Origin of the sequence: Micromonospora sp. NBRC 101691 (assembly GCF_030269285.1) — a bacterium.
Lineage (GTDB): Bacteria > Actinomycetota > Actinomycetes > Mycobacteriales > Micromonosporaceae > Micromonospora > Micromonospora echinospora.
In genome coordinates this window covers 1-55,911 of sequence record NZ_BSTB01000026.1, presented here as the reverse complement: position 1 = coordinate 55,911, position 55,911 = coordinate 1, and the positions used below count along the sequence as shown (strand labels likewise).

Genomic DNA, 55,911 nt, shown 5'->3' with positions numbered 1-55,911 from the left:
AGTGCCGTCGATGCTGTACCGACCCGAGGACTGGGCCTCGTAGTACTGCTTGACCGACTCTTCGCCCTTACCGGTGCCGAAGTAGAGGTTACGGAAGTAGTCCGCGCTGTAGTCCTCCTGCCAGACGGTGGAGTTGTCCACCGCGCGGTTCGGCTGGGGGATCTCGTTGCGCAGCGGACCGTCGAACCGGCGCGGACCCTCGGTGTTCGGGTCGGTGTCCTGGTCCGGGTAGTTCGGGTGCCGCTCGTTGCCGAACTCGGCGAGGATCACGAAGATCCGGTCGGTCTGCTCGCGGGCCAGCTCGACGTACTGGTCCTTGGTCTGGCTGCCGCCCTTGGCGGAACGGGCGGCCGGCCCGCTCGCGGCCTGGGTCTTGCCGACCTTGACCACGGTGCTGCCGTTGATCCGCTCGGCCTTGGCGCGGCCGGACAGGACCTCGCTGAGGCCCTCCTGGCGCAGCGCGCGCCGCTTGCTCTCAAACGGGTTGGGCAGGTCGTGCTCAGCGTGGGCGGGCTCGGCAGCCGACGGGACCGATCCCGGCGCGGCGGCCGGGGGCGCGGCGCTGGCGGTCGCACCAACCGTCAGGCCGGTGGCCGTCAGCGTCAAACCGAGCAGACCCACTGCGACTTTGCGCACGTGGTACCTCCGGTGTGAAGGAAAAACCGACCCCGTTCGGGGTTGGGGGGTCGGCGGAAGAGATCCCGAACGAGGGACCTGTGGTGAACATAGACACTGCTGGGACTGGTGGGAAGACGCTGACGTCGATTTGTTGCACAACCTTGTGACGGCGATGCGACAGCGTCACAAGTCGAGACGGTGTATCCGTGTCGCCGTTCCGCGACCGTCGCGCTCGGCCCACGCCGACGCGGTGGACCGGGACGTTCCCCGGGTGGGGGAACGTCCCGGCCGGAAGTCAGCGCCGGGCCGGGGTCACGTACACCGAGGCGTACGCGTTGTCCCGTGCGGTGCGCTTGATGGTGATCGAGACGCCGTAGCTCACGCCCTGGTCACCGGGGTTCCCCGTGCCCAGGATGGTGAAGCCGAGATCCTGTCCGTACAGTCCGGTCGCCGGGGTGCCGTCCGGGTTCACCACCCGGGTCGTGTACGGCGCGCCGTCGCGCGAGGGGACGACCACCGACGCGTCGCTGTCCCGGGCGAACAGCTGCGATCCGTCCCGCACCTCGATGCCCGGGTACCAGCCCTTGGCGTCGGTGAAGGCCTTCACGGCCGGCTGCGCCGGGAAGCTGGTGCAGTACTCGCTGAACGGCTCGCCGGCCGCCTCCAGGCACTCGGTGAACGGGGACGTCGGACGCAGCCCGAACGCCGCGTTCGACGACTGCGGACGGCTCGGCAGGTTGTCCAGCGTCGACGGGTCCTTCACGGCCGCCTCGCCGGTGCGGCGCAGCGGGTCGAAGTGCGAGTCGACGATGAGCAGCCCGCCCTTGGCCCCGTAGCTGGGCAGCGCGGTCAGCTGCGCGGTCACGTGGTTGACGTCGCCGAGCATGGTGTCCCGGTACCAGACCAGCATGCCCGGCGCGTTGTACGCGATCCGGTCGACCTTCCAGGCGTCGTTGGAGTACACCGTGTCGTAGGTGTACTTCAGGCCCTTGTCGAAGCCGTCGAGGTTGCGCCACTCGGCCAGGTAGTAGTGCGCCTGCACCCGGGTACCGCCGTCGGTCCGCCAGCCCGCGCCGGTGGTGTCGGTGAACGTACCGCCGGTCTGGGTCCAGCCGTTCGTGCCGCCCTCGACGTCGTCGCTCCAGGTGGTGGCGCCGCCGCCGGTGACCGAGAAGTCGTCGGCGAACCAGCCCCGGTCCACGAACGCGGCGTCGGTGGCGTAGCGCAGCCGCACCTGCACGGTGCTGCCCGCGTACGCGGACAGGTCGACGTAGTCGTGCCGCCAACCGTGCGAGTCACCGGTCAGGCCGTACCTCTTGCCGCCGTAGTCGGCCATCCGGCCGTTCGGGTCGGCGTAGTTGTCGTTCGTGCTGACCAGGTTGCCGGCCTCGTCGTAGACCTTCAGCTCGGTCCAGGTGGACCCGCCGTTCGTGGAGACCTCGACGAAGCCGTAGTCCCAGTCCTCCTCGATGGTGTAGTTGTTCCACATCCAGAACTTCGCGTCCGCAGCGGCCGGCACGGCCACCTCGCGGCTGAGCTTGACGTCGGCCCAGTCCTGGTCGTTGCCGCTGTGCCACATGTTCGTCCCGCTGTGCGGGGTGGCCAGGTTGATCACCTTGTCCGGCAGGTTGATCTTGATGCCGTCCTTGGTTCCGCGCGGGGTGCGGGAGGTCTGCCCGAGCAGCACCGTGCGCGGGTCCGCGCCGACCGGGATCTCCAGCGGGTCGGCCCAACCCAGCACCCACTTGTCCCAGATGCCCATGTGGGTGGGCAGCGCCTGGAACACCTCACCGGCGTGCGAGCCCGAGCCCATCAGGTCCCAGAAGTCGATGTCCGAGTCGGCGTTGCCGGAGGTGTCGTAGAGGTCCGGCAGGCCCAGGTCGTGCCCGTACTCGTGGGCGAACACGCCGACTCCGGCGTCCTCCGGCTGCACGATGTAGTTCGAGACCTGGAGGTCGGTGCCGGGAATGCGGTGGCCGCCGGCCACCGCCGAGGAGTGCGCCCAGATGGCGTAGGTGCCCTCCGCGCCACCGCCCCGGGACTTGCCCTGGCCGGCGTGCACCAGCACCAGGTGGTCGATCACGCCGTCCGGCTCGTTGACGTTGCCGTCACCGTCCCGGTCGCCCTGGTCCTCGATGTCGTAGTCGGCCCAGGGGAAGTCGGGGTCCATCGCGGCCAGCGCGTTGACCGCGTCGGTGGCGAGCCGGCCCGCGCCGAGCGGGTTGTCCGGGTGCCCGTTCATCGCCTGCTCGCGGCCGGCCACCCAGTTGCCGTTCTCGTCCTGGAAGCAGCGGGACGCGGCGTACCAGCCCTCCGAGCGCGGCAGCTTGATCCACGGGCTGGCCTGCCCGTCGACCGTGTACGCCCCCTTCGACATCTCCAGGTACATGTTGCGCATGCTGCGGCCGGAGATGTCGATGCCCGGCCTGCCGTCCGGACCGGTCAGGTCGGTCCGCACCCGCTGGGTGATGCCCGTCCTGCTGTAGAGCATCTTGTTGTAGTGCTCGGGCGAGAAGTTCGGCACCCAGAACGAGTTGTTGTCCTCGTTGGCGTACGAGGCCGGATTCGGGATGTTGTTGTGCAACGGCCCGTTCTGGACAGTTCCGGGAACGCAGCTCCGGTCCCCGAAGACCGTCTTCGGCACCATGGTTCCGGTGAAGTCGTCGTTCGCCTGGTTGTTGAACTCCACCAGCAGGGTCAGCAGCTTGGCGGTCTGCGTCTGCGGAGCCTTCTTGAACTGGCGTGGGCTCTTGCCGGTACGGATCGCCCGGGCCTCGTTGCGCGCCAGCTCACGGGCGGCGATGGGATTGCCCCGGGCGTACTTGCGGTCGTACGCGCGAGCCGACTCGACCGCCGGCGCGTGGATGCCGCCGGCACCCTTGACCTCCCGGCCCCGGGTGTCCGCCTGGACGGCGGGTTCGGCATAGTTGATGTAGAACTCGTCCGCACCGATGACGGCGCGGGTCCCTTCGGCCTGTTCGGCCGAGGCGTTGCCGGGCACGATCAGTGCCGAGGCGGCGAGCGCGATCGCGGGCAGCGCGACGAACAGACGTCGCCGCGACCCACGTTGCAGACCAGTTTGGCGCATGCCACTCCATTTCTGGACAGGGGAGAAAAGGCCGGATTCGCCACCGTCCGTGCAGCGATGGACGTCAACGGCTCCGACGGCGTGAACGTAATTCAGAAATCGACCGGGGGACAGATCCCCGGTCGGTCTCCACCCGATCAGCCTCCTCCGGCTCCCCCGACCGTCCGAAGCAGACGGCCCACGTGGGTCGCGCCCGTTGCTCGGCTCTGGTTGCAGGGGTCCCCTGTTACCGCTTTTTGCCGAGGAGGGGGCCCCTGCAACCACCCGACACGCGTGCCCATCCACAGCAGAAACGACGGTGGGTGACGGTCCACGCGGACCGTCACCCACCGGAAGGGATACGCGGAGCGTCAGTCCTCGTCGGACTTTCCGCCGCTCATACCGGAGGAGATCAGCTCCATCACCGAGGAGTCCTGGAGCGTGGTGACGTCACCGAGGGAGCGGTTCTCCGCCACGTCCCGCAGCAGCCGCCGCATGATCTTGCCGGAGCGGGTCTTCGGCAGCTCCGGCACCAGCATGATCTGCCGGGGCTTGGCGATCGGGCCGAGCGTCTTCGCCACGTGGGTGCGCAGGTCCGCGATGAGCTTCTCGCCCGCGTCACCGGCGGTGTCCACGGTGCCGCGCGGGATGGCGAACGCGACGATCGCCTGCCCGGTCGTCGGGTCGGTCGCGCCGACCACCGCCGCCTCCGCCACCGACGGGTGCGACACCAGCGCCGACTCGACCTCGGTGGTGGAGATGTTGTGCCCGGAGACCAGCATGACGTCGTCCACCCGGCCGAGCAGCCAGATGTGCCCGTCGTCGTCGCGCTTCGCGCCGTCCCCGGCGAAGTACATGCCCTCGAACCGCGACCAGTACGTCTCGATGAACCGGTTGTCGTCGCCCCAGATGGTACGCAGCATCGACGGCCACGGCTCGCGCAGCACCAGGTAACCGCCACCGCCGTTCGGCACCGACTGGCCCTGGTCGTCCACCACGTCCGCGCTGATCCCCGGCAGCGGGGTCATCGCGCTGCCCGGCTTGGCCTCGGTCACCCCCGGCAGCGGGGAGATCATCATCGCCCCGGTCTCGGTCTGCCACCAGGTGTCGACGATGGGCAGCTCACCCCGGCCGACGTGCTGGCGGTACCAGATCCACGCCTCCGGGTTGATCGGCTCGCCGACGCTGCCGAGCAGCCGCAGCGACGACAGGTTGGCCTGCGCCGGGATGTCCTCGCCCCACTTCATCATCGTGCGGATGAGCGTCGGCGCGGTGTAGAGGATGGTCACCTTGTACCGGTCGACGATCTCCCAGAACCGGCCCTTGTGCGGGGTGTCCGGGGTGCCCTCGTACATCACCTGGGTCGCGCCGTTGGCCAGCGGGCCGTACACGATGTAGGAGTGCCCGGTCACCCAGCCGATGTCGGCGGTGCACCAGTAGACGTCCGTCTCCGGCTTCAGGTCGAAGACCGCGTACGTGGTGTACGCCGTCTGGGTGAGGTAGCCGCCGGTGGTGTGCAGGATGCCCTTCGGGCGGGCGGTGGTGCCCGAGGTGTAGAGGATGAACAGCGGGTGCTCCGCGTCGAACGGCTGCGCGGTGTGCTCGGCCGAGGCGGTCTCCACCGTCTCGTGCCACCAGTGGTCCTTCTCCGACCAGGCGACCTCCTCGCCGGTACGGCGGACCACCAGCACGTGCTCCACCGACGGGCAGTTCGCCAGCGCCTCGTCCACGGTCGGCTTCAGCGCCGACGGCTTGCCCCGGCGGAAACCACCGTCGGCGGTGATCACCACCTTCGCGCTGGCATCCTGGATCCGGTTGGTCAGCGCGTCGGCGGAGAAACCGCCGAAGACCACGCTGTGCGTCGCCCCGATCCGGGCACACGCCAGCATCGCCACCGCCGCCTCCGGGACCATCGGCAGGTAGATAGCCACCCGGTCACCGGCCACCACACCCAGGTCGGTCAGCGCGTTCGCCGCCTGGCAGGTCAGTCGGTGCAGCTCGGCGTAGGTGATGGTGCGGGTGTCGCCCGGCTCGCCCTCCCAGTGGATGGCGACCCGGTCACCGAGCCCGGCCTCCACGTGTCGGTCCAGGCAGTTGTACGCCACGTTCAACTGGCCGCCGACGAACCACTTCGCGAACGGCGGGTTGGACCAGTCGAGCACCTGGTCCCACTGCTTCGTCCAGGTGAGCCGCTGGGCCTGCCGCTCCCAGAAACCCAGCCGGTCGGCTTCCGCCTCGGCGTACGCGTCGGCCTTGACGTTGGCGTTCGCGGCGAGCGCGGCCGGCGGCGGGAACTGCCGCGTCTCGTTCAGCAAATTGGCCAAGGCCTCGCTCATGGGCGTGACTCCTCGTCGCTCGGATGACCTGCGTCTCGTTGCAGAGAGGTTAACTTCGTCGGCCAGCCCCCGCGACCACGATCGTCAGTCCGACGCGCCCAGCGGCCCACCCCGCGCGCTCACCGGTGCCGGCGAGAGGCTCGCGTGGTAGCAGGGGTCCCCTGCTACCGCTTTTTGCCGAGGAGGGGTCCCCTGCAACCACGTCGGCCGTCGGCCGGACCTGACCGGTCGCTAGCGTGACGGGGTGACCTCCGATCCGCTCGCCCCGCTCCTCGCGCTCGCCGACATCGCTCCCGCCGTCGACCGGGCCCGCGACCACGTCGACCAGGCGATGCGGCACCGCGCGTTGCGCCGGCACGGCGGCCAGGTGGCCGCCGAGGTGAGCCTCCGGTCCGCGGTGGCCAGCGCCGCCCTCGAGGGGTACGCCCACGAGCGTGAGGCGGTCCGGGCCGGCACGGTCACCGACCCGGTGCTCCAGGGGGCGCTGCGGGTGGCCGGCGCGCTGCCCGGGTTGACCGAGCGTTGGGCGCAGGCACCCCGGCAGGTCCTGGCGAGGTTGCACGTCCTCGCCGCCCGGGACGTCGTGGCCGAGGCGGAGCTGGGACGACCGGTGACCGATCCGGTGGTCGGCGCCCGACTGGACGGCCTGGCCGGACTGGTCGCCGGGGGCACCAAGGTCCCGCCGCTGCTGCTCGCCGCCGTGGTGCACGGGGAACTGCTGGCGCTACGGCCGTTCGCCGGCCCGTCCGGCGTGGTGGCCCGCGCCGCTGCCCGGTTGGTGCTTCTCTCCACCGGCTTCGACCCGCGCGGACTGGTCGCGATGGACGTCGGGCACCGGGAGCGGGAACCCGAGTACGTCGGCTCGGCCGGAGCCTTCGCCACCGGCACCCCGGACGGGCTGCGCTCGTGGCTGCGCCACTACATGACCGCCGCCGAATCGGCCGCCACCCAGCTCACCCTCATCGGCGACGAGATCCTCGCCGCCTCCTGAACCGCCACGTCGACACCTCCTGGTCGCCCCTCCCGACCTGCTGCGTCGACCCCCTGGTCCGCCGCCTCCCGACCGGCCGCGGCGGTGCCTCCCTGGCCCACCGGCCCACGCCCACCGCCCCCTGAGTTGACCGTCCCGATCGTCGGCCGTGTCGGTGCCCGGAACGGGGGCGGCGCGAGCCGTCACGGCCGGCGGGCAACCTTGTTGATCCGCCGTTGCAGGATCTGCCGGGTGACGGGACCGAGTTCGTCCACCACCTCGATGAGCACACCGAGCTGGTCGAGCGCGGCCATCGCCCGCTCCGCGCCGGCGCTGTCCACCCCGTCGTAGAGTTCCAGCCCGATGAACGCGGCCGACACGGCGCGGGCGAGACCGGCGACGTCGGCGACCTCGGCGAAAGGTGATCCGGCCAGGAGCCGGCGCAGGACGGCCTCGATCTCGTCCACCCAGAGCCGGAGCGCGTCGGCGGTCGATGCGGCGAGCCGCTCGTCGCTCTGCGCGCCGGCCAGCATCTGGGCCAGGAACGAAACGTTGCCCAGCGCCCGCTCCTCCTCGTGCAGAGCCCGCCCGACCTCCAACAGCTCGCGCAGGCTGCCCACCTCGGCGAGCCGGGCCGACCAGCTGGCGACCCGCTCGGCGGTGCCGGCCCGGCAGGCCGCCGACAGCAGCTCGTCCACACTGCCGAAGTGGTAGAACACCAGCGCCTGGTTCACCCCGGCCGCAGCGGCGATGGTGCGCGCGGAGACCCCGGCGATGCCGTGCTGGCGGATGGCCGTCATCGTCCCGTCGACGAGGCGGCGCTTGGTGTCGGACATCGCTCTCCTGGCGGTCGGCACGGGTGGGGTGGTGCGATCATCGCATCGGTCACGAGCTGCGCCAGCCAGGCGATCCCGGGTAGCCGCAGGACCCAGCCCAGCCAGGCCCAGCCGAGGTGCAGGTGCTCAAGTGCGCGGGCGACGGCGGCCACCCCCCGTTCCCGGTGACCGTCGCCGCCCGTGTACCCGGCCCGCCACAGCACCCCCGCCGGATGCCGCGCGGCGGGCATGATCGTCAGGTGCACCGGGCGACGGCGTTCGAGGAACCGCCGGACCCCCGCGCACGGCCCGCAGTCGTCGTCCAGCCAGAGCACCGCAGGTTCCCCACGAAGGTACGGCCGCCACCGGGGCCACCAGGGCCGGACCCGACGGCGGTGGTCCCGCCAGCGCTGCCCGTACCGGTGGTCTAGGTCGTGGTCCTCGTGCGGGCCGGCCACCGCGGCGCTGAAGGCCACCGCCGACGCCGCCCCCACCGCCAGCACGGCACTGCCCGTGGCCAGCGCGGTGAGCAGCATCAGGGCCACCGCGCCGACCTGCATCGGGTTGGCGAGATACGCGTACGGGCCGGTGGTGACGAACCGGCCCGGCGGGTCCCACGGGTACGGTGTCCCGCCGCCCCGGACCGCGAACTCGCGTACCGCCGCCAACGCCGGCGTGGCGACCAGCAGGGCCACCTGCGCGACGAGCGCCAGCCGGGACGCCGGCAGCTCGGCGAGCCGCGCCCAGGAACCGCCCCCGAGGGTGAAGGCCAGGGTGGGCAGGAGCCACAGCAGCAGGACGCCGAAGAGCCCGAGCTGGAGCAGGACCCGGGCGGACAGGTGCCGCCGGTCGGCGCTCCACCGGCCGAGCAGCTGCGCCGGCAACGCCACGCCGAGCAGCCCGACCGCCTCCCCGGCCAGCCAGTCCGGCCCGAGACGCAGCAGCGGGTCCAGGGCGGGCATGGTCACCACGTCCAGCCAGCCCAGCAGGCCGAGGGCGACCGGCAGCGGCAGCACCCGGCGCAGGAGCACCGGCAGCGGCCCCCAGAGCGCCGCCCAGCCGATCCAGAGGTCCACCGGTAGCCCCCGGTACGCCCCGTCCACCGGCGCGAAGGCGTACCAGCCGGTGGCCCGGGACAGCTCGTGCAGGGCGGCGACGCCGACGGCGGCGGCCACGAAGGCCAGCAGCGCCGCCGCGTGGGCCGTGCGGTCCCGGTCCCACCGGGCGGCGGCCAGCACCGCCAGCAGGGGCAGAGCCAGGCAGAGGTACCGGGCGGCGGTCACCGCAGCGCCAGCATGTCGAGCAGGTGCCCGCCGCCCTGGTCGAGCAGGACGTCCTGGAGCGGCCCGAAGTACCAGGACGGGTCGAGCCCCCGCCGGTAGGCGACGGTGAGCCGGACCTCGGTGTGGCCGGCGTCCACCGCCCGCCAGCGCAGGTCGGCCTGTTGCCAGGTGAACCAGCGTCCGGTGATGGAGGTGTCCTCGACGAAGCGGAAGGCCAGGTGTCCCGGTGCGGTGGTCGCGACCTCGGCGACGAGGTGGCCGCCCGGCCCGTGCGCGCTGCCGTGGTAGCCGAACGTCCACCGGTCGCCCGGGTCGAGGCCGGCCCCGGTGACGTGCCCGGGGACGGGCACTCCCAGCAGCCGTAGCGCCGGTGACCGGACCGGTGTGGGCCGGGGGCCGGCGGCCAGTCCGGCGGCCACCGCCTCGGCGGGGAGCGCCACCACCCGGACCACCTCGACCGACTGCTCCGGGGCGATCCTCGGCCCGATCCCGCTGCCCTCCAGACCGGGTACGAGCAGCAGCGGCACCAGGATCACCGAGTAGGTGCGGGACGAGCGCCGGACCAGGTTGATCAGGGCCATCGCGCCGTGTGCCACCGCGTAGACCAGGGGCGCGGCCAGCACCACGCAGATCGCGCCCTCGTGCAGGGCCACCGCCGCCAGCAGGAGGGCGATGGTGGTGGTGACGAAGACCCGGCCGTGCGAGGTGCGCCCCGGGGTCAGGGCCAGGGCTGCGGCGAGCAGGACCGGCAGCGCCACGAAGAGCAGGGCGCTGTCGGCCCGCCCGTCATGGACGGCGATCGTGAAGACCACCAACCCGAAGGCCCCGATCAGTCCGGCGAGTATCCAGTTCGCCGCAGTCCGACGCGGTGGTGGTGCCTGCTCCGTCATGCCCCGTCCTCCCGTTTGAGCGTTCGCTCAAGCGAGCTTAGGACTGTTTGAGCGTTTGCTCAAGATTGGAGGTGGCACCCGTTCCCGGCGACGCTGGCCGTGGTCACCAGGCCAATGGAGACGACGCCGAGCGCCGACGTCGACGGATCGGCCGTGCCCACTGCGCAGGCGGCTCTGCTCGGTCCGGAGACGGCGACGCCCGGTACGCGGGGCGCACCGGGCGTGAGGGTGAAGAGAGGGCGCCGGTCAGGCGACCGGGGTGACGCGGGTGCGGCGGTGTCTGCCGTACCAGGCGATGCCGATGGCGACCCCGACCCCGACGCCGAGCGCGGCGGCGGCCACCGGCACCGCCGGGCGTTCCCGCAGGCGGCGACCGAGCGGGATGGGGTGTCGGAACTCCAGCACCGGCCAGGAGTTCTCGGTGGCCAGCCTGCGCAACTGTCGGTCGGGGTTCACCACGGTGGGGTGACCGACACACTCCAGCAGCGGCCGGTCGCTGTACGAGTCGGAGTACGCGTACGACTCGGCCAGGTCGTAGCCGCGCTCGACGGCCAGTTCGCCGACCGCGTCGACCTTGCTCGGTCCGGCGGCGTAGAACTCGACCTCGCCGCTGTACCGGCCGTCCTGCACCGCCATCCGGGTGGCGATGACGTCGGTGACGCCGAGCAGCTCCCCGATCGGGCGGACCATCTCCTCGCCGGAGGCGGAGACCAGGACGACGTCCCGGCCGGCGGCCTGGTGCTCCTCGATGAGGGCGGCGGCCTCGGCGTACACGTAGGGGTTGATCAGCTCGTGGAGGGTTTCCGCGACGATCTGACGGACCTGCTCCACCTGCCAGCCCTTGCAGAGGGCGGCCAGGTAGTCGCGGGTGCGGGCCATGGTCTGCTCGTCGGTGCCGCCGAGCCGGAACATGAGCTGGGCGTAGGCGGACTTGACCACGTCCCGTCGGGTGATCAGGCCGTCGCGGTAGAACGGCCGACCGAACGCCAGCGCGCTTGACTTGGCGATGACGGTCTTGTCCAGATCGAAGAAAGCGGCACCTCGGCCCACGGCGCGAAAGTCTAGCCCGATGGTCTAGGGTCGGCGGGTGCCCGGGGGTGGCGAACCTCACTCACCTGCGCACACGCTCCCAAGGTGACGAGCGAGAGTGACCACGGTCACACCTTCTGGCCGGAATTTCGCAGGGAGTGGAGGTTACGCCACTCGACGTGAGCATGTCTGCTACGGCATGCTTGTACTTACGACGACTTTTCACATCTGTACAACACCGGCTCTCAGCGGTTGCACCCCCCGTAACCGCTGAGCGAGTTCGGCTCAATCCCCCCCGGAGCCGAACTCCCCGACGACCCCCGTCTCCCCCCGACGGGGGTCGTCCCTTTCCTCACTCCGGCTGATCGGGGGTGGGCGCGGCCCTCGTCGCCGGCCCCGGCACGTACGAATGGATGGGGCAAGGCCGACGCACAACGACCGCCGGACGACCGGAGCCCCGGTCGGAGCGAACAGGGCGACACCAGCTCGCCCGACCGGCCCGGAGAGGAGCGGACATGTCGACCGAGCCGGAGCCGGGCCTCGCGCCCGAGCACCTGCGGACCATCAGGTACCAGGGCGACCCGGTCATGTTGACGGTGGACGGACACGACTTCCGCGTTCGTGCCCGTGCCGAGAAGCCCGGCACCTACGACTTCGACTGGCTCACCGGGCCGCACGAGTACGGCTTCACGCTCTCCGGGCCCGCCGACCCGGCGATGGGCCGACCCGAGATGGAGCGGAACATCCGCGACTTCCTCGCCGAGATCGACCCCGCCACCGGGTACCTGGCGGAGTAGCTGGACCGGGCACGCAGCGGCCCGGCCTGGGCGGGACCGACGAGCTGCCGGGTCAGGGCAGGGCGGCCGGGAGGCCGAAGTGGCCGAAGACCCCCGGATCGAGGAACGAGGTGATCGCCGCGACGCGGTCGCCGCGCAGCGTCAGCACGTTGATCGACCAGGCGAGGTGCGTACCGGTGCCGTCGGCGTCGAGGTAGCTCGCCACGGCGGGCTGCCCGTTGGCGTGCGTGGGCAGGTGGCGCCACGTCCCGCACCCGGTCAGCGGCACCCGTACCGCGAAGTCGGTGACCGCCCGGATGCCCGCGTACCAGGCGGGTAGCGGCGGCATGGACCAGGTGACGTCCTCGGTCAGCAGGGCGACCAGGGCGTCCGCGTCGGCGTTCTCCAGCGCCGTGGCGTACCCGTCGACGATCTGCCGCAGCCGCGCGTCACCGATCTTCCGCAGCGTGTGCTGCTGGCTGGCCGGGCCGACCCGGTCCGCGACGAGTCGGCGGGCGCGCGCGAGCGCCGAGTTCACCGACGTGGTCGAGGTGTTCATCATGGTGGCGATCTCGGCGGCCGAGAAACCGAGCACCTCGAACAGCAGCAGCGCGGCCCGCTGGTTGCCCGGCAGGACCTGGAGGGCGGCGACGAAGGCGAGTTCGACGGACTCCCGCTGCTCGCAGCGCGCGTCCGGATGGGCCGGGCCGTCCGCCAGCTCTCGATCCGGGTACGGACCGAGCCAGGCGACCCGACCCAGCGGCGCGTCGCCGAGGACGGCGCGGTCGCTGGCCGGCCCGAGGTCCACCGGGAGAGCGCGTCGGCCCCGGGCGGCCACCGTGTCCAGGCAGACCCGGGTCACCACCGCGTACAGCCACGAGCGCAGCGAAGCGCGTCCCTCGAAACCGGCCAGCCCCCGCCAGGCGCGCAGCAGGGCGTCCTGGAGAGCGTCGTCGGCGTCGTGGGTCGAACCGAGCATCCGGTAGCAGTGGGCGTGCAGTTCCCGGCGCAGCGGCGCGACGAGGTGGTTGAACGCCTCGTCGTCACCGGCCCGCGCCCGCTCCAGGACCGGATCGGTCGGCAGGTCGTCGGACCGCTCCGGGGCCGGACGGGTCGGCACGTGCACGAGCTGGTCCGGGACGGTTCGAGAAATGTTCCCCACGAGCGACGATTCTGCCCCACGGCGGGAGTCACCCCTTCGACCGAACGATCCGCCCCGTACGACCGGAGGACCTGATGAACCGCACCGCGACCACTGCACCGACCGTCGGAACCCTGCGCGTCCCCGACGCCACCCTCTACTACGAGGTACGCGGGCGAGGGCCGCTGGTGGTGCTGGTCGGCGCGCCGATGGACGCCACGTCGTTCGCGCCGTTGGCCGATCTGCTCGCCGTCGACCACACCGTGCTCACCACCGACCCCCGGGGCATCCACCGCAGCCCGGTCGACGACCCTGACCGGGACTCGACGCCCGAGATGCGCGCCGACGACCTGTCCCGGCTGCTGGCGCACCTCGACGCCGGCCCGGCAGTGGTCCTCGGCTCCAGCGGCGGGGCGGTCACCGCGCTGGCGCTCGCGCAGGCCCACTCCGGAGCGGTGCACACCGTCGTCGCGCACGAGCCTCCCGTCGACGAGCTGCTCGACGACCGGGAGGAACTGCGGGTGCGTACCGAGGAGATGGTCGCCACGTACCTGGCCGGTGACCCGGTCGGCGCGTGGCGGCAGTTCCTGGCCGTGGCGAACATCCAGATGCCCGAGGAGGTGACCGAGGCGATGTTCGCCGGGGAGCGCGACCCGCAGGAGGTGGCGGACGAGCACTTCCAGTACGCGCACATGCTGATCCCGACCACCCGCTGGCAGCCCGACCTGGCGGCCCTGCGGGCCGGCGCGACCCGGATCGTGGTCGGCATCGGGGAGGAGTCCACCGGTCAGCTCTGCGACCGGACCTCGCGGGCGCTCGCCGCAGGGCTGGGCGTGGCGCCGACCATGTTCCCCGGCGACCACATCGGCTTCGTCGGCGATCCGGAGCGGTTCGCCGTCCGGCTGCGGGAGGTTCTGGCCGAGGGGTGAGGAACCCGTCGAGCGGGGCGGTGCACCGTGGCGGGTGTGGAGTGGTTGCAGGGGTCCCCTCCTACCGTTTTCTGCCGAGGAGGGGACCCCTGCAACCACCTGAAAACCCGGCCCGCACCGGAGAACGCCCCGATCTGCCACCCGACGGCGGCGGGGTGTTACCGGACGACGGCGCGGGCCGGTGCGGCGACCGGCTGGTAGACGGCCAACGCCCGGCCGTCGCCGTCGGTCACCACCCAGGGATGACCGACCTGGGTGTCCCGGCGCTGGGACTCGCCCGGCGACAACCGCTCGACGCGCACCCGGTACCCCCAGTGGTTCAGCCAGTAGACGGTCACCTGTCCGCTCCGCTGGTTGACGAACTCGACCGTCGTGTCCGTTCCGCCGTCGACGGAGCGGAGGCCACGCTCCTCCTCGGCGGGAAGCGGGGTCAGTTCCACGACGTCCGGCGTGGGGGAACGGGTCGGGGCGGAGGCGGGCCGGCCGCTCGCGGCGACGTGCCGGTCGCGGGACGGCGTCGGACTGCCCGGTGACGGGGAGGCGGAGGTCGGGGAGACGGTCGGGGAGGCGGTCGTGGCGGCCCGTGCGGGGGCTGCCGCCGGCCTCGGTGTCGTGCCGACGAAGGTGGGCAGCGGGAGCGCCGGCACCGACGGGTCGGCCACCGGCCGGGGTACGGGCTCGGTGGCGGTGCCGAGCGCCCAGACCACCGTGCCGATCACCACCCCCACCATCGCCGCCACCAGCGAGTACGCCAACCAGGACGAGCGGAACCGCCGTCCGCCGGTCTCCTGTGGCCCGGATGCTTCCGCACGAGTCATGGGTGGCCGATCTCCGCTCGGGTGCAGCCCCGGAAAGGCGGCACGAGTCCACGATTATCCAGACGTGATCTTTGCATGCGTCAATGGACCCCTCAGGGGCGGTCAATCGCGATCACGGCCGGGGGCTGCGGGGACAGACGATCCGACAGTCGTCCCCATAGCAGATCGACTTCCAGGACGGGCGCTGTCCACAGGCGCTCCGGTTGTCCACAGGTACGGCGGTCACACCAGCGGGAGGGGCACCTCTCGGCGCAGTCTCTCGGCAGCACCCCCGAGCCTGACTGCTGGAGGCCGCGATGCCACCCCGTACCGATGTCCGGCCGCGCCGACGACTTCCGCTGGTCGTCACCGCGGACGTCGACCTCCTCGACGACCTCCTCCGGCTCGCCGCCGCCGGCGGTACGGAGGTGGAGGTGGCCGCCGACCCGGCGGCGGCCCGGGCCCGGTGGTCGCCGGCACCGCTGGTGCTCGTCGGGGGCGACCAGGCACAACCGTGCCTGCGGGCCCGGTTGCCACGTCGGGCCCGGCTGGTGCTGGTCGGCCGCACGGGCGCGGCCGACCCCGGCTGGGAGGTCGCCGAGCTGATCGGCGCGGAACACGTCGCGACCCTGCCCACGGCGGAACCCTGGCTCGTCGACCGGTTCGCCGAGTGCGCGCCACAGCAGGACGCCGTGGCCCGGGTGGTCGCCGTGCTCGGCGGTCGGGGCGGGGCGGGCGCGAGTGTCCTTGCCGGTGGCCTGGCGGTCACCGCCGCCCGGGCCCGGCTCCGGACCCTCCTCGTCGACGCCGACCCGCTCGGCGGCGGGCTGGACCTGGTGCTCGGCTGGGAGCAACTGGAAGGGCTGCGTTGGCCCGCGCTCACCGACGCCGACGGTCGGGTCGACCCGCCCGCCCTGGTCCAGGCCCTGCCCAGCCGGGGTGACCTGGTGGTCCTCTCCGGGGACCGGGGCGACCCGCTGCCGCTACCCGCACCGGCGATGGCCGCCACGCTCGACGCCGCCCGCCGGGGCCGGGACATGGTCGTGGTCGACCTGCCCCGCCAACTCGACGACGCCGCCGTGCTCGCCCTCCAGGCCGCCGACCGGGTGTTCCTGGTGGTTCCCGCCGAACTGCGGGCCACCGCCGCCGCGGCCCAGGTGGTGACCTCGGCCGCGCCGCACTGCACCGACCTCGCGGTGATCGTACGGGGGCCCGCGCCGGGTCGGCTCAAGGCCGCCGAGGTGGCCCGGGCACTCGGCCTGCCGCTCGCCGGCACGCTGCGACCCGAGCCGGGCATACCCCGGGGCCTGGAACGGGGTGAGGCTCCGGCGGCGACCGGTCGTGGCCCGCTCGCCGTCCTCTGCCAGCGCATCGTCGCCGATCTGACCGGCCAGCAGGTGGAGGGCGCGGCATGAGGGACCATCCCCGTTCGTCGGACCGCCCGGCCACCGTCGTCGGTGAACTCTCCGCCCGGGTACGCCAGCGCTTCGCCGCCGAGGCCACCCCGGTCACCCCCGCCACGGTCGTCTCCGCGGTGCGCGCCGAGCCCGCTGCCGCCGTCCTCGGTGACACGGTGGTGCTGCGGATGGCCGACCGGGTGCACGACGACCTCGTCGGTGCCGGGCCACTCGGGCTGCTACTGGCGGATTCCCAGGTCACCGACGTTCTGGTCAACGGTACGCGGGTCTGGGTCGACCGGGGTGACGGCCTGCGGCAGGTGGCCGTCCCGGTCGGCACCGTGGACGACGTACGCCGGTTGGCGCAGCGCCTCGCGGCCGGCGCGGGCCGGCGACTCGACGACGGCTCCCCGTTCGCGGACGCCCGGCTCGCCGACGGCACCCGGTTGCACGCGGTCCTGCCTCCGGTGGCGACCAGTGGGCCCTACCTGTCGCTGCGGACGTTCCGGCAGCGTCCGTTCACCCTCGACGAGCTGGTGGACCACGGCACGGTGTCCCGGCCGGCGGCCCCGCTGCTGGCCGCCGTCGTGGCGGCCCGATTGGCGTACCTGGTCACCGGAGGCACCGGCTCCGGCAAGACCACCCTGCTCAACACGCTGCTCGGACTGGTGCCGACCACCGAACGGATCGTGCTGGTCGAGGACGCCGCCGAACTGCGTCCGGTGCATCCGCATGTCGTCGGGTTGCAGGCGCGGACCTCCAACGTGGAGGGATCGGGCGCGGTGAGCCTCGCCGACCTGGTGCGACAGGCGCTGCGGATGCGACCGGACCGGCTCGTGGTCGGGGAGTGCCGGGGCGGCGAGGTGGTCGACCTGCTCGCCGCCTTGAACACCGGCCACGACGGTGGGGCCGGGACCCTGCACGCCAACGCCCCGTCGGACGTACCGGCCCGGCTGGAGGCGCTCGGTCTGCTCGGCGGGCTGCCCCGCGCGGCCCTGCACGCCCAGGTGGCTGCCGCCCTCCAGGTGCTGCTCCAGATGCGGCGGGGGCGCAGCGGTCGCGTGCTGGAGTCGGTCTCGCTGCTCCTGCCCGACGGGCCGGACCGCCTGGTCACAGTCGTGCCCGCCTGGGTGCGCGGACGTGGTCCCGGGCCGGCGGCCCGCACTCTCGGCGTGCTGCTCCAGCAGCGCGGCGTGCCGGTGCCGCAGATCCTGTCCGAACCGTGGCCCGGCTCGTCGGGGACGTCGTCGTGAGCACTGCGGCCTGGCCGGTGGTGGTGCTGGTGCTCGTGGCCGCCGTTGTCATCGGCTGGCCGACGGGCACCGGGCGGTCCCGGTACCGTGCGCTGTTCCGGTCTCGGCGACACGTCACTCTGCCGGCCGACGGAAACACGACGGCCGACTCGGGACACGTCACCCACGTCCCAGGGTTCCGGCGGTCCGGCCCGTTGCGCGCCACCGGTCGGCGGACCCCGCCGGGGCCGCCCAACCGCCGCGATCCGTCCCGCCCGGCCGGCGTCCCCGTGGGGCGGGCCACCGATCCAGCCGCTGGGGGCGCCGGGAGCGGCCCGACCTCACCGGAGCTGGTCGTCGAAGCCGCCCGACAGGTCGACGGCGCCGGTGGCGGCTTCACCGGCCGCCGGGCGCTCTCGCGCAGGCGGAGCGTCATTCTGGCGGCCGGTGTCGGAGCGGCCGGCGGCGGGCTGCTCGCCGGGCCGGCGGCCGCCGTGGTGGCTGCCGCGTACGCCGCTCTCGGTGTGCGGGCCCTGCTCCGGCGTCGTGCGATCCGGACGGCGGAACGGCTCCGACGCCATCGGCTGGACCAGCTCGGTGCGCTCGCCGCCGACCTACGGGCCGGTCTGCCGGTCCCGACCACCCTCACCGACGAGCCCACCCTGCCGGTGCCCGGCCCGCCGGTCCCGGGCACCGTCGCCGACGGTCCCGCCGTCCCTGGCGGCACCGATCCGGCCGGCCGGCGGCAGCGCTCCGTCGCCGACACCGTCGGGCCGGTCGGCCCCGACCGGATCGACCGGCTGACCCGTGCGGCGATCCGCCTGGCAGACCGGACGGGTGCGCCGTTGGCCGAACTGGTGGAGCGGATCGAGGCCGACATGCGGGCGATGGACCGTGGCCTGGCCGCTGCGGCCGCCCAGGCCGCCGGGGCCCGGGCCACCGCCTGGCTGCTCGCCGCGTTGCCGCTCGGCGGCATCGCTCTCGGGTACGGCATCGGCGTCGACCCGGTCCGGGTGCTGCTGCACACCCCGGTCGGTGCCGGCTGCGCGGTCGCGGCCACCACCCTCCAGGTCGTTGGCCTGCTCTGGGCCGAACGGCTCGGCACCACCCCGGATGGGGCAGCCTGATGCGCGCCCTGCTCACGGTTCGGGCCGACGATCACGTCATCCTGGCTGTCGGCCTCACGGTGCCGGCCAGTGGTGCCACTGTCCCGACGGGCGGTGCCAACTCCGTCGGGGGTGCCACTGTCCCGACGGGTGGTTCCACCTCCGTCGGCGGTTCCACCGTGCTCGCTCCCGGCCCCGTGGCCGCCGCCGGTCCGGTCGGTGCCGGCAACGCGCCGCTCACCGCAGCCGGCCTCCTGCTCGTCGCGGCGCTGGTCGTCGCCGTGACACGCCCGCGTACCCACCGTCGGTCCGGCCGGGCACGCCCGTCGAATCCGGTGGTGAAGGCGACCTCCCGACGGCTGCCGGACGTCATCCGACTCAGCGCCGGCTTGGCCGGCGTCGCGGTCGTGGTGGTCGTCGGCGGGTGGGCCGGAGCGGCCGGGGGAGTGGTGGCCTCGGTGCTCCTCGACCGGTTGCTCCGGAAGATCGAGCCGCCTGCGGTCCGCAACCGGCGGCTCGTGGAGGTCGCCGACCTGCCGCTCGCCGCCGACCTCCTTTCGGCGGCGATGCGGGCCGGGGCACCCGTGGACCGGGCGGTCATCGCCGTGGCGGAAGCGCTCGGCGGGCCACTCGCCGACCGGCTCGGCCGGGTCGGCCGCACCCTCCTGCTGGGCGGAACACCGGAGGAGGCGTGGGCCCATCTCACCCCGGTGACCGGGGCGGACCGACTGATGACCGCCGCCGTCCGGTCGGCGCAGAGCGGAGCGGCGCTGTCCGGGGCCCTGAGCCGCCTCGCCGACGACCTGCGGACCGACCGGGCGGTGGCCGCCGAGGCGTCGGCCCGCCGGGCGGGTGTGTTGATCGTGCTGCCGTTGGGGCTCTGCTTCCTGCCGGCCTTCGTTCTCGCCGGCCTGGTGCCGGTGATCGTCGCCGTCCTCGGCGACGTGCTCTGACAACCATCGAGAAAGGACGCTCACCGTGCGCAAACTGAGGGCCCGCCTGCGCGGGGACGCCGGGATGAACACCGCCGAGTACGCCGTCGGAACCCTGGCCGCCGTCGCCTTCGCTGGCATCCTGCTGAAGGTCCTGACCAGCGGTAACGTGCAGTCGGCGTTGACTGCGGTGATCGACCGGGCGCTGAAGTGACCGGGCGCCGGCGGGCCGGCCGTGCCCGTGCCCCACTCGTCGCCACGTCACCGACCGGCGATGGTCGAGGAGCCGTCACCGAGGGGTCGGCCGGCGCTGACGGAGGATCTGTCGCCGGCGCTGACCGAGAGGCTCTCGTTGCGCAGGTGGCGACCGGTGGTGACCGGGGTTCGTTCACGGCTGAACTGGCGGCCGGCCTGCCGGCGCTGATGCTGCTGCTCCTGGCCGGGCTGACGGTGGTCAGCGCGGCGACCACGAAGGCCAGCTGTCTGGACGCGGCCCGGGAGGCGGCGCTCGCCGCCTCCCGGGGCGAGAGCGGGAGGGCGGCCGGCGTCCGGGTCGCCCCGGCCGGGGCCGACATCTCCGTCGAGATCGGTCAGGACCGGGTGACCGTGACGGTGCGGGCCCCGGTGCGGACGCTCGGCGCGAATCTGCCCCGGATCACGGTGGCGGCGACCGCCGTGGCCGCCGTCGAGCCCGGCGTTCCGCTCCCCGCGTCGTGACTTCCGTGTCGACGAGGGGTGGGCGGCTGATCCGCATGAGGAACGAGGTGACGGGGACGGCCGGACCAGCCGCCGGGCGGCACCCCTGCCGGGCGGACCGAGGTGGGGCGAGCGTACTGCTGCTCGCGGTGGGCCTGGTCCTTCTGCTGGTCGGGCTGTTCGGTGCGGCGGTGGGGGCGGCCCGTGCGGCTCGACAGCAGGCGCGGGTGGCGGCCGACTTCGCGGCCCTGTCCGGGGCGGGCATCAGCTTCCGGGGTGAGCGGGCCGCCTGCCGTCGGGCCGCCGAACTCGCCGCCGCCAACGGTGCCCGGTTGGCCAAGTGTCACCTGGACGGACTGGACGTCCAGGTGACGGTGGAGGTGGCGGTCGCCCCGCTCCCCGGGCTGCACCGGACGGCCGCCGTCACCTCCCGCGCCGGCCCGGTACGCGGCTGAGCCGGTACGCGGCTGAGCCGGAACGCGGCTGAGCTGGGACGCGGGCACGCCGGGAGCCGGGGCCCAGGACGACGTCAGGACACCAGGACGCCGGGACATCAGGGCACCAGACTGAAGGACATCAGGACATCAGGACATCAGGACATCAGGACAGCGGACGACCGGACCACCCAGGGGCGGGGTCAGCGGCCCTGGAGGGCGTCCAATCCGATGGCCATCGCGATGACGAGGCGACGGTCGATCTGCGGGTGGGCCACCTCGACGGTGTACCGGTCGCGCAGCCCCCACTGCTTGATCACCGAGAAGACCGGCTGGCCGCCGGCGGTGAAGTCGAAGTGGTAGGGCAACCAGGAGAGCGACTCGACGAAGCGCCGCAGCAGGGCCACCGGCATGCTGCGTTCCTGGCCTGTCGTCGGGGGCAGGCCGGGCTGCTCGACGTGCCAGGTGGAGCGCAGCAGCGACTGGGCGAAGTCCTTGCGGAACAGCCCGATCGGGTTGCCGAGGTGGTCGGTGACGTCGTACGTGGCCCCGACGTCGAGCCGCTGCCGGGCCTTGAAGCCGAGCAGGGGCTGCTGCTTGCTGTCGTCGGTGTAGATGGTCACCTGCTCCTTGAAGGCGAGTCGCTTCTGCTGCGCAAAGGCGAGCAGCCCGCCCTCCGAGCCGTCCGGCGCGACCGCGTGGACCTCGTACTGGTTGACCATGAACCGCAGACGTTGCCGAATGTGGAACCGCTGCTGGGCCTGAAGCTGGTTGAGCTGCATGAAGGTTCCTTCCGTCCGATGCGCCCGACTCTCGCACACCTCTTACCCACCGGCACAGTCGATCATCGGATCGGTGCCGCGACTGATCGGCGCCGCGACGCCGCGATGGCACGCCACGTCACGGCCGGTGCTCCGCAGCGGGAGCAGGAGTCATCGGGAGTCGGTGGTGGCGCGCAGGGCCCAGCTGTTGAGGACCTGGTGGATGGCGCGCAGTCGCTCGTTGATCTGTTCCAGCCGTTCGGCCTGGGCGAGTTGGGCCAGCGCCGCGCCGAGGGCGATCTGCTGGTCGCGGGTCAGGTTCTCCTGGTCGACCGTGTAGAGCAGGTCGACGGTCTCGGCGATGGTGTCGGCCACGACTCCTCCTCGGATGCATGGAAGCGCTCCCAGGGCAGATGCCCCGAACGGGGGTGATCTATTCCTGCGTTCCGTCGGGCAGGTTGGCCAGCACCACGTCGAGGATCCGCACCGCGTCCGCCCGGCTGAGCGGGTTGTTGCCGTTGCCGCACTTCGGGGACTGCACGCAGGACGGGCATCCGGTCTCGCAGCCGCACTCGACGATCGCGTCCCGGGTCGCCCGCAGCCACGCCGCCGCCGTTCCGTACGCCCGCTCGGCGAACCCCGCCCCGCCCGGATGGCCGTCGTACACGAAGACCGTGGGGGCCCCGGTGTCCGCGTGCAGCGCGGTGGAGAGGCCGCCGATGTCCCACCGGTCGCAGGTCGCCACCAGCGGCAGCAGGCCGATCGCGGCGTGTTCGGCGGCGTGCAGCCCGCCCGGTACGTCGGCCGGCTCCACCCCCGCCCCGGTCAGCGCCTCCGGCGTGACGGTGAACCAGACCGCGACCGTCCGCAGCTCCCGGGCCGGCAGGTCCAGCGGGCGGGTGTCGATCACCTCGCCGGAGGAGAGCCGCCGCCGCTGGTACGAGACGACCTGGCTGGTCACGTCCACCTCGCCGAGGAACAACCGGACCGGACCGGCGTCGACGGACGAGCGGACCGACACCACCGACAGCGAGGTGACGTCCCGGGCGTGGGTGGACCAGTCCGGCTCCTCGGTGTGCACCAGCGCGCAGCCGTCGGCCAGGTCCAGTTGGTCCACCACGTACGAGACGCCCTGGTGCAGGTAGACCGCGCCGGGGTGGACCAGGAAGTGCGACGATCCGCCGTCGACCGTGCCGAGCAGGCGTCCGGTCGCCGACTCCACCACGCAGACCGGGGCGCCTCCCTCGCCGCGCAGGTCGACCTCCGGCCGTTCCCGGTGCCGCCAGTACCAGCCGGTCGGCCGTTGCCGTAGCGCCTCCGCCGCGACCAGCGCGTCCACCGCCTCCTTCGCCCCGTCGCCGAAGAGTTCCAGGTCGTCGGCGGTCAGCGGGGCCTCCGCCGCCGCGCAGGCCAGTTGCGGGGCGAGTACGTACGGGTTGGCCGGATCGAGCACGGTCGCCTCGACCGGTGCCCCGAACAGCGCCTCCGGGTGGTGCACCAGGTAGGTGTCGAGCGGGTCGTCCCGGGCCACCAGCACGGCCAGCGCCTCGCCGCCGGAGCGTCCCGCCCGACCGGCCTGCTGCCAGAGCGAGGCCCGGGTGCCCGGGTAACCGCAGATCAGCACCGCGTCCAGCCCGACCAGGTCGACCCCGAGTTCCAGCGCGTTGGTCGAGGCCAGCCCGAGCAGGTCGCCGTCGAGCAGTGCCCGCTCCAACTCGCGCCGCTCCTCTCGCAGGTAGCCGGCCCGGTAGGCGGCCACCCGCGCGCCGAGCCCCGGCACCGCCTCGTCGAGGGCGCGGCGGGCGGTGCTCGCCACCACCTCGGCACCCCGCCGCGACCGGACGAACGCGAGGGTGCGTACCCCCTCGGCGACCGTGTCGGCGAGCAGGTCGGCCGTCTCGCGCAGGGCCGACCGGCGCGTCGGCGTCAGGTCCTGCGCCGCGTCGTCGGCGGTGGCGGGCAGCAGCGGCGGCTCCCAGAGGGCGAAGGTCACCCCGCCGCGCGGCGAGGTGTCCTCGGTCACCGCGGCCACCGGCAGCCCGGTGAGCCGTCCGGCCGCCGTCGCCGGGTCACCGGAGGTCGCCGAGGCCAGTACGAACGTCGGCGTGGCCCGGAACCGGGCACACTGCCGGCGCAGCCGGCGCAGCACGTGGGCGACGTGCGAACCGAAGACGCCCCGGTAGGTGTGGCACTCGTCGACGATCACGTACGTCAGCCGGCGCAGGAAGCCGGACCAGTGCGCGTGCCCGGGAAGGATCCCGTGGTGCAGCATGTCCGGGTTGGTCAGCACGAACCGGGAGTGCCGGCGAATCCACTCCCGCTCGGCGCGCGGGGTGTCCCCGTCGTAGCAGGCGGGGCGTACCCCGGCCAGCTCCAGCCCGGCGACGGCACGGAACTGGTCGGCGGCGAGCGCCTTGGTCGGCGCGAGGTAGAGCACGGTGGCCCGGGGGTCGGCCAGCAGCGTGGCCAGCGCGGGGAGCTGGTAGGCCAGGGACTTGCCGGACGCGGTGCCGGTGGCGACCACCACGTGCTGACCGTCGTACGCCAGGCTCGCCGCCTCGGCCTGGTGCCGCCACGGCGCGACCACGCCCCGACCCTCGAACGCCGCGCGCAGTTCCGGGGTGGCCCACTCCGGCCACGGCACCGGCACCCCGGGCCGGGACGGCACACGTTCGACGTGGGTGACCGGGTCGGCGACGCTCCGGGCGCGCAACCGGCGCAGCAGCTCGGCCGGGGAACGCCCGGGACCGGAGCCGGTCGACACGGTGGCGGCGGTGGTCACCATGGCACTCTCGCACCGGGGACCGGCTTTCGACCACCCGGGCCCGGGGTAAGGAGGTGCCCGCCACCGGTGACCTGCTCGGCGCGGCGGCGGAGATGGTTAGATGCCCAGGAGAGTTTGCGGCTCTTGCGAGGGAGGACCGATGGAGCTGTCGCTGGCGACCCACGGCGAGGGCGAGCACACGGTGCTCGAGGTCGGCGGTGAGGTCGACGTCTACACCGCCCCCCGCCTGCGTGAGCGGCTCATCGAGCTGATCGACGGTGGTGCCCGCAAGGTCGTGGTCGACCTGGGCCGGGTCGACTTCCTGGACTCCACCGGTCTGGGGGTGCTGGTCGGCGCGCTGAAGCGGCTCCGGTCGGTCGGTGGCACCTTCGCCCTGGTCTGCGACAAGGAGCCGCTGCTCAAGATTTTCCGGATCACCGCGCTGGACCAGGTCTTCCCGCTCCACCCGACGGTCGCCGCGGCGATCGCCGCCGACCCGTCCGCCCCGGGGGCGTGATGGCGACGGTCCGGCTCTCCTTCTCGCCCGCGCCGGTCCACGTCCGTACCGCCCGCCTGGTGGGGGTGGCGGTCGCCCGACGGGCCGGCGTACGCGAGGACCTGCTGGACGAGGTACGGCTCGCCATCGGCGAGGCGTGCACCCGGGCGGTCGCGCTGCACCGGCAGTACGACATCCCCGCCCCGGTGCTGGTGGAGATGTCGGACGGCGGGGCGTACGCGGTGCGGGTGGTCGACCGCGCCCCGATCGAGGCCGGTCTCGGGTTGGCCGCGCTGGACGCCGACCAGTTGGCGAACGAGTCGCTGACCGACGAGGCGCTGACCACCGGGGTGGGCTTCGCCCTGCTCGCCGGTTTCGTCGAGGACCTCCAGGTGCGGCCGGTCGACGAGGGGATCGGCACCGAGGTGCGGATGGTCTGGCCCGTCGGCCGCTGACCGAAGGCCCCGACGCCCCGACGAACAGCAGCCAACCGGAGGCCGAGGAACGACAGCCGGCCGAAGCCCGACGAAGAACAGACAACCGAAGGTCGTGTCCCCTGCCGGGGGCACGACCTTCTTGTCGTGACGCCCGCCTATATCAGATTTCCTCACATATCACAGCGACGAAGATCATCCACATGAGGCGTACCCTCGGTGTGACCTCCGACACTGGATAGGGCTACAGTACGCGGGTTGTCAGCAAGTGTCCCGCCCGTCACCAGCGGCTATAGCTGATCTTCGCTGTCCGCGTCCCGGTGGTGGGCTGGCTCCGCTTGCGAGTCCGCATCCAGGCGTCCGGTCGGTACGTCCCATCGACCGGCGCGAGTGTTCGGTACAGGAGGACACAGATGTCCGGGATCTTGGCCGCCGACGGCGGCGAGCTCTCCCTTACCGGCGCCAACGTGTCGTACGTCGTCATCGCCGCGGTCATCGCGCTGGTGGCGCTCGTCTTCGCCGCCGCCTTGACCAAGGCGGTACTGGCAGCCGGTAAGGGCACCACCAACATGCAGGAGATCTCCGGGGCGGTGCAGGAGGGCGCCTCGGCCTATCTGCTCCGGCAGTTCAGAACACTCGCGGTGTTCGTGGTCATCGCCGTCGTACTGCTCTTCCTGCTACCGGTGCACGACACCGACGGCAGCGAGACCGCGGTGAAGATCGGCCGGTCGGCCTTCTTCGTCGTGGGCGCGGGGTTCAGCGCCTTCATCGGCGGGGCCGGGATGTGGCTCGCCACCCGCGCCAACCTGCGGGTCGCCGCCGCGGCCCGGGAGCGGCAGGGCGGTCGCGAGGCGGCGATGAAGATCGCCTTCCGCACCGGTGGTGTGGTCGGCTTCCTCACCGTCGGCCTCGGCCTCTTCGGCGCCGCGCTGGTCGTCCTCGTCTACCGGGGCGATGCGCCGACCGTGCTGGAGGGCTTCGGCTTCGGCGCCGCGCTGCTGGCCATGTTCATGCGGGTCGGCGGCGGCATCTTCACCAAGGCCGCCGACGTCGGCGCGGACCTGGTCGGCAAGGTCGAGCAGGGCATCCCCGAGGACGACCCGCGCAACGCGGCCACCATCGCCGACAACGTGGGCGACAACGTCGGCGACTGCGCCGGCATGGCCGCCGACCTGTTCGAGTCGTACGCGGTCACCCTGGTCGCCGCGCTGATCCTCGGCCGGGCCGCGTTCGGCGAGGAGGGCCTGGTCTTCCCGCTGATCATCTCCACCATCGGCGTGCTCGTCGCGATCATCGGCGTCTTCATCACCCGGCTGCGCGCCTCGGACCGTTCCGGCCTGACCGCGATCAACCGGGCCTTCTACCTCTCCGCCGTGATCTCGGCGGTGCTGGTGGCGATCGCCGCCTTCGCGTACCTCCCGGCGAGCTTCGCCGACCTGGAGGGTGGTCTCACCGACGCCGACCAGAACCCGCGTCTGGTCGCCATCGGCGCGGTGGTCATCGGTATCGTGCTTGCCGCCGCCATCCAGGCGCTGACCGGCTACTTCACCGAGACCGACAAGCGCCCGGTGCAGGACATCGGCCGCAGCTCGCAGACCGGCCCGGCCACCGTCATCCTCGCCGGTATCAGCGTCGGCCTGGAGTCGGCGGTCTACTCGGCGCTGCTCATCGGTGCCGGCGTCTTCGGCGCCTTCCTGCTCGGCGGCAGCTCCATCACCCTCTCGCTGTTCGCGGTCGCGCTGGCCGGCACCGGCCTGCTCACCACCGTCGGCGTCATCGTGGCCATGGACACCTTCGGCCCGATCTCCGACAACGCGCAGGGTGTGGCCGAGATGTCCGGCGACATCGACGAGCACGGTGCGCGGACCCTCACCGAGCTGGACGCGGTCGGCAACACCACCAAGGCGATCACCAAGGGCATCGCCATCGCCACGGCGGTGCTCGCGGCCACCGCGCTGTTCGGCTCGTACACCGACACCCTGCGCACCGCGTACTCCGACGCCGGGGTGGGCGACGTCGGCGCGGAGATCCTGAACGCGCTCAACGTGGCCAATCCGCGCAACCTGGTCGGCCTGATCATCGGCGCGGCGGTGGTCTTCCTCTTCTCCGGTCTGGCCATCAACGCCGTCTCCCGGTCGGCCGGCGCGGTGGTGATGGAGGTCCGTCGGCAGTTCCGCGAGCTGCCCGGGATCATGGACCGCACCCAGCGTCCGGAGTACGGCAAGGTCGTCGACATCTGCACCCGGGACGCGCAGCGCGAGCTGATGACCCCCGGCCTGCTCGCCATCATGGCCCCGATCGCGGTCGGGTTCGGCCTCGGGCCGGGCGCGCTCGCGTCGTACCTGGCCGGGGCGATCGGCGCCGGCACGCTGATGGCGGTCTTCCTGTCCAACTCCGGTGGTGCCTGGGACAACGCCAAGAAGATGGTCGAGGACGGCGCGTTCGGTGGCAAGGGCTCCGAGTCGCACTCCGCCACCGTGATCGGCGACACCGTCGGTGACCCGTTCAAGGACACCGCCGGCCCGGCGATCAACCCGTTGATCAAGGTGATGAACCTGGTCTCGCTGCTGATCGCCCCGGCCGTGGTGGCCTGGAGCATCGGCGACGACCGGAACACCCCGCTGCGGGTGACCATCGCGGTCGTGGCGACGCTGGTCATCGTCGCGGCGGTGGTGTTCAGCAAGCGCAAGGGCGTGACGATGTCCGACGCCGACGGAGGCTCGGGCGGCACCGCCTCCGGCAGCCCGGACCAGCGTCCGGAAGCGGTCCGCGCCTGAGTCGCGCCCGGTTCCCCGGTCGGCACGTCGCCGACCGGGGAGCCGGGCCGTCCCGTCGACGACCGGGATCCGGTGGTCGACGACGAGCGGGGTATGGCGGTGGGTCGATCACCGGACCCGGCGGTCGCGTCGGTCGGGCGACCGGAGCCGGTCCGTCGTCGGGCGGCTCAGGGGCCGCTCGAGCCCCGGTCGGCATCGACGGGTGGGTGGCGCATCACGGCGGAGGCCGTACGCTGCAACGCATGCGTACGTGCCGGGCGGCAACCGCCGGAAAGCTCACGGTGGTCCTGGCCACGATCGTCCTCGTGGCCGGTGCGTGCGGTGCCGGTCCGACGCCCCGGGTCTGGGCCGCGACGGTCTGCGAGGCCCTCACCCCCTGGCGCGCTGAGATCAACAAACTCACCAGCAGCACCCAGCAGCAGATGACCGCGCAGACCACCCCCGCGCAGGCCAGGGAGAACCTGGTCCGCCTCTTCGCCGGGGCCGAGGAGGCCAGCGAGACCGCCCGCCGCGAGGTCGAGGCGGCCGGCGTGCCGGACACCGAGCACGGCGAGCAGGTCTCGGCCGGTTTCCTCGACTCGCTGGAGAAGGTCCGGGACGCCTACGGCCGGGCGCGGAAGAGCATCGCAGGGCTGGGCACCGGCCAGCCGGCCGCGTTCTACGACGGGGTACGGGCCGCCGTGGACACCCTCAACAAGGAGTACGACGCGAGCGCGCTGGACACCAGCAAACTCAACTCGGAAGAACTCAAACAGGCCTTCGACGAGGTCCCGGAGTGTCGCTGACGCCGCCATCCGACGCGCCGGCCGGTCCCGGTCCGGTCCGGCAGCTCTCCCTGTTCGGTACGGAGGCGGCCGACCCGTCTCCCGCCGACCTGGCCGGGCTGCTCGCCGGGCCGGCCCAGATCGTGCGGATGGGTGGCACCGCCCGGCTGTCGGTCGTGGTGGACGTGGCATGGCGGGTGCACGTGCTCGTCGCCGAGCTGGCCCGGCGTGGGCTGAACGCGAGCTGGGAGGCGACCGGGGACCGGCACCGCGTCCGTACCTCGTACACGAGTGCCCTGGCCCCGCTCGCGGCGGCCTGGCTCCCCGACGGCCCGGTGGCCGACGAGCCGCCGCCGGGCACCCCGGCACCCCGCGCCGCGACGGCGGACGGGGACGACCGAGCGGGCGGCCGACCGGACGGGGACGACCGAACAGGCAGGCGACCGGACGGGGACGACCACGCGGGCAGCGGACCGGACGCGGATCACCGGGCAGGCGGGCGACCGGACGGGGACGACCGGGTGGCGGGTCCACCGGCTGCTGCGGAGGATCCGGTGCGCAAGCGGCCTCCCGCCACCTTCCATCTCAACGGCCGTCGGCTCCGGCTCTGGCTGGCCGCGGCGGGGGTCGCCGAACCGTCCGGCTTCCGGCTGCACCTCGGCCCGGCCGACGAGCCCTGCTGGGAGACGGTCGGCCGGGCGCTGGCCGCCGTCGGACTTCCCGCGACGTTCCTCGACGCCGGAGCGGAGGGACCGGCCTACCGGATCAGCGGGCGGCGACGCCTGGCCCGGCTGGCCGAGCTGGTCGGTGACCGACCGGTGGCCGCACCGGTGACGGGATGGCCGTCCGGCCCGACCCAGTTCCGGTGACTCATAGTAGCGACGCGCCCGCAGAAAGTGCGAACCGGACCGGGTGCCGTCGCGCGCCGTGCCGTCCGAACGATCTTGCCCCGGCGTCCCACGCATGGCCTGGCCTGCTGTCGGGTAGGGGACAGCGGGTGGTCGGACGGCCTCCCCGGGTGATCCCGCACGGCGTCGGTCCCGGGCCGACGTTCGACACAGTGGCCCGCCCGAGGGCGGATCCGCGGTGTACGGTGACGCCGTCCGGCACATACGTCCGCGCCGCGTCGGGGGGCGACCGCCGCTGTCGGGTGGCTTCGCCGCCCACGAAACCCCGACCGCGGGCAGCGCGTTACGTTGGACATCCGGACCGCCGGCGGCCCGGGAACACGGCGGTGCCGCCCGGAGGCGGTCGGGCCACGAGCAGGAGTGAGGTCGCAGGAGACGTGCCGAGCAACGCCAGGACCACCCGTCTGGTCATCGTCGAGTCACCGGCGAAGGCCAAGACGATCTCGGGCTACCTCGGCCCGGGATACGTCGTGGAGGCCAGCTTCGGGCACGTCCGCGACCTGCCCCGCAACGCCGCCGACGTGCCGGCCCGCTACAAGAGGGAGCCCTGGGCCCGGCTCGGGGTGGACGTCGACAACGGTTTCCACGCCCTCTACGTGGTCTCCGCCGACCGCAAGCAGCAGATCACCAAGCTGACCCGGCTGGCCAAGGAGGTCGACGAGATCCTCCTCGCCACCGACGAGGACCGCGAGGGCGAGGCCATCGCCTGGCACCTGGTGGAGACGCTCAAGCCCAAGGTGCCGGTCAAGCGGATGGTCTTCCACGAGATCACCAAGCCGGCGATCCAGGCGGCGGTGGCGAACCCGCGCGAGATCGACCGCGCCCTGGTCGACGCCCAGGAGGCCCGGCGGATCCTCGACCGGCTCTACGGCTACGAGGTCTCCCCGGTGCTCTGGAAGAAGGTCATGCCGAAGCTCTCGGCGGGCCGGGTCCAGTCGGTGGCCACCCGGATCGTGGTGGAGCGCGAGCGGCAGCGGATGGCCTTCCGCAGCGCCGAGTACTGGGACATCCTCGCCACCCTCGCGGTGGCCGAGCCGGGCGAGGGGCCGCGCACCTTCTCCGCCACCCTGATCGCCCTGAACGGCGACCGGATCGCCAGCGGCAAGGACTTCGAGCCGACCACCGGCCGGGTGCGCCCGGGCGCGGGCGTGGTGCACCTCGACGCCGGCGGGGCGCGCGGACTCGCCGCCCGCCTCCAGGGGCGACCGTTCACCGTCACCCGGGTCGAGGAGAAGCCCTACCGCCGTCGCCCGTACGCGCCGTTCATCACCTCCACGCTCCAGCAGGAGGCCGCCCGCAAGCTGCGCTTCTCGTCGCAGCAGACGATGCGCACCGCGCAGCGGCTCTACGAGAACGGCTACATCACCTACATGCGTACCGACTCGGTGAACCTGTCGGAGACCGCCATCGCGGCGGCCCGCCGGCAGATCGTCGAGCTGTACGGCGAGCGCAGCGTGCCGCCGGAGCCGCGCCGCTACACCGGCAAGGTGAAGAACGCGCAGGAGGCGCACGAGGCGATCCGCCCCGCCGGGGACAACTTCCGCACCCCGGGCGACGTGCGCAACGAGCTGTCCACCGAGGAGTACCGCCTCTACGAGCTCATCTGGCGGCGCACCATCGCCTCGCAGATGACCGACGCGGTCGGGTCCAGCGTCTCGGTGCGGATCCGCGCGGTCTCCAGCGCCCAGGAGGAGGCCGACTTCGGCGCCACCGGCAAGACCATCACCGACCCGGGCTTCCTGCGGGCGTACGTCGAGTCCAGCGACGACGAGAACGCCGAGGCCGAGGACGCCGAGCGGCGGCTGCCCAACCTGGTGAAGGACCAGCCGCTCACCGCCGACGAACTGGCCGCCCAGGAGCACCACACCCAGCCGCCGTCGCGCTACACCGAGGCGTCGCTGGTGAAGGCGCTGGAGGAGCTGGGCATCGGCCGGCCGTCGACGTACGCGTCGATCATGCAGACCATCCAGGACCGGGGGTACGTCGTCAAGCGCGGTCAGGCGATGATCCCGTCGTTCCTGGCGTTCGCGGTGATCGGGCTGATGGAGCGGCACTACCCGCGCCTGATCGACTACGACTTCACCGCCAGCATGGAGAACGAGCTGGACGAGATCGCCGGTGGCGACCACGCCGCCGTCGACTTCCTGACCGCGTTCTACTTCGGCAGCGCCAACGGCGCCGGTGACCGGGACATCGCCCGTTCCGGCGGACTGAAGAAGCTGGTCACCGAGAACCTCACCGAGATCGACGCCCGCAGCGTCAACTCGATCCCGCTCTTCACCGACGACGAGGGCCGCGAGGTGGTCGTCCGGGTCGGCAAGTACGGGCCGTACCTCCAGCGGGCGGTGCCCGGGGAGGCCCCGGTGGTGCACGCCGAGGGCGAGGAGAGCGGCACCCCCGGCGACCGGGCGCCGATCCCCGAGGGGCTGGCTCCCGACGAGCTGACCCCGGAGAAGGTGCACGAGCTGTTCCTCGGCGGCGGCGGTGAGCGCAAGCTGGGCGACGACCCGGCGACCGGTGAACCGATCCTGCTGAAGTCCGGCCGGTTCGGCCCGTACGTGGCCAGCGGGGAGCGCAAGTCCTCGCTGCTGCGGTCGCAGTCGCCGGACACGCTCACCTTCGACGAGGCGCTGAAGCTGCTCAGCCTGCCCCGGCTGGTCGGCGTCGCCCCGGACGGTGTCGAGGTCTTCGCCAACAACGGCCGCTACGGCCCGTACGTCAAGCAGGGCGAGGAGTTCCGGTCGCTGGACTCCGAGGAGAAGATGTTCACGGTCACGCTGGACGAGGCGCTGGCCCTGCTCGCCGCCCCCAAGACCCGTCAGCGGCGGGCCGCCGCGCCGCCGCTGCGCGAGATGGGCGTCGACCCGCTGACCGAGAAGCCACTGGTCATCAAGGACGGTCGGTACGGCCCGTACGTCACCGACGGCGAGACCAACGCGTCCCTGCGACGTGGACAGACGCCGGAGGCGTTGAGCATCGAGGAGGCCTCCGAGATGCTTGCCGAGAAGCGGGCGAAGGGGCCGGCCGCGAAGAAGACGGCGCGCAAGACCGCAGGGGCGAAGAAGGCTCCCACGGCGAAGAAGACCCCGGCGAAGAAGACCAGCGCCGCGAAGAGCACCACCACCAAGGCCACCGCCGCGAAGGCCACCGCCACCAAGAAGGCCCCAGCGAAGAAGGCCGCCCCGAAGAAGGCGACCGCCAAACCTGAGTGATCCGCCACCCGTGATCCACGCGAGATGCGGCATGTCGGGGCGTCCGGCCACTCGGACACCCCGACATGCCGCATTCCGGGACGCCCGGTCAGGAGCCGAGGACGCGGGTCAGGTAGGGGTTGGTGAAGACGCGGGCGGGATCGAGGGTGTCCCGGAGGGCCTGGAAGTCCGCGAAGCGCGGGTAGGCGGGGGCGAGCGACGCGGCGTCGCGGTAGTGCAGCTTGCCCCAGTGCGGACGCCCGGCCAGGCCCCGGGCCACCTCCTCGAACGCCCGGAAGTACGGCTCGTACGGCATGCCGACGTACTGGTGCACGGCGATGTACGCGGACTCCCGCCCGTACCCGTGGGACAGCCAGATGTCGTCCGGCGCGGTGAACCGCACCTCGGCCGGGAAGAGCACCGGGAACGGCAGCCCGTCGACGATCCGGCGCAGCGCGTCGAGCGCCTCGCCCAGCGCGGCACGCGGCAGGGCGTACTCCATCTCCACGAAGCGGACCCGGCGCGGGGTGCAGAAGATCCGGTCGGAGCGGCCGGTGTACCGCCGTTCGGTAAGCGCCCGCGCGCTGACCGCGCTGATCGTCGGCACCAGCCGGGGCGACGCCCGACCCAGCCGGCAGGCCCGCTCGAAGACGGTGTTCGCCAGGAACTCGTCGTCCAGCCAGCCCCGCCACCCCGGCAGCGGCCGGTCGTCGACGGCCACCCGGTCGTTGGTCTTGACCTGCACCCGGTCGGTGTACGGGAACCAGTAGAACTCGACGTGGTCGTGTCCGTCGACCAGCGCGGGCAGGTCGGTCAGCACGTCGGCCAGCCGCGCCGGTCGTTCGTGGGCGAGCAGCGTGAAGGCGTCCACGCAGCGCAGCGTCACCTCGGTCAGCACGCCGAGCGCGCCGAGGCCGACCCGGGCGGCGGCGAAGACCTCCGGGTGCGCGTCGGTGGAGCAGCGCAGCACCTCCCCGGTGCCGGTGACCAGGGTCAGCGCCTCGACGGCGGTGGCCAGGCAACCGAGTCGCGCGCCGGTGCCGTGGGTGCCGGTGGAGATCGCCCCGGCGATGGTCTGCGCGTCGATGTCGCCCAGGTTGGGCATGGCCAGGCCGTGCCCGGCGAGCAGGTCGTTGAGCGTCCGCAGGGTCATCCCGGCCGGTACGCTGACCAGTCGGCGTTCCCGGTCCACCCGGACCGGCTCGGTCAGGTCGGCCAGTTCCAGCCGGTGACCGTCGGTGGCGGCGATGGCGGTGAAGGAGTGGCCGCTGCCCACCGGCCTGATCCGTGCGCCCGCCCCGGCGGCGGCCCGTACCGCCTCGGCGACCTCGCCGGTGTCGCGTGGTCGGGGCACCGCCCCGGCGACGCTGCGCTGGTTACCCGCCCAGTTCGTCCAGGCGGTGCCGGCAGGGATCGTCCGCGTCATGTGCGCCTCCGTGCGCCAGGGGAACCATCAGAACGTTGTGACTGGTAAACACCACATTGCCGGCCGGCTCGTTAGTACCGGTAGCGTCACGCTTCCGTGACGTGCAGAAATGTTCATCCGTCGAAGGGGGGTGGCGTCGAGTGTCCACACCAGCCGCCACGACCGGTCCGCTGCGTCGGGTACCGGTGCAGGGGCGAAGTGTCGCGCGGGTCCAGCGGATGCTGGACGCCTGCGCCGAGCTCGTCGACGAGGTGGGGTACGAAGGGCTGACCACCACGCTCCTCGCCGAACGGGCCGAGGTCGCGATCGGGTCGGTCTACCAGTTCTTCCCGGACAAGCGGGCGATCGTGCAGGCGTTGACCCTGCGCACGATGGAGTCCTATCTCCAGCGGCTCGACGCGCGGTTCGCCTCGGACGACCTGACCGACTGGTGGGACGGTGTCGACGCGGCGATCGACGAGTACATCACCATGCACCGCACCGTTCCCGGTTTCCGTACCCTGCACTTCGGCGACGTGGTCGACCTGCACCTGCTCGACGAGCAACGGGACAACAACGGCGTGATCGCCGACCAGTTGGCCCGGGTGCTGACCGAGCGGTTCGGTCTGACCGACGGGCCCCGGCTCCGTTTCATCCTGGAGATCGCCGTCGAGGCGGCCGACTCGTTGATCAAGCTCGCGTTCCGCCGTCAGCCGGAGGGGGACGAGCGGGTGCTGGACGAGGCGAAGGCGCTGATCCGGGAGTACCTGCACCGCCAGGTCAAGGCCCCCGGGCACGCCGACGAGGTGAGCGGTGCGGAGGGGACCGGCAGCGCCGGGAAGGACGGCGACGGTGACGAGCCGACCGGCTCCCCGGCCGCCGCGGTGACCGCCGACGCCGGCTGACGTCCGCCCGGTCACAGGAACGCCCATCCCGCACCCCGGTAGGTGGGGACGGCCGCGACCACGGCCTCCCCGTCCACCAGGTGCAGCTCGTTCACCCGTTCGCAGACCTCGCCGGCCTTGGCGTGGCGGAACCAGACCCGGTCACCCACCCGGAGCCGGTCGGCCTCCGCGCCGGTCAGCGGGGTCTGCACCTCGCCCGCGCCCTCGGTGCCGACCAGCCGCAACCCGGCCGGCAGCCAGGGCCGGGGGAGTCGGCTGCGCTCGGCGGGACCGGAGGCCACCCACCCGCCGCCGAGCACCGTGGCCACCCCGGGCGCGGGGCGGCGGACCACCGCGCAGGCGAAGAAGGCCGCCGGGACGGGCCGCCAGGCGCGGTACGCGTCGAAGAGCGTCGGCCCGTACAGCCCGGATCCGGCGGTGACCTCGGTGACCGCCGGGTCGGCGCTGGTCGCGGCGAGGCTGCCGGTGCCACCGCCGTTGACGAACTCCAGGTCGGCGTGTTGCCGTACGGCGTCCACCGCCGCGCCCCGGCGGGCCAGCAGTTCCCGGTACGACCGGCGCTGCACCGCCCGGATCGCGGTGCCCCGCAGCGCCTGCCCCGGCGGGGCGTCGCCCAGCCCGGCGATCTGCGCCTCGTACGCCATCACCCCGACCAGCCGGAAGCCGCGTCGCCCGGCGACGGTGGCGGCGAACGCGCCGGCGGCCGTCGCGCTGTGCACCGGCGAGCGGCGTACCCCGACGTGCACCCCGCGCAACGGTCGCCACGAGGCGTCCAGGTCGAGGCAGACGCGCAGCTCGGGGCGCTGCCCCGGGGCGCGTACCGCGTCGACGAGGTCGAGTTGGGCCGGGTCGTCCACCATCAGGGTCACCGCCGCGGCGAGTTCCGGGTCGCCGGCCAGTTCGGCCAGGGCGGCCCGGTCGGCGGTCGGGTAGGCGACCACCACGTCGTCGCTGACCTCGGCCCGGACCAGCCGGATCGCCTCGGGCAGGGTGAACGCGAGCACGCCCCGCCAGCCGGGCCGGCGCAGGACCCGGGTGAGCAGGTCGTGGCTGCGGACCGACTTGCTGGCCACCCGGACCGGCTTGCCGGCGGCCAGGTCGACCAGCGCGGTGGCGTTGGTGTCGAGGGCAGCCAGGTCGACCACGGCGAACGGCGGGTCGAGGTGGGCGGTCGCCCGGTCGAGGCGGTCGCGGAGCAGGTCGCGTTCGATGGCCACGGAAGCACGCTAACTGTGGGAACGGGTAATGCGAAACACCCTCGCGTCCGACCGGGGTCGGTGGCCCCGTGCGCCGAGGCCCTAGGCTCGCGAGCAGCAGGATGTCACTTCAGCGGGATGACTGCCCACCGCGACTAGAGTGTGACACCGGGAGACGCCCAGGGATGGGCCGCCACTGGAGGTACGGCCATCGAAAGCCAGAAGAACGGCGAGTCGGCCGGCGTGTCGTCGTCGAACCAGGTCGACCGGACGGGCTACGCCGCACTTCGCTCCGTGCTGCGCATCCGGCCGTTCCGCCGGCTGTGGATCGTGCTCAGCGCCGCCTCCTACGGAGACTGGCTCGGCCTGCTCGCCACCTCCATCTTCGCCGCCGACCAGGTCGAGGGGAGCACCGCCAAGGGCGCCGCGTTCGGCACCGTCATCGCGATCCGGCTGCTGCCCGCGCTGGTGCTCGGCCCGCTCGCCGGGGTCTTCGCCGACCGGTTCGACCGGCGCTGGACGATGGTCATCTGCGACGTGCTCCGCTTCCTGCTGTTCGCCTCCATCCCGTTGGTCGCGCTGCTCGGGGCCAGCGGCGGGGTGGTGGTCGGCTGGGCCACGGTGGCGACGTTCCTGATCGAGACGATCACCCTGATGTGGCTCCCGGCCAAGGAAGCGGCGGTCCCGAACCTCATCCCGCGTGCCCGCCTGGAGATGGCCAACCAGCTCAGCCTGATCAGCACGTACGGCCTCACCCCGGTCCTGGCCGCGCTGAGCATCGCCGGGCTGGACGCCAGCGTCCGGGCCGCCACCGGCGGTGAGATGCCCGACTGGGCCGAGCCGGCACAGATCGCGCTCTGGTTCAACGCCTTCTCCCGGCTGGCCACCGCGCTGGTGGTGGCCTTCGGCATCAAGGAGATCAGCCAGGGCAAGGACGAACGGGAGGCCCGCGCCGAGCAGAGCATGCTCCGCCAGTTCAAGGAGGGCTGGCGGTTCATCGGCCACACCCCGCTGGTGCGGGGGCTGGTGCTTGGCATCTTCGGCGCGTTCGCCGGCGGCGGCATCGTGATCGGCACCGCCCGCTTCTTCGCCGCCTCGCTCGGGGCCGGCGACGCCGCCTTCTACCTCCTCTTCGGCGCGATCTTCATCGGCCTGGCGATCGGCATCGGGCTCGGCCCGATGATCGTCCGCGACCTCTCCCGCCGTCGCTGGTTCGGCATGAGCATCGTGCTGGCCAGCGCGTCCGTGCTGGCGCTCGCCTTCGCCATCCACCTCTCCATGGCGATGCTCGGAGCGATCCTGGTCGGCGCGGGCGCGGGCATGGCCTTCCTCGCCGGCACCACCCTGCTCGGCGGGGAGATCGCCGACGAGGTCCGGGGCCGGGTCTTCGCCGTGGTGCAGATCGGCACCCGGCTGGTGCTGATCTTCGCGATCGCGCTGAGCAGCCTCCTGGTCGGCGTCGGCGGCTCCCGGGAGCTGCGCATCGCCGACCTCGGCATCTCGATCTCCTCCACCCGGCTGCTGCTGCTCGCCGCCGGTGCGGCCGGCATCTTCGCCGGCATCAGCGCCTTCCGGCAGATGGACGACAAGAAGGGCGTCCCGGTCCTGGCCGACCTGTGGGGCTCGATGCGGGGCCGTCCGCTCACCCCCGCCGAGCCCTTCGTCTCCGCCGGTCTCTTCGTGGTCTTCGAGGGCGGCGAGGGGGCCGGCAAGTCCACCCAGGTCACCCGGATCGCCGAGACCCTCGGCGCGCAGGGGCACGAGGTGGTGGTCACCCGGGAACCCGGGGCCACCCCGGTCGGCCAGCGGATCCGCACGCTGCTGCTCGGCGCCCCCGGCTCGGACACCCCGTCGCCGCGCGCCGAGGCGCTGCTCTACGCCGCCGACCGGGCGCACCACGTGGCCACCGTGGTCCGGCCCGCGCTGGTCCGGGGCGCGGTGGTGGTCAGCGACCGGTACGTCGACTCCTCCCTGGCGTATCAGGGGGCCGGACGGACGCTGCCGGTCGACGAGGTCTCCTGGCTCTCCTCCTGGGCCACCGGCGGTCTCAAGCCCGACCTGGTGGTGCTCCTCGACGTCGATCCGCGCACCGGCCTGGCCCGGGTCGCGGCCCGGGGTGGGGAGGCCGACCACGTCGAGGCCGAATCGCTCGCCTTCCACGAGCGGGTCCGGTACGCCTTCCTCGATCTCGCCGCCGCCGACCCGAAGCGCTACCTGGTGCTCGACGCGTCCCGTCCGGCCGAGGAGATCGCCGCCCAGGTGGCCGACCGGGTCAAGGAGATGCTGGTCGACCCGTCCGCGATCGTGCACCCGGCGCCGGCGAAGCAACCGGACACCTCGACGCAGCCGGAGTTATCCGACGCGGAGCTGGTGACGATGGAGCAACCCCGCTGATGTCGGAGGTCTTCGCCGACCTGGTCGGGCAGGACGAGGCGGTCGACACGCTGCGCCGGGCCGCCGCCGCGGCCGCCGCCGTGCTGCGTGTCGCCGGTAACCCCGATGCGGACGGTGACGACCGGACCGGACCGGACCCGGGTGCCGGGATGACCCACGCCTGGATCTTCACCGGCCCGCCCGGTTCCGGGCGTTCGGAGGCCGCCCGCGCCTTCGCCGCCGCTCTCCAGTGCGTGCACGGCACCGGCTGCGGCACCTGCGCCGGCTGCCACACCACCATGGCCGGTACGCACGCCGACGTCCGGCTGGTCGTGCCCGAGGGACTCTCCATCGGCGTGAACGAGATGCGCGCCCTGGTGCTGCGCGCGGCGAGCACCCCGTCCGGCGGGCGGTGGCAGGTCGTGATCATCTCCGACGCCGACCGGCTCACCGAGGCGGCCGGCAACGCGCTGCTCAAGGCGATCGAGGAGCCGCCCCCACGTACGGTCTTCCTGCTCTGTGCCCCGTCCACCCACCCGGACGACATCTCGGTGACCATCCGGTCGCGCTGCCGGGTCGTACCGCTGCGACAGCCGCCGCCCGGTGCGGTGGCCGAGGTGCTGGTCCGCCGGGACGGGATCGCCCCCGACGTGGCCGAGTGGGCGGCGTCCGCCGCCCAGGGCCACGTGGGTCGGGCCCGCCGGTTGGCCGGCGACGCGGAGGCCCGTGCCCGGCGGGACGCGGTGCTGGCCGTGCCGCGCCGGCTGACCGGGGTCGGGGCCGCCTTCGACGCCGCGTCCGCGCTGATCGAGGCCGCCGAGGCGGAGGCCGCGGCGGCCGTCGCGGAGACCGACGCCGCGGAGAAGGCCGCGTTGCAGACCGCGCTCGGCGCGGGTGGCACCGGCCGGGGTGCCGCCGGGGCGATGCGGGGGGCCGCCGGGCAGATCAAGGACCTGGAGAAGCGGCAGAAGTCCCGGGCCACCCGGGCGCAGCGGGACGCGTTGGACCGGGCCCTGGTCGACCTGGCCGGGTTCTACCGGGACGCCCTGGTCACCGCGCTGCGGGCCCCGGTCGCGCCGGTGCACACCGACACCGTGGCGATGGCCCGCGCCGGCGCGGAGAAGTGGGACGCCGAGGGTGCGCTGCGCCGGCTGGAGGCGGTGCTGGAGTGCCGCGTCGCGATCGAGGCCAACGTCAAGCCGAAGATCGCCGTGGAGGCGATGATGCTCGCCCTGTGGAAGGGCTGAGCCCCATCCGGTACCGCTGGGGTCGCACTTCCCCTGCTCCCCGGGCCATCGACAGTGTCGATTGATTGCGGTACGGTCCCTGTGCCGTGGTGACGGCGACGGCACCCTCAGTGACACCGCTTGCGGGAGGAGTCCGCCCATGCCGCGGGGGGAGATCGACGAAGCCTGGATCGAGGAGGCCGTCCGGCGGTACCGCCGGATCGAGTCTCTCCAGGCCGAGTTCGACGCGGCGGTCGCGGGCGTCCAGGTCACCGTCCGCTCCCCCGACGGACTGGTCGAGGTGGTGGTCACCGCCGCCGGCACGATCACCGACGTCCGTTTCCTCGGCCCGCTGCACAACCGCCACCCCCGGGACGTCGCCAACTCGGTGCAGGCGGCGGTCACCGCGGCGGCCGATGCGGCGCAGTGGGCGCGGGAGAAGCTGCACAACGAGACGTTCGCCGCGTACCGACCGCTGGCGGGGGCCTGAGATGGAGAGCCTGCGCGCCCTGGCCGCCCGCCTCGACGAGGCGAGCGCCACGCTGGCCGCCGTCGCCCACGCGGCGACCGCCGCCGGCCCGGCCCCGACCGCCTTCGGCGCCGACGGGCCCGGCCGTCCCGGTGACCTCGGCCGTGCCCTGCACCGGCAGTGGGTCACCGCCACGGACAACCGGGCCCGGGAGGCGCGGGCCGCCGCCGCCCGGTTCGCCGCCGCCGCGTCCGCGATCCGCGACGCCGCCGACCGGTACGCCGACACCGACGCCGCCGCCCGGCACCGCCTCGCCCACACCCCCGACCGGCACACCGACGCCTGGCCCCGGCCCGACGTCGCCGACCCGTGGTCCCGGCCCGCCACCCCCGCGCGCGACGTCGCCGACGCCTGGTCCCGGTCCGCGGTTCCCGCGCCCGAGGTCGCCGACGACCCGTGGTTCGGGGCCGCCCCGGCCGCCGCCCCGCTGCACGCGGCGGGTTTCCGGGCGGGGGTGGACAGCGTCCCGGCCGGATCAGGCTTCCCGTTCACCGCCGACCTCCCGCCCCGGGTGCCCCGTCCCCGGTCGGGTGACGGCTGATGGACCTGCTCGACCGACTCGCCGAACCCGGCCTGGACCTGCTCGGCCGGGTGGACACGCTGCTCGCCTCCGGGGTGCCGGAAGGGCATCCGGTCTGGCCGCTGTTACGCCGGATGCAGGCCCTGCCGGGCGAGGCCGTCCGGACCTTCCTCGACCTGCGCCCGGCCCCGCTGGCCGGATCCGGTCGGACGGTGCGGCAGTTCGTCCGCGACTACGACGACGCCTGCGCCGCGCTGACCGACCAGGCCGCCTGGTCCGGTCCGGCCGCCACGGCGTACGGGCAGGCGCGGGCGGGGCTGCTGCGGCACCTCGACGAAGGGCCGGACAGCCTGGTCGGCCGGCTCGAATCGACCGCCGGGTACGCTGACGCGCTCGCCGACTGGGCCGAGCGCAGCCGCCTGGCGCTGGCCCGTGCCCTCGCCGACGTGCTCGGCTCCGCCGAAGCGGTGACCGTGGTGGCCGCCACCGCGCCCCGGGTCGGTGGCGCGACCGTTCCCGTGTCGACCGTCCCGCCCTGGCCCGGTGACCCCGCCGGCCCGTTCCAGCGGACCGGCGGCGTACCCACCCCGGCCGGGCCCGGCGGGGCACCCGGAGCTGCTGCGGGCGGCCCCGGCGCGGGTGCCTCCGCCCGCGCCGCCGCCGAGATCGCCGCCCGGGTCCTGGCCGTTCTCGCCGTCGCGTACGACGGGGCGGAGACCCTGTTGCGTCAGTGGGCGCCGAGCCTCGCCGAGGTGCCCTGGCGGTCCCGGCCGACCGGCCCCGCCCCGTCGGATCCGCTCCACGTCCGCTGGCGGGACGATTAGTCGACGGTCGATGGCTGCAACGGGTGGCCGGGTGACGACTCCGGGGTGGGTGGGGGCCGCCACTTGGTCGTAGGGTGAGGGCATGGGGATGCTCTGCGCGGTCAGCTTCAACCGGTACGGCCGCCTCTACTACCTCGACCCGGGCGAGTTCCGCCCGCAGGTGGGCGACCGCGTGCTGGTGCCCACCGACGACGGCCCCGAGGTGGCCGAGTGCGTCTGGGCACCCCAGTGGGTCAGCGAGGACACCGACGGCTTCCCCAAGCTGGCCGGCCTCGCCGCCGACGAGGACCTGCGCCGCGACGAGCTGCTGCGCCAGCGCAAGGCCGAGGCGAAGGTCGCCTCGAAGCGGCTGATCCGCGAGCACGGCCTGCCGATGAAGGTGGTCGCCGTGGACCACGTACCCGGTGTCGAGGTCGGCGGCAACGGCCGGACCACCATCTACTTCACCGCGCCGCACCGGGTGGACTTCCGCGCCCTGGTCCGTGACCTCGGCGCGACCCTGCACTGCCGGGTCGAGCTGCGCCAACTCTCCGCCCGCGACTCGGCCCGGGTGCAGGGCGGGATCGGCTCCTGCGGCCGGGACCTCTGCTGTGCCACGTTCCTCAACGACTTCGAGCCGGTGACCATCCGGATGGCGAAGGACCAGGACCTGCCGCTGAATCCGCTGCGCATCTCCGGGGCGTGCGGCCGGCTGATGTGCTGCCTGAAGTACGAACATCCGCTGTACGCCAGGTTCCAGGAGTCCGCCCCGGCGATCGGCGCCCGCGTCACCACGCCGGAAGGAGAGGGCCGCGTGGTCGGCCACAGCGTCCCGAGAGACGCGGTGACCGTCCGCCTGGAGGCCGACGGCTCGCGCTCCATGTGCTCCCGCGCCGACGTCTGCGGCTCCCGTCGTGCCTACGAGAGCCGCGACCGGTCCGGTCCGGAGGGCACCGCGCGATGACCGCGTGATGCTGCCTCCGGGCCTCGGCCGGCGGGTCAGGGGCGCAGGACCACCGGGGGCTCGGCCAGGCGGGGCGTGAGGGGATCCTGCGGGGTGAGCCAGGAGGCGGTGGGGGACTGGTCCGGGTTGACCTGCCAGCGTCGGGAGACCCGGTCGACGGCGATCGGATAGATCGTCAGGGTGCCGTCCGGATCGATCCGCAGGCGCAGGAACGACTTCGCGTCCTCGATGCCCTGACCGGCGAAGAGCTCGTTCACGTTCACCCCGAAGCCCGACGCGACCAGCAGGTACAGGGCGGTCAGTTCGCTCGCCACGAAGCCGATCACCGGCCCGTAGACCACCGCGGCGGCGACCACCGGCATCGGCCACGGCCAGTCGTGGAACGGCAGTTCCAACCAGAGCCAGGTGCCCCCGGCGGCGAGCGCGACGTGCGCCAGCCCGTGCGTGATGCCGAGGATCCAGTGCCGGGAGTGTCGCTTGCCGCTCGCGCTGGGCGGCTTGGCGAAGAGACCGGCCCCGAGGATCGTCACCAGCAGCATCGCGATCAGCGGCACGCTGAACAGCCGCTGCTCGGCGCTGTCCGCCCGGTTCGCCGCCACCCCGGCCATCGCCAGCATCAGCAGGGTGTGCAGGGTGCCGAGCAGCGCGGCGAAGCCGGGATTGCGGAACGGCAGCCGCTTGAAGATCCCCCAGCCGTGCCGTCGGGAGCGCGCCGCGTCGGGGTAGCGGCCGGCCAGGTCGTACGGCTCGGAACGGCTGGCCCGCCGGGCGAGGGTGTCGCGCGGAGGCACCTCGATCTGCTCCGGGAGCTTGTGCGTGGGGTAGAGGTACGCCCCACCGCCACCGCAGGTGACCAGGTGCCGGTCCGGTCCCGCGTAGCGGGCGTAATGGTGCAGGTCGCCCGTGATCACCAGCCGTACCGTCGCCCCGGTCGGCGCGATCACCGTGCGGATGAAGTAGTCGAGCGAGTCGTACGCGGTGGGGGTGTCGACGGCCCGCACCCAGGTCGGTGCCGGCACGGCCAGGATCACCCGCGACTGCGGGCCGAGCCGCGCGGCGGCTGCCTCGAAGTAGGTGAGCTGCGGATCGTCCAGGTACGACCCGGACTGGTCGTCGAGCCCGAACAGCCACCAGTCGGCGGGCAGCTCGACGGCGAAGTAGGACCGGGACTGCTCGGTGCGCCAGCCGCCGAAGTACTGGTCCCGGGAACGGACGAACAGCCGCAGGAAGGCGGTCAGGCCGTCGTACCAGTCGTGGTTGCCGGGCACCGCGAACAGCGTCGGTCCGCCCGGCGTGGCCAGCGGCAGTGCCGCCTGGTACGGCCCCTTGCAGCGGTCCTCGTACGCCTCGTACCCGGCCGACGGGTAGACCTGGTCGCCGCCCATGACCAGGGTCTGCGCCCGGGGCAACCGATGCCCGTCGACGTCCAGCCCGGGCTGGGCGATCAGGTACGCCACCGAGTACGTGGCGTCGAACCCGTCGCCCAGATCGGCGACGTAGTCCAGCCAGAGCCCGCCGTCCGGCCCGACCTGGCGGAACACCCCGTCCCCGAAGGCGTTCTGCAGCTCCCGTTTGTCCAGGTACGCCCCGAAGAACATCGCGAGCAGCGTACGGATGCCGGTGCTGATCAGCAGGAGCGGCGCGAGCCACGGCACCGCCCGGCGCGGAGTGAACCCCAGTTCGCGGGGCTCGGTGCTGCGTGGGCGGCGGGGGTGACCCTCGTCGGAGCTGGTCGCCTCCGGCGGGGTGGTGGGCGAGGGGCGGTCGTCACTCACGCCGCGGAGCGTATCCGGCCCGGATGGGTACCGCTGTCTGCTGCTAGACCGTTACACCACCCTTGTCCGATTCACCGCTGTTCCGCCGTGGGCGGCTGGGGTGGTTGCAGGGGTCCCCTGCTACCGCTTTTTGCGTAGCAGGGGACCCCTGCAACCACCTCCACCCGGCAGAGGACGGTGCCCGACTCGGCGGGGACGGCGACGGGGGATCCCGGGAGACCGGGGCGGGGTGCGTGCCGTACACTTGACGATCGTTGCCGCCTTAGCTCAGTCGGCTAGAGCGACGCACTCGTAATGCGTAGGTCGACGGTTCGATTCCGTCAGGCGGCTCCATGGGAAAGGCCCAGGTCAGCGGCACAATCGCCGCTCATGACCTGGGCCTTCTTCATGCTCCCGTGTTACCGGCGGTGGGACGAATGTCTGCCCACTAGGTGGCGGTTCTATCTAGATGGCTGTGCTACCTTGCTTCGCATGGATCACGACCGGCGGGGGCAGTGGCTGCGCGGCGTCCTCGACGTCTGCGTGTTGGCGCTGCTGGGCCGGCGGGAGTCCTACGGCTACGAGCTGGCGCAGGCGCTCGACCAGGCCGGGCTGGGACAGATCCAGGGCGGCACGCTCTACCCGGTGCTGCTGCGGTTGCAGCGCTCCGGGCTGATCACGGCCGAATGGCGCGAGGGCGGGACCGGCCCGGCCCGCAAGTACTACCGCCTCACGCCGTCCGGCGAGCAGACCGCGCGCCGGCTGGCCGCCGACTGGACCGCGTTCGCCGGCCGGGTGGACGCCATCTTCCGGGAGGAACTGCCGTGAACAACGACAGTTGGTTGCACGCGTTAGGCCAGGAGTTGGCCCGGCACCAGATCGGCCCGGACGTGACCGGCCACGTCATCGCCGAGGCCGCCACGCACCTGCGTGACAGTGGACAACCGGCGCTGCGGGCCTTCGGCACGCCGCAGGGGTACGCGGCCGCCGTCGCGGACAGCCTCGCCGCGCGCCGCCCACCGCGCCGCCCGCCCGGCCGCGTCCGGCTCGACGTGCGTGGGGTGACCAAGCGGTACGGCCGCCGCACCGTCCTGCGGGACGTCGACCTGACCGTGCGCGCCGGCGAGGTGGCGGCGGTCGTCGGTGCCAACGGGTGCGGCAAGAGCACGTTCCTGCGGGTCTGCGCCGGCCTGCTCTCCGCGGACGCGGGTGAGGTGGTGGTCGACGGCGTGCTGGGCTACTGCCCGCAGGACGCCGGAACGTACGACTTCCTCCGGCCCGACGAGCACTTCGTCCTGGTCGGTGCCGGTCGGGGCCTGGACCGGACCCGGTCGCGGCGGCTGGGCCGGGCCGGTGCCGCCGCGCTCCAGTGGGATCCGGCGGACGGAACGCAGGCCCGGCACCTGTCCGGCGGTACCCGACAGAAGCTCAACCTGGTGATGGCCTCGATGGGCGACCCCGACGTGCTGCTGCTCGACGAGCCGTACCAGGGCTTCGACCGGGGCACGTACCTCGACTTCTGGCAGCACGTGTGGCGATGGCGCGACGAGGGCCGGGCGATCGTCGTGGTCACCCACCTGCTCAGCCACCTGGACCAGGTCGACCAGGTGCTGGACCTGACCGTACGGGAGACGGCAGCATGAAGATCGTTACGGTCGCCGACATGGCACTGCGCGAGATGCTGCGTCGCCGGGGCGTACTCGTGTTGCTGCTCGCCCTACCACTGGCGTTCTACCTGGTCCGACGCGGCGACCACGTCGGACAGTCGATCCGGTTCCTGCTTCTCGGGATCGCCTGGGCGGTGAGCACTGCGGCGCTCTTCGCCAGCGGCACCAGCCGGCCGATCGAGCCCCGGTTGCGCCTGTCCGGCTACCGGAGCCATCACCTCTACCTCGGCCGGCTGGCGGCGATGTGGACGCTTGGGCTGTCGATCGCCGTGCCGTTCTTCGTGCTGGTCGCGGTCGACCACGGCGACCAGGTACGAATCGGCGCCATCGCGCTGGCGATGCTGCTCACGGTCGCCGTGGCCGCGCCGTTCGGACTGCTGATCGGCGCGGCCGTGCCGCGTGACCTGGAGGGGACGCTGCTCCTGCTGGTCGTGGTCGGCGTGCAGATGATGATCGACCCAGCCGACTCGATCACCCGGCTCCTGCCCTTCTGGTCCAGCCGGGAGATCGGCACGTACGCCGTCGACCACACCGGGTCGGAGTACCTGACCCGGGGCCTGGCGCACGGCGTGTTGTTCGGCGTCGTTACCACCGCCCTGGTGGCGGTGCTGGCGACGATCCGCCTTCGCCGCCACCCGCACGTCCGCTTCGTCACCCGCTAGCCACGGCTACCAGAATTCGGACGACTCGGCGATCACGGCGCGGACCATCCGGCGGCCGTGCTCGGCCATTCGCGGGAAGGTGTGCCGGTAGTAGTCGATGCCGGTCAGCGACGGTGCGAGGGCCCAGCCGCAGGCACGGCGCCAGGTGGCGTCGTCGTACCCGACCGCCTCCCGGTAGGTCTCCCGGGCCGCGCCGGTGAAGGTCCACAGCGCCGGGGCCACGTCCGGTGCGGGATCGCCGACCCCGAGCGCGCCGAAGTCGACGACCCCGACCAGCCGGCCGCCGTCGGTGATCAGGTTGCCCGGTTGCAGGTCGCCGTGGATCCACACCGGGTTCCCGGTCCAGTCGGGAGCGGCCAGGCAGGCGTCCCAGGCAGCCTCGGCCGCCGCCACGTCGAAACCGTCGTCATGCTGGGCCAACCGGGGCAGCACCCGGCGGACGGCGTCGTCGACGTGGCGTAGCGCCGATCCCCGGGATCCCGGGGGCCTGGACGGACCTCCGGCCGGATCCACCCGGTGCAGGGCGCGTGCGAAGGCGGCCAGGTCGCGGGCCAGGCGTACGTCGTCGCAGCCGAGCCGGGGCGGCGTGCTTCCCGCGACCCACGGCACCACGGTCCACCGCCAGGGGTACCCCGCGCCCGGTTCGCCGACGTGGAGCGGAACCGGGATCCGGACCGGCAGGTGGGACGCCAGTAGGGGCAGCCACCGCGCGTCGGAGTCGGCCTGGTCGACCGCGCCGGCAATCTTGGGCATCCGGGCGGCGAGTTCGTCGCCGATCCGGAAGAGCACGTGGTCGGTGCCCTCGACCTCGTCGGGCAGGGGCACCACGGGAAGGCCGACCCACTGTGGGCACTGGTCTGCCACCAGGCGACGCACCTGCCCGACGCTGGCTCGGATCTCGTTGTCATGCATGGGCACGGCTGGCACCGTAGTTCGGCCGGGCGGTGCGCCACCAACCGATTAGGTGCCCCGCGCCCGGTCAATCCAGCCAGTACCAGCCGTCACCGAGCGACCAGCGCACCCGGCAGGGGTCCGCGAAGCAGTCGAAGTCCGTGTCGCCCGGCGTACCGGCGAAGTACGCGTAGCCGGCCGCGCCGTCCGGTATGCCGACCTGGACCGGCAGGAGGATTCCGGTCGGCCCGCTGCCCTCGGTGCCGATCCGCACCGCCCGTCCCTTGGACGACAGGTGCCGCAGATCCTTCGGCAGCACCTGGCCGTACCGGTCGCCGTGCCGGGCCGTGACCTGGTCGGCGAGCGCGGCTGCGGCCTGGAAGTCGGCCCGGTGGAGACGGTAGAAGCCGTGGACGAAGGTGGACGTCCAGTCGACGGCCACGATCGCCGCCGGGGCCAGCAACCCGGGGACCAGCACCAGTGACAACGCCGGAACCGACCGGCCCCGGCGCCACACGGCCGCCAGGGCGGCCCCGGTTACGGCGATCGCCACCAGCCAGCCCAGCCCGGTGAGAAGCAGACCGAACAGCCACAGGTTGGCCAGCTTCAGGCCGAACAGGTGCAGCCCGGCGACGAGCCCCCAGGCGGCCACGACGCCCACCACCCAGCCAACGACGGAGCGGCGACGTGGGCGTACGGCTGATGTGGTACCACCTGCGGCGACGGACATCGGCTCATTATGGGGCCGGACCGCAACCGGCCCCGGCCTCCGGCCGGCGGTGGGTTCCTTCCCGAGCGGCGGTGCACGACGATCGTCTGTCCGATTTGCGGTCGGCACGAAGCCAATATCGAAAAATAGACGTACGTCCACTCGGTCTGGCACGATTCCGAGGCAACGATGGTTGGTTTCCCAGCGACCGAAAGGAAAGCCGTGTTGCGTCGATTCATCGCTGTACTCGCCATGGTGGTCCCGCTGATCATTGGCGCGGCTGCAATTCCCGCGCACGCAAATCCGGCAGCGCAGAAGAACAGCTCCGTCCAGGAGTCCGCGCCGGTTGCCCAGAGTCTGGACCTGACCTGGTCCTGTTCGGTGCCGAGCGGCTACACCTGGGACTGGGTGCAGGTCAGCAATACCTGTGGGTCGCTCCGGTACCAGTATCGACTGCGGACCCCGGTGAACGGCCGGTGGGTCTGTTCGATTCCGTTGGGATGGGGCTACGACGCGATCCAACCCACGAACATGTGCGGTAGCAATCCCTACTATTACCGCCTGGTGGGCTGACCGCCCACCGCCCGACACCCCGGGGCGTGAAAAAACGACCAGGCATGGTCGCCGGAATTGCGAATCAGCGAACATCCGGCGACCAGGCCGACGTTCGACCCTGGATTCCTGCGGCTGTCGGCCACCCGCCTCCGGCAGCCATGCTGGTGCTGCTCAACGAGCTTGTCAGCCCGGCCCGGAGGGCACGCGGGAACGGAGAGCACCTCTACTGCTGGATGTGCCCCTGACCGGGCCGTCTCAGCTGACGTACCAGTCGAAGAGTTCCCAGCCGGGCGGAGTGGCCATCACCACGAGCATCAGCACGGTGAGGGCGCTGGCCACGGCGAGCCCGAGCCGGGGTGACCGTTCGGCTCGAAGGCGTGTGGAGGCCATTCGGGGCAGGGCCACCGCCAGGCACAGCAGTGCCGGGACGAAGCCGATCCCGACCACGACCACGGCGGGCCACGACCATCCGGGTGGCGACTGCTCCGGGAAGAACTCGGCATCGGTGGTGAGGTAGGCGATCACCGCATGGGCGTACGCCGCGACGAGGAGCAGCTGGATCGCCGTCAGCGGCCACACCCGCCGTCTGCCACCGGCTCGGGAATCGGTCTCGGTCCGCACCGGATGAGGGTAGTCGGCGTCCGGGCTCCGGTGTGTCTACGCTGCCCGGGTGGATCTGAGCGAGCTCACCGACCAGGTCGAGACGGTTTCCCGCAACTACGCCCGCCGGCACGGGATCACCCAGGACGCGACCTGGTTCCTGCTGAAGCTCCAGGAAGAGGTGGGCGAGCTGACCCAGGCCTTTCTGATGCGTACGGGGCAGGCGCGGGACAAGGGACTCACCGAGCAGGAGATCGACGAGAGGTTCCGGGCGGAACTGGCCGACGTGCTGTGCCAGGTGCTGGTGATGGCCCGACACCACGGCGTCGACCTGCGATCCGAGGTCGAACGGAAGTGGCTGAGGTGGAACCCGACCCCCCGCACCGACGCCGAACCGGTGAACCCGGCGCGGCGGGGGTAAGCGGCGGCAGCGGCGGTGAGCGGCGCGAGCAGCACAGGTGAGCGGCGACGGTGACAGTAAAACCCGGTGCGCCCTGGGTCGCGCACCGGCCACAATTCGTCGTGCTCATCGACCACTGGCCCCTGCTGGGACTGCGGGTGCGGACCGCCCGGTTGGAACTTCGACTGCCCACCGAGGACGAGATGGCCGCGCTGGCGGAGGTCGCCGCGCATGGTGTGCACGAGCCGGGTAAACGGCGCTTCCTGGTGTCGTGGGCGGAGGGCACACCCGCTGAACGGGCCCGTGCCGTGGTCCAGAACCAATGGCGTCGGCGGGGCGAATGGACCCCCCAGTCCTGGTCGCTCGACCTGGCCGTCTTCGTCGAGGGACAGCCGGTGGGCGTCCAGGACGTCTGGGCCCGGGACTACGCGGTGCGCCGCGAGGTGGCGACCGGCTCCTGGCTCGGTACGGCGTACCACGGTCGGGGAATCGGCACCGAGATGCGCGCCGCCGTGCTGCACCTGGCCTTCGCCGGTCTCGGGGCCGCGCACGCCACCAGCGGCTCGTTCGTCGACAACGCCGCGCCGCTCGCCGTCTCCCGCAAACTGGGCTATCAGCCGGACGGGATCAGCCGTGACCTTTGCGACGGCGAGGTCCTCGTCTCCCAGTACCTGCGTCTGACCAGGGAGAACTGGGAACGGACGGACCGTCCGGCGGTCAGCCTGACCGGTCTCGAACCCTGCCTGGAGCTGTTCGGCGCGCGCTGAACCACCCCGTCCTGCCCACGAGCGCCGGGCGGGTCAGGCGACACGGGCGATCACCACGAGTTCGCCGTCACCCGCCCCGACGGGCTCGCGCCGCCAACCGCCGTGCACATGCTCGACGACGAAACCGCGTCCGTACAGCGAGGCGCGGATCTGACCTTCGGTGCGGAACCGGAGGGTGGCCGAGCTGTGCAGCTCCAGACCGGTGTCCGCAGACGGTGATCGACTCGACTTGCGGGATGTCGGGGTTTCCGGTCGACCGGACACCCCGACATCCCGTATCTGGAGTGGATCATCGGCTGGTGACGGCGGGAAGCGGTAGTGGTGGGTGAAGGAGACCAGGTCACCCCGGATCTCGGTGACCTCGGTCCACGCTTCGGCCGTCCGGCCGTCCGGTAGGCGCGGGTGCCGTCGTGAGTCGACCGGGTTCCACCGCTCCCACCGTCGGTCGGCGGGGTCACGCGAGTCGAAGACCAGCCGCCCGCCGGGTACGAGTGCCCGGCGCAGGTCGGCGAGAACGGCGTCCCACTCCTCGTCGGTGGTGAAGAACTGCGCGACGTGGCTGGTCATCACCGCCACGTCGAAGGACCGGTCGGGCAGGAGCGCGGCGGTGCCTTCGATCCACGTCAACCGGTCCGCGCCCGGCTTGGCACGGGCGGCGTCGAGGGAGGCGCGGGCCGGATCGACGCCGGTGACCCGGTGCCCGGCGGCGGCCAGGGCGAGGGTGAGCCGCCCGGTGCCACAGCCCAGGTCGAGTACGCGCGCCTGCGGGGTCTCACCGACCACCGCCAGGAAGAAGTCGTCGTCCGGCCCCCACCGGCACTCGGCATCGTAGACGGTGACGAGCCGAGGGTCCTCGAACTCCCCGTGCCGCATCTGATCGCGGTCACTTCTCGGCGACGAAGACACCCCGCCCCGGCCGCCCGACCAGAACACCCCGTTCGCGCAGGGTCGCTATGGCGCGCTGGATGGTCGAGTGCGAGACGTCGTACTCGGCGGCCAGGGTCCGGCCGGACGGCAACTGGGTGCCGGGCGGGTACGAGCCGTTCTCGATCTTGCGTAACAAGCTGCCGAGCAGCTCATCCATCGTGGGTGGGATAGGCACGTCTGGTCCCTTGCGGTCGGTTGGCCCTCCCAGTATCGATCGATGTCCCGAAGCAGGCAATGCATGTAATGAAACAGGTGACAGTGCTGATGGTGCTGCAATAGCCGCACAAGATGCACTTGACGTAGGTGTGCCAGTGTCGATAGCGTCACGGACAGCGATGCGGTGCTTGCGGTTGGTTGGCGCCTCGTGGGTGCGGCATCGGTGCTCCACCACGTACCTGCCCCGGCCGGGGTGGTCGGTCCCCTCCCGGGCCGGCCGCCCATCTTCCCCCGGCTGACCGGGGCGGCTCCGCCGTCGCTGCTGCTCGACGCCGCGCACGGCAGGGCGGGGGTGTCCCGGCCGGACCCGAGCCAGCAGGGGCACCCCCGAACACCAGGAAACACCACTCCGGCGAACATCACCTGACTTCCGGAAGGCGGTCACCCGTGCGCGTACTCCTCCGCCGTCCCCGGCGACGGGGCCGACACCACCTCCGACCTCCGTCGACCAGCGACAATGCCGCCCTCCGTGGGCATCCGCAGCTGACCCCGGAGCGCATCCGTGATTACCAATTCACCGTCCGCCGGCGGGGACTGGACCCGGCCGAGATCACCGCCTTCCTCGACCGGGTCGCCGACGAACTCGCCGTCGCCCGGACCGCCCTGACCGCCGTGCGGGAGGAGAACCTCCGCATCAAGAACGCGCTGCGGAGCTGGCAGACCGTCCAGGCCCCGACCGCCCGGGAGTTGGCCCGATGGTGACCGATCCCCGGAACCCGGGCCGCTGGGTCATCCACCTGCCGATCGTGGTGCCTGACCTGACCCGGGCGCGGATCTTCGCCCGGACCGCCGCCCGGGCGCTCGCCCAGGTCACCGGTTGCGTGGACGCCGGTGAGGTGACCGTCTCCGAGGAGGACGCGCAGGGCGTACGGCACCGGGTGTTCTGCGACCGGCTGCTGCCCGGCGGCGGCCGGTGCGCCCTGCCCACCGAGCACAGCGTGCCCTGCACCGTCCGACGGCGACGGCCGAACCCGGACCGGTTCCGCTGACCGAGGCAGGCGTCAGGCGTAGAGCTTCTTGAGGTACGCCGGGCCGTAGTACTGCTCCAGGTCGGCCAGTTCCGCCTCGGGGGTCTCGATCGCCTTGGCGATCCGGGCCCGGGAGGGCAGCGCGTCCGGCTGCCAGGTCTCCGGTTTCCACAGCTCGGAGCGGAGGAACGCCTTCCCGCAGTGGTAGAACACCTGCTCGATCTCCACCACCGTGACGAGTGCCGGACGGTGTCCCTTCACGACCATCCGGTCGAAGAACGGCGCGTCCCGGAACAGCCTCGCCCGGCCGTTGATACGCAGTGTGTCCGTCCGGCCGGGGACCAGGAAGACCAGCCCGACGTGCGGGTTCTCCAGGATGTTGTGGAAGCCGTCGGCCCGCCGGTTACCGGGGCGTTCCGGGATGGCGATGGTCCGGTCGTCCAGGACCAGCGTGAAGCCGGGCGGGTCGCCCTTGGGCGAGACGTCGCAGGTGCCGTCCGCGCCGGCGGTGGCGATCAGGCAGAACGGCGAGGCGGCCAGCCACTGCCGGTCCAGCTCGTGCAGGACACGGCGTTCCTTGGTGACCACACGGGCCATGGGCTCGCCGAGCAGTTCGCGTAGTTCCTCGGTCGAGGTGATCTCCGTCGTCACGTTGTCCCTCCCCGTGCGTTGACCTCGGTGACAGGAACCGTGCCGAGGGCCGCCGACCAGCGTACGCCGGGCGGACCACGGCGAGGTTCGTCCACCGGCGGCGGGGCAACCGCCCCACGCAGCGGATCCCACGGGCATCCGCGATCCGGAAGACCCAGGGAGGCCGGAGATGGAGAGCCGACTCAAGGTGCTCGGGCACCCCGTGCACCCGATGCTGGTGATGTTCCCGTTCGCCCTGCTGGTGACCGCCGTCTTCTTCGACTTCGTCGACACGTTCGGTGGGTCCGCCGTGTTCGGGGAGATCGCCTACTGGAACATCACCGTCGGGCTGGTCATGGGGCTGCTCGCCGCGATCGCGGGCAGCTTCGACCTGCTCGCGATTCCGTCCGACACGCGGGCCAAACGGATCGGGCTCACCCACGCCGCGGCCAACCTGGCGGTGATCCTGCTCTTCGCCGCCGTCTGGGTGGTGCGCTTCAACGCCGACTCACGGACGGCCGGCGGTGCGCTCATCGCCATCGAGGTGGTCGCGCTGGCCATCCTCGGCGTCAGCGGATGGCTCGGCGGTGAACTGGTCGACCGGCTCGGCGTGGGGGTCGACCGGGAGGCCGACCTGAACGCGCCCAGCTCACTGCGCTCTCCGGCAGCCACGGCACGGATCGGGGACTCGCGGTGAGCGCTGGCCCGCTACGGCACGGGACCGCCAGGGCGGCCACCGCACGGATCGGAGAGATACGGATCGGGGAGACGCGGATCGGGGAGACGCGGTGAACGAGCAGCAGGGCAGCGGCTCCGGCCGGAGCTGGCGCGGCCGGTCGCACAGCTGGGACCCGATGGGCGAGTTGCAGTCGCTCCGCGCCGAGCTGGCCCGCCTGGTCGGTGGCCGCGTCGGGCCGCCGGAGGTGGAGCTGACCGAGACCGCCGAGGGGTGGGAGGTCGTCGTCCGGCTGCCCGGGGTGGCGCCCGAGGAGGTCGCCGTCGAGATCGACGACCGGGAACTCTGCGTACGGGCGCGGTCGGAGGCCGAGGTCAACGCCGACCACGGCATCCCCGGCGGGCTGGAGACCCGGGGCTTCGAGTACCGCGTGGACCTGCCCTCCCGGGTGGACCCCGACACGATCGACGCCGTCATGGACCACGGGCTGCTCCGGGTCCGGCTGCCCCGGGCGGCCCGCCCCGCGCCGCGCACCATCACCGTCGGGCAACCGACCTCGCTCGCCCGGCCCGCATCGCCGCCACGCTCCGCCAACGGCCACCCCGGGCGGCGTACGACCTCCGTCGACCCGGCCGCCGACCGGGAGCTGCACCACCCGGACGTCAAGCCCGGCTCCGTCGCCGACCGGCCCGACCCCTCCGAGGGGTCGAGCGAGACCGACCGGCCGTAGGGGATGGTGGACCCGACCCTGCTCGGCCCGGTCGCCGGGCGTGTGCCGGACGTCGCACGGATCGCCGTGCTGCGCGCCAACGCGCTCGGTGACTTCATCTTCGTCCTGCCGGCACTGGACGCGCTGCGGGCCGCGTACCCGGAGGCGGAGCTGGTGCTGCTCGGCGCGCCGTGGCACGCGAAGCTGTTCCGCGACCGGCCGGGCCCGGTGGACCGGGTGCTGGTGGTCCCGCCGGCCCCGGGGATCCGGGCCCGGGACCCCGGCGAGCCGGAGTCCGCCATGGACGACTTCCTCGCCGCCGCCCGCGCCGAGCGTTTCGACCTGGCGTTGCAGGTGCACGGTGGCGGGGCCAACTCGAACCCGGTAGTCAACGGCCTCGGCGCGCGGGTCACCGCCGGGCTGCGCGCCGAGGACGCGCCACCGCTGGACCGTTGGCTCCGGTACGTCTACTACCAGCACGAGGTGATCCGCTACCTGGAGGTGGCCGCGCTGGTCGGGGCCCCGGCCACCACCGTCCTGCCGAGCCTGGCGGTGACCGACGCCGACCGGGGCGAGGCGCGGGCGGTGCTCGGCGAGCCGACCCGACCCCGGGTGGCACTGCACCCGGGCGCAACCGACACCCGTCGCCGCTGGCCGGCCGACCGGTTCGCCGAGGTGGCCCGGGAACTGACCACCGACGGGTACGAGGTGCTGGTCACCGGCACCCCCGCCGAGCAGGAGGTGGTCGACCGGGTGGTCGCGGCGGCCGGAGTGCCGGTCCGTCCCCAGGTCGGCACGCTCAGCCTCGGCGCGCTGGCCGCCTGCTACGCGGGCTGTGCGCTGGTGGTGTCGAACGACACCGGCCCGCTGCACCTGGCGGCGGCGGTCGGTACGCCGACGGTCGGCGTCTACTGGGTCGGCAACCTGATCAACACGGGGCACCCGCTGCGTCACCGGCACCGGCCGATCATGTCCTGGACGGTGCACTGCCCGGTCTGCGGCGTCGACTGCACCCCCGGCTTGTACCCGGCGCGACCGGGCGCCGGCGAGTGCCCCCACCGCGACTCGTTCGTCACCGACGTGCCGACGGTGGAGGTCGTCGAAGCCGCCCGCGAACTCCTCGCCACCACCGAGTGAGCGGGGTGGGCTGGGGTTTGGTGGTAGCAGGGGACCCCTGTTACCGCTTTTTGCTTGGGTTCTAGTGGTGGTTGCAACACCTGACGTGTGCAGGGGTTGTGGTGTTCGGGTTGCGTGGGGTGCGGGCTCCTCAGGGTCGGGTGAAGTTGTCTGCCGAGCGGCAGGCTTATCTTGATCTT

General features: G+C 72.7%; 53 protein-coding genes, 1 tRNA gene and 4 pseudogenes (1 of these 58 only partly in view). 37 read left to right on the top strand and 21 right to left on the bottom strand.

The window, feature by feature from the left end; translation table 11 throughout:
• The 3 genes from QSK20_RS28890 to acs form a co-directional block, all read right to left on the bottom strand.
• On the bottom strand, positions 1 to 621 hold the beginning of the coding sequence (locus tag QSK20_RS28890) for an immune inhibitor A domain-containing protein (protein ID WP_285791809.1). 1,770 nt of this gene lie to the left of the window's left edge; 621 of the gene's 2,391 nt are visible here — the first part of the coding sequence; its start codon is at positions 619 to 621; the stop codon falls past the left edge of the window.
• Between the two features lie 292 nt (positions 622 to 913).
• Positions 914 to 3,706 (bottom strand): immune inhibitor A domain-containing protein, encoded by a 2,793-nt coding sequence (locus QSK20_RS28885; protein WP_285791769.1) that lies wholly within the window; start codon positions 3,704 to 3,706, stop codon positions 914 to 916.
• Positions 3,707 to 4,056: 350 nt separating this feature from the next.
• Entirely contained in the window at positions 4,057 to 6,021 is a 1,965-nt protein-coding gene (gene acs / locus QSK20_RS28880) for an acetate--CoA ligase (protein ID WP_285791768.1), read from the bottom strand.
• A gap of 244 nt (positions 6,022 to 6,265) precedes the next feature.
• Between acs and QSK20_RS28875 the strand changes: the two genes are divergently transcribed.
• Positions 6,266 to 7,012 carry a Fic family protein gene (locus tag QSK20_RS28875; protein WP_285791767.1) on the top strand — a complete coding sequence of 249 codons (747 nt, stop codon included), beginning with the start codon at positions 6,266 to 6,268 and terminating at the stop codon, positions 7,010 to 7,012.
• A 182-nt stretch (positions 7,013 to 7,194) separates the two neighbouring features.
• Here QSK20_RS28875 and QSK20_RS28870 read toward each other — a convergent pair whose 3' ends face one another.
• The 4 genes and pseudogenes from QSK20_RS28870 to QSK20_RS28855 form a co-directional block, all read right to left on the bottom strand.
• Positions 7,195 to 7,767 (bottom strand): TetR family transcriptional regulator, encoded by a 573-nt coding sequence (locus tag QSK20_RS28870; RefSeq protein WP_502889057.1) that lies wholly within the window; start codon positions 7,765 to 7,767, stop codon positions 7,195 to 7,197.
• A pseudogene (locus tag QSK20_RS28865) lies at positions 7,722 to 9,089 on the bottom strand (methyltransferase). The gene QSK20_RS28870 and the pseudogene QSK20_RS28865 overlap by 46 nt, the downstream one beginning before the upstream one ends.
• The gene (locus QSK20_RS28860; RefSeq protein WP_285791764.1) at positions 9,086 to 9,979 is read right to left on the bottom strand and encodes a hypothetical protein; all 894 of its coding nucleotides are present in this window, start codon (positions 9,977 to 9,979) and stop codon (positions 9,086 to 9,088) included. The pseudogene QSK20_RS28865 and the gene QSK20_RS28860 overlap by 4 nt, the downstream one beginning before the upstream one ends.
• A 246-nt stretch (positions 9,980 to 10,225) precedes the next feature.
• Positions 10,226 to 11,029 (bottom strand): HAD family hydrolase, encoded by an 804-nt coding sequence (locus QSK20_RS28855; RefSeq protein ID WP_285791763.1) that lies wholly within the window; start codon positions 11,027 to 11,029, stop codon positions 10,226 to 10,228.
• 494 nt (positions 11,030 to 11,523) lie between these two features.
• Here QSK20_RS28855 and QSK20_RS28850 point away from each other — a divergent pair, with 494 nt between their 5' ends.
• Entirely contained in the window at positions 11,524 to 11,805 is a 282-nt protein-coding gene (locus tag QSK20_RS28850) for a hypothetical protein (RefSeq protein WP_285791762.1), read from the top strand.
• Between the two features lie 52 nt (positions 11,806 to 11,857).
• Here the strand turns inward: QSK20_RS28850 and QSK20_RS28845 are convergent, their stop codons facing one another.
• The gene (locus QSK20_RS28845) at positions 11,858 to 12,946 is read right to left on the bottom strand and encodes a sigma-70 family RNA polymerase sigma factor (protein WP_352232327.1); all 1,089 of its coding nucleotides are present in this window, start codon (positions 12,944 to 12,946) and stop codon (positions 11,858 to 11,860) included.
• 74 nt (positions 12,947 to 13,020) lie between these two features.
• Here QSK20_RS28845 and QSK20_RS28840 point away from each other — a divergent pair, with 74 nt between their 5' ends.
• Positions 13,021 to 13,854 carry an alpha/beta fold hydrolase gene (locus QSK20_RS28840; protein WP_285791761.1) on the top strand — a complete coding sequence of 278 codons (834 nt, stop codon included), beginning with the start codon at positions 13,021 to 13,023 and terminating at the stop codon, positions 13,852 to 13,854.
• Between the two features lie 158 nt (positions 13,855 to 14,012).
• Here the strand turns inward: QSK20_RS28840 and QSK20_RS28835 are convergent, their stop codons facing one another.
• On the bottom strand, positions 14,013 to 14,672 hold the full coding sequence (locus QSK20_RS28835; RefSeq protein ID WP_285791760.1) for a VHL beta domain-containing protein: 660 nt from the start codon (positions 14,670 to 14,672) through the stop codon (positions 14,013 to 14,015).
• Positions 14,673 to 14,968: 296 nt separating this feature from the next.
• On the opposite strand from QSK20_RS28835, the gene ssd reads away from it, so the two are divergent.
• The 7 genes from ssd (at position 14,969) to QSK20_RS28800 (ending at position 20,469) form a co-directional block, all read left to right on the top strand.
• Positions 14,969 to 16,066: a septum site-determining protein Ssd gene (ssd, locus tag QSK20_RS28830; protein ID WP_285791759.1), complete on the top strand. Its 1,098-nt coding sequence runs from the start codon at positions 14,969 to 14,971 to the stop codon at positions 16,064 to 16,066.
• Positions 16,063 to 17,301: a TadA family conjugal transfer-associated ATPase gene (locus QSK20_RS28825; protein ID WP_285791758.1), complete on the top strand. Its 1,239-nt coding sequence runs from the start codon at positions 16,063 to 16,065 to the stop codon at positions 17,299 to 17,301. Before ssd ends, QSK20_RS28825 begins: the two co-directional genes overlap by 4 nt.
• Positions 17,298 to 18,407 (top strand): type II secretion system F family protein, encoded by a 1,110-nt coding sequence (locus QSK20_RS28820; RefSeq protein ID WP_502889050.1) that lies wholly within the window; start codon positions 17,298 to 17,300, stop codon positions 18,405 to 18,407. Before QSK20_RS28825 ends, QSK20_RS28820 begins: the two co-directional genes overlap by 4 nt.
• Before the next feature lie 314 nt (positions 18,408 to 18,721).
• Positions 18,722 to 19,339, top strand: coding sequence for a type II secretion system F family protein (locus QSK20_RS28815; protein ID WP_285791806.1), 618 nt, complete (start codon positions 18,722 to 18,724; stop codon positions 19,337 to 19,339).
• 25 nt (positions 19,340 to 19,364) lie between these two features.
• Positions 19,365 to 19,532 (top strand): DUF4244 domain-containing protein, encoded by a 168-nt coding sequence (locus QSK20_RS28810; protein WP_285791757.1) that lies wholly within the window; start codon positions 19,365 to 19,367, stop codon positions 19,530 to 19,532.
• Between the two features lie 146 nt (positions 19,533 to 19,678).
• Entirely contained in the window at positions 19,679 to 20,035 is a 357-nt protein-coding gene (locus tag QSK20_RS28805) for a TadE family type IV pilus minor pilin (RefSeq protein WP_285791756.1), read from the top strand.
• Between the two features lie 35 nt (positions 20,036 to 20,070).
• On the top strand, positions 20,071 to 20,469 hold the full coding sequence (locus tag QSK20_RS28800; RefSeq protein WP_285791755.1) for an Rv3654c family TadE-like protein: 399 nt from the start codon (positions 20,071 to 20,073) through the stop codon (positions 20,467 to 20,469).
• A 182-nt stretch (positions 20,470 to 20,651) separates the two neighbouring features.
• On the opposite strand, the gene QSK20_RS28795 is transcribed toward QSK20_RS28800, so the two are convergent.
• From QSK20_RS28795 to QSK20_RS28785, 3 genes are all read right to left on the bottom strand, one after another.
• Positions 20,652 to 21,230 (bottom strand): LURP-one-related family protein, encoded by a 579-nt coding sequence (locus tag QSK20_RS28795; protein WP_285791754.1) that lies wholly within the window; start codon positions 21,228 to 21,230, stop codon positions 20,652 to 20,654.
• Between the two features lie 150 nt (positions 21,231 to 21,380).
• On the bottom strand, positions 21,381 to 21,584 hold the full coding sequence (locus tag QSK20_RS28790; protein WP_285791753.1) for a hypothetical protein: 204 nt from the start codon (positions 21,582 to 21,584) through the stop codon (positions 21,381 to 21,383).
• 58 nt (positions 21,585 to 21,642) lie between these two features.
• Positions 21,643 to 23,994 carry a DEAD/DEAH box helicase gene (locus QSK20_RS28785; protein ID WP_285791752.1) on the bottom strand — a complete coding sequence of 784 codons (2,352 nt, stop codon included), beginning with the start codon at positions 23,992 to 23,994 and terminating at the stop codon, positions 21,643 to 21,645.
• Between the two features lie 139 nt (positions 23,995 to 24,133).
• On the opposite strand from QSK20_RS28785, the gene QSK20_RS28780 reads away from it, so the two are divergent.
• The 7 genes and pseudogenes from QSK20_RS28780 (at position 24,134) to topA (ending at position 32,564) form a co-directional block, all read left to right on the top strand.
• Positions 24,134 to 24,490: an STAS domain-containing protein gene (locus QSK20_RS28780; protein ID WP_091647426.1), complete on the top strand. Its 357-nt coding sequence runs from the start codon at positions 24,134 to 24,136 to the stop codon at positions 24,488 to 24,490.
• Positions 24,490 to 24,924 carry an ATP-binding protein gene (locus QSK20_RS28775; protein ID WP_186542807.1) on the top strand — a complete coding sequence of 145 codons (435 nt, stop codon included), beginning with the start codon at positions 24,490 to 24,492 and terminating at the stop codon, positions 24,922 to 24,924. The genes QSK20_RS28780 and QSK20_RS28775 overlap by 1 nt, the downstream gene beginning before the upstream one ends.
• A gap of 392 nt (positions 24,925 to 25,316) precedes the next feature.
• Positions 25,317 to 27,680, top strand: coding sequence for a sodium-translocating pyrophosphatase (locus QSK20_RS28770; protein WP_285791751.1), 2,364 nt, complete (start codon positions 25,317 to 25,319; stop codon positions 27,678 to 27,680).
• A 242-nt stretch (positions 27,681 to 27,922) separates the two neighbouring features.
• Entirely contained in the window at positions 27,923 to 28,465 is a 543-nt protein-coding gene (locus QSK20_RS28765) for a hypothetical protein (RefSeq protein ID WP_285791750.1), read from the top strand.
• Positions 28,456 to 28,803, top strand: a pseudogene (locus QSK20_RS28760) (hypothetical protein); the annotation flags it as partial. The gene QSK20_RS28765 and the pseudogene QSK20_RS28760, both read left to right, overlap by 10 nt.
• Before the next feature lie 219 nt (positions 28,804 to 29,022).
• Positions 29,023 to 29,313: pseudogene (locus QSK20_RS32300) on the top strand (hypothetical protein); the annotation flags it as partial.
• Positions 29,314 to 29,729: 416 nt separating this feature from the next.
• On the top strand, positions 29,730 to 32,564 hold the full coding sequence (topA, locus tag QSK20_RS28755) for a type I DNA topoisomerase (protein ID WP_285791749.1): 2,835 nt from the start codon (positions 29,730 to 29,732) through the stop codon (positions 32,562 to 32,564).
• An 88-nt stretch (positions 32,565 to 32,652) separates the two neighbouring features.
• Here topA and QSK20_RS28750 read toward each other — a convergent pair whose 3' ends face one another.
• Entirely contained in the window at positions 32,653 to 33,969 is a 1,317-nt protein-coding gene (locus tag QSK20_RS28750; protein WP_285791748.1) for a D-arabinono-1,4-lactone oxidase, read from the bottom strand.
• A gap of 218 nt (positions 33,970 to 34,187) precedes the next feature.
• Between QSK20_RS28750 and QSK20_RS28745 the strand changes: the two genes are divergently transcribed.
• Positions 34,188 to 34,853: a TetR/AcrR family transcriptional regulator gene (locus QSK20_RS28745; protein WP_285791805.1), complete on the top strand. Its 666-nt coding sequence runs from the start codon at positions 34,188 to 34,190 to the stop codon at positions 34,851 to 34,853.
• A gap of 11 nt (positions 34,854 to 34,864) precedes the next feature.
• On the opposite strand, the gene QSK20_RS28740 is transcribed toward QSK20_RS28745, so the two are convergent.
• Positions 34,865 to 36,070 carry an amino acid deaminase/aldolase gene (locus QSK20_RS28740; RefSeq protein ID WP_285791747.1) on the bottom strand — a complete coding sequence of 402 codons (1,206 nt, stop codon included), beginning with the start codon at positions 36,068 to 36,070 and terminating at the stop codon, positions 34,865 to 34,867.
• A 309-nt stretch (positions 36,071 to 36,379) separates the two neighbouring features.
• On the opposite strand from QSK20_RS28740, the gene tmk reads away from it, so the two are divergent.
• The 6 genes and pseudogenes from tmk (at position 36,380) to QSK20_RS28710 (ending at position 42,464) form a co-directional block, all read left to right on the top strand.
• Complete coding sequence (tmk, locus tag QSK20_RS28735) at positions 36,380 to 38,443, top strand: dTMP kinase (RefSeq protein ID WP_502889056.1); 2,064 nt, start codon at positions 36,380 to 36,382, stop codon at positions 38,441 to 38,443.
• A complete protein-coding gene (locus tag QSK20_RS28730; protein ID WP_285791746.1) occupies positions 38,443 to 39,669 on the top strand; it encodes a DNA polymerase III subunit delta' in 1,227 nt (408 codons plus the stop codon). Before tmk ends, QSK20_RS28730 begins: the two co-directional genes overlap by 1 nt.
• Before the next feature lie 139 nt (positions 39,670 to 39,808).
• Entirely contained in the window at positions 39,809 to 40,138 is a 330-nt protein-coding gene (locus QSK20_RS28725) for a YbaB/EbfC family nucleoid-associated protein (protein ID WP_088981034.1), read from the top strand.
• A 1-nt stretch (position 40,139) separates the two neighbouring features.
• Positions 40,140 to 40,427: pseudogene (locus tag QSK20_RS28720) on the top strand (hypothetical protein); the annotation flags it as partial.
• Positions 40,428 to 40,717: 290 nt separating this feature from the next.
• Entirely contained in the window at positions 40,718 to 41,521 is an 804-nt protein-coding gene (locus QSK20_RS28715) for a hypothetical protein (protein WP_285791745.1), read from the top strand.
• 82 nt (positions 41,522 to 41,603) lie between these two features.
• Complete coding sequence (locus QSK20_RS28710; RefSeq protein ID WP_285791744.1) at positions 41,604 to 42,464, top strand: PSP1 domain-containing protein; 861 nt, start codon at positions 41,604 to 41,606, stop codon at positions 42,462 to 42,464.
• Between the two features lie 35 nt (positions 42,465 to 42,499).
• Here QSK20_RS28710 and QSK20_RS28705 read toward each other — a convergent pair whose 3' ends face one another.
• A complete protein-coding gene (locus QSK20_RS28705; protein WP_285791743.1) occupies positions 42,500 to 44,239 on the bottom strand; it encodes a metallophosphoesterase family protein in 1,740 nt (579 codons plus the stop codon).
• 256 nt (positions 44,240 to 44,495) lie between these two features.
• Between QSK20_RS28705 and QSK20_RS28700 the strand changes: the two genes are divergently transcribed.
• The 4 genes from QSK20_RS28700 to QSK20_RS28685 all read left to right on the top strand — a co-directional run bounded on the left by QSK20_RS28700 (position 44,496) and on the right by QSK20_RS28685 (position 46,547).
• Positions 44,496 to 44,572 (top strand) — tRNA-Thr (locus QSK20_RS28700).
• 138 nt (positions 44,573 to 44,710) lie between these two features.
• Positions 44,711 to 45,046 (top strand): PadR family transcriptional regulator, encoded by a 336-nt coding sequence (locus tag QSK20_RS28695; RefSeq protein ID WP_285791742.1) that lies wholly within the window; start codon positions 44,711 to 44,713, stop codon positions 45,044 to 45,046.
• Entirely contained in the window at positions 45,043 to 45,861 is an 819-nt protein-coding gene (locus QSK20_RS28690) for an ATP-binding cassette domain-containing protein (protein ID WP_285791741.1), read from the top strand. The genes QSK20_RS28695 and QSK20_RS28690 overlap by 4 nt, the downstream gene beginning before the upstream one ends.
• A complete protein-coding gene (locus QSK20_RS28685; protein WP_285791740.1) occupies positions 45,858 to 46,547 on the top strand; it encodes a hypothetical protein in 690 nt (229 codons plus the stop codon). The genes QSK20_RS28690 and QSK20_RS28685 overlap by 4 nt, the downstream gene beginning before the upstream one ends.
• Before the next feature lie 6 nt (positions 46,548 to 46,553).
• Here QSK20_RS28685 and QSK20_RS28680 read toward each other — a convergent pair whose 3' ends face one another.
• Positions 46,554 to 47,459 (bottom strand): aminoglycoside phosphotransferase family protein, encoded by a 906-nt coding sequence (locus QSK20_RS28680; RefSeq protein ID WP_285791803.1) that lies wholly within the window; start codon positions 47,457 to 47,459, stop codon positions 46,554 to 46,556.
• 67 nt (positions 47,460 to 47,526) lie between these two features.
• A complete protein-coding gene (locus QSK20_RS28675) occupies positions 47,527 to 48,168 on the bottom strand; it encodes a hypothetical protein (protein ID WP_285791739.1) in 642 nt (213 codons plus the stop codon).
• A 201-nt stretch (positions 48,169 to 48,369) separates the two neighbouring features.
• Here QSK20_RS28675 and QSK20_RS28670 point away from each other — a divergent pair, with 201 nt between their 5' ends.
• Entirely contained in the window at positions 48,370 to 48,720 is a 351-nt protein-coding gene (locus QSK20_RS28670; protein WP_285791738.1) for a hypothetical protein, read from the top strand.
• Positions 48,721 to 48,957: 237 nt separating this feature from the next.
• Here QSK20_RS28670 and QSK20_RS28665 read toward each other — a convergent pair whose 3' ends face one another.
• Positions 48,958 to 49,323: a hypothetical protein gene (locus tag QSK20_RS28665; protein ID WP_285791737.1), complete on the bottom strand. Its 366-nt coding sequence runs from the start codon at positions 49,321 to 49,323 to the stop codon at positions 48,958 to 48,960.
• Between the two features lie 49 nt (positions 49,324 to 49,372).
• Between QSK20_RS28665 and QSK20_RS28660 the strand changes: the two genes are divergently transcribed.
• Positions 49,373 to 49,723: a nucleoside triphosphate pyrophosphohydrolase family protein gene (locus QSK20_RS28660; protein ID WP_285791736.1), complete on the top strand. Its 351-nt coding sequence runs from the start codon at positions 49,373 to 49,375 to the stop codon at positions 49,721 to 49,723.
• A gap of 101 nt (positions 49,724 to 49,824) precedes the next feature.
• On the top strand, positions 49,825 to 50,469 hold the full coding sequence (locus tag QSK20_RS28655; RefSeq protein ID WP_285791735.1) for a GNAT family N-acetyltransferase: 645 nt from the start codon (positions 49,825 to 49,827) through the stop codon (positions 50,467 to 50,469).
• Positions 50,470 to 50,502: 33 nt separating this feature from the next.
• On the opposite strand, the gene QSK20_RS28650 is transcribed toward QSK20_RS28655, so the two are convergent.
• Positions 50,503 to 51,342 (bottom strand): class I SAM-dependent methyltransferase, encoded by an 840-nt coding sequence (locus QSK20_RS28650; protein WP_285791734.1) that lies wholly within the window; start codon positions 51,340 to 51,342, stop codon positions 50,503 to 50,505.
• Positions 51,343 to 51,352: 10 nt separating this feature from the next.
• Positions 51,353 to 51,553 (bottom strand): GntR family transcriptional regulator, encoded by a 201-nt coding sequence (locus QSK20_RS28645; RefSeq protein ID WP_285791733.1) that lies wholly within the window; start codon positions 51,551 to 51,553, stop codon positions 51,353 to 51,355.
• A gap of 222 nt (positions 51,554 to 51,775) precedes the next feature.
• On the opposite strand from QSK20_RS28645, the gene QSK20_RS28640 reads away from it, so the two are divergent.
• The 3 genes from QSK20_RS28640 to QSK20_RS28630 are packed head-to-tail and all read left to right on the top strand — an operon-like array spanning position 51,776 to position 52,601.
• Positions 51,776 to 51,979, top strand: a complete 204-nt coding sequence (locus QSK20_RS28640; RefSeq protein WP_285791732.1) for a hypothetical protein — start codon at positions 51,776 to 51,778, stop codon at positions 51,977 to 51,979.
• A 20-nt stretch (positions 51,980 to 51,999) separates the two neighbouring features.
• The gene (locus QSK20_RS28635; protein ID WP_285791731.1) at positions 52,000 to 52,314 is read left to right on the top strand and encodes a DivIVA domain-containing protein; all 315 of its coding nucleotides are present in this window, start codon (positions 52,000 to 52,002) and stop codon (positions 52,312 to 52,314) included.
• Complete coding sequence (locus QSK20_RS28630) at positions 52,308 to 52,601, top strand: hypothetical protein (RefSeq protein WP_285791730.1); 294 nt, start codon at positions 52,308 to 52,310, stop codon at positions 52,599 to 52,601. The genes QSK20_RS28635 and QSK20_RS28630 overlap by 7 nt, the downstream gene beginning before the upstream one ends.
• A 12-nt stretch (positions 52,602 to 52,613) precedes the next feature.
• Here the strand turns inward: QSK20_RS28630 and QSK20_RS28625 are convergent, their stop codons facing one another.
• On the bottom strand, positions 52,614 to 53,231 hold the full coding sequence (locus QSK20_RS28625; protein ID WP_285791729.1) for a pyridoxamine 5'-phosphate oxidase family protein: 618 nt from the start codon (positions 53,229 to 53,231) through the stop codon (positions 52,614 to 52,616).
• Between the two features lie 169 nt (positions 53,232 to 53,400).
• Here QSK20_RS28625 and QSK20_RS28620 point away from each other — a divergent pair, with 169 nt between their 5' ends.
• The 3 genes from QSK20_RS28620 to QSK20_RS28610 all read left to right on the top strand — a co-directional run bounded on the left by QSK20_RS28620 (position 53,401) and on the right by QSK20_RS28610 (position 55,732).
• Positions 53,401 to 53,907, top strand: a complete 507-nt coding sequence (locus QSK20_RS28620) for a DUF2231 domain-containing protein (RefSeq protein WP_285791728.1) — start codon at positions 53,401 to 53,403, stop codon at positions 53,905 to 53,907.
• 157 nt (positions 53,908 to 54,064) lie between these two features.
• Positions 54,065 to 54,616 (top strand): Hsp20/alpha crystallin family protein, encoded by a 552-nt coding sequence (locus QSK20_RS28615; protein ID WP_285791802.1) that lies wholly within the window; start codon positions 54,065 to 54,067, stop codon positions 54,614 to 54,616.
• 3 nt (positions 54,617 to 54,619) lie between these two features.
• The gene (locus tag QSK20_RS28610) at positions 54,620 to 55,732 is read left to right on the top strand and encodes a glycosyltransferase family 9 protein (RefSeq protein WP_285791727.1); all 1,113 of its coding nucleotides are present in this window, start codon (positions 54,620 to 54,622) and stop codon (positions 55,730 to 55,732) included.
• The last annotated feature ends 179 nt before the right edge of the window (positions 55,733 to 55,911 follow it).

Bases quoted from the DNA above. Each gene is read 5' to 3' on its own strand.
- QSK20_RS28885 (WP_285791769.1), bottom strand. From the start codon at position 3,706: ATGCGCCAAACTGGTCTGCAACGTGGGTCGCGGCGACGTCTGTTCGTC.
- acs (WP_285791768.1), bottom strand. From the start codon at position 6,021: ATGAGCGAGGCCTTGGCCAATTTGCTGAACGAGACGCGGCAGTTCCCG.
- QSK20_RS28860 (WP_285791764.1), bottom strand. From the start codon at position 9,979: ATGACGGAGCAGGCACCACCACCGCGTCGGACTGCGGCGAACTGGATA.
- QSK20_RS28850 (WP_285791762.1), top strand. From the start codon at position 11,524: ATGTCGACCGAGCCGGAGCCGGGCCTCGCGCCCGAGCACCTGCGGACC.
- QSK20_RS28840 (WP_285791761.1), top strand. From the start codon at position 13,021: ATGAACCGCACCGCGACCACTGCACCGACCGTCGGAACCCTGCGCGTC.
- QSK20_RS28835 (WP_285791760.1), bottom strand. From the start codon at position 14,672: ATGACTCGTGCGGAAGCATCCGGGCCACAGGAGACCGGCGGACGGCGG.
- ssd (WP_285791759.1), top strand. From the start codon at position 14,969: ATGCCACCCCGTACCGATGTCCGGCCGCGCCGACGACTTCCGCTGGTC.
- QSK20_RS28825 (WP_285791758.1), top strand. From the start codon at position 16,063: ATGAGGGACCATCCCCGTTCGTCGGACCGCCCGGCCACCGTCGTCGGT.
- QSK20_RS28800 (WP_285791755.1), top strand. From the start codon at position 20,071: ATGAGGAACGAGGTGACGGGGACGGCCGGACCAGCCGCCGGGCGGCAC.
- QSK20_RS28795 (WP_285791754.1), bottom strand. From the start codon at position 21,230: ATGCAGCTCAACCAGCTTCAGGCCCAGCAGCGGTTCCACATTCGGCAA.
- QSK20_RS28785 (WP_285791752.1), bottom strand. From the start codon at position 23,994: ATGGTGACCACCGCCGCCACCGTGTCGACCGGCTCCGGTCCCGGGCGT.
- QSK20_RS28780 (WP_091647426.1), top strand. From the start codon at position 24,134: ATGGAGCTGTCGCTGGCGACCCACGGCGAGGGCGAGCACACGGTGCTC.
- QSK20_RS28775 (WP_186542807.1), top strand. From the start codon at position 24,490: ATGGCGACGGTCCGGCTCTCCTTCTCGCCCGCGCCGGTCCACGTCCGT.
- QSK20_RS28770 (WP_285791751.1), top strand. From the start codon at position 25,317: ATGTCCGGGATCTTGGCCGCCGACGGCGGCGAGCTCTCCCTTACCGGC.
- QSK20_RS28765 (WP_285791750.1), top strand. From the start codon at position 27,923: ATGCGTACGTGCCGGGCGGCAACCGCCGGAAAGCTCACGGTGGTCCTG.
- QSK20_RS28750 (WP_285791748.1), bottom strand. From the start codon at position 33,969: ATGACGCGGACGATCCCTGCCGGCACCGCCTGGACGAACTGGGCGGGT.
- QSK20_RS28745 (WP_285791805.1), top strand. From the start codon at position 34,188: ATGCTGGACGCCTGCGCCGAGCTCGTCGACGAGGTGGGGTACGAAGGG.
- QSK20_RS28730 (WP_285791746.1), top strand. From the start codon at position 38,443: ATGTCGGAGGTCTTCGCCGACCTGGTCGGGCAGGACGAGGCGGTCGAC.
- QSK20_RS28725 (WP_088981034.1), top strand. From the start codon at position 39,809: ATGCCGCGGGGGGAGATCGACGAAGCCTGGATCGAGGAGGCCGTCCGG.
- QSK20_RS28715 (WP_285791745.1), top strand. From the start codon at position 40,718: ATGGACCTGCTCGACCGACTCGCCGAACCCGGCCTGGACCTGCTCGGC.
- QSK20_RS28710 (WP_285791744.1), top strand. From the start codon at position 41,604: ATGGGGATGCTCTGCGCGGTCAGCTTCAACCGGTACGGCCGCCTCTAC.
- QSK20_RS28695 (WP_285791742.1), top strand. From the start codon at position 44,711: ATGGATCACGACCGGCGGGGGCAGTGGCTGCGCGGCGTCCTCGACGTC.
- QSK20_RS28685 (WP_285791740.1), top strand. From the start codon at position 45,858: ATGAAGATCGTTACGGTCGCCGACATGGCACTGCGCGAGATGCTGCGT.
- QSK20_RS28680 (WP_285791803.1), bottom strand. From the start codon at position 47,459: ATGCATGACAACGAGATCCGAGCCAGCGTCGGGCAGGTGCGTCGCCTG.
- QSK20_RS28675 (WP_285791739.1), bottom strand. From the start codon at position 48,168: ATGTCCGTCGCCGCAGGTGGTACCACATCAGCCGTACGCCCACGTCGC.
- QSK20_RS28650 (WP_285791734.1), bottom strand. From the start codon at position 51,342: ATGCGGCACGGGGAGTTCGAGGACCCTCGGCTCGTCACCGTCTACGAT.
- QSK20_RS28645 (WP_285791733.1), bottom strand. From the start codon at position 51,553: ATGGATGAGCTGCTCGGCAGCTTGTTACGCAAGATCGAGAACGGCTCG.
- QSK20_RS28630 (WP_285791730.1), top strand. From the start codon at position 52,308: ATGGTGACCGATCCCCGGAACCCGGGCCGCTGGGTCATCCACCTGCCG.
- QSK20_RS28620 (WP_285791728.1), top strand. From the start codon at position 53,401: ATGGAGAGCCGACTCAAGGTGCTCGGGCACCCCGTGCACCCGATGCTG.
- QSK20_RS28615 (WP_285791802.1), top strand. From the start codon at position 54,065: ATGGGCGAGTTGCAGTCGCTCCGCGCCGAGCTGGCCCGCCTGGTCGGT.
- QSK20_RS28610 (WP_285791727.1), top strand. From the start codon at position 54,620: ATGGTGGACCCGACCCTGCTCGGCCCGGTCGCCGGGCGTGTGCCGGAC.